Raw genomic sequence first — 57,671 nt, forward strand, 5'->3', positions numbered from 1 at the left:
GGGCCTCCGGACAGGAGCCGAGCGGGGCGATTCCGGCATTGATTCCCTGTCCTGCCCAAGGGATTCCCGCCGCCTTGTTCACCACGAGGGCGGACGATCCACCGCCGTCGAGCCCCACGGCCAGCTCGGCGCCGAGCGCCCGGTACAGATCCTGCACGTTCCCGAGGGTGAAACCGTCCGGCTCGTTCGATCCGCCTTGCAGGATGTACAACTGGTCGCGAGCAGTGTTGTAGCCGATGGCGGTTCGGGCCGCGCGTCGGATCGGGTTGTCGACGAACTGGAACTCCCCGGCCGGCCCACGCAGCTTGACGCCCGCGAACGCCGTGAACTCGCGCCCGCCGAACTCCAACTGGTCGACCCGCCGTCTGGTCTCCTCGTTGCTGAACGGGCCTTCGGCGTCGTGCAGCTCGAACGACACCGGCATCGGCAGTCCCGCGACGTTGTCGTCGACGACGAAGAACGTCGACAGCGGCGACCACACCTGCCCGGCACCGTCGCTCAGGCCCTCGGACCCGACGAAGTACCGGTCCCAGAACTTCGAGAAATCCAGGCTCCGCGTCGCCAGGTGAGTGTCGTAGTACGTCCCGAGCGGCGACGAGCACCCGCTGCGTGCCCAACTCGTGCCTTCGGACTGCGGGCGCACATCGAAGAAGTTGGTGTTGATCGCAATTGCGGGCTGCCCCATGCGGTTCCACGCATCGACGGGCGGGTACAGCTCCGACGTCTGCTGGATCCCACCGGCGACCGCGGTGGGCGTCGCCTCACATCGCAACGAGTCACCGGCCTTGCGATCCACGAGCAACTCCGACGTGAGCGGTGACCGCGAGGCCCCCGGGATCACGATCAGCCGGCTGTCGGTGCCCATGTCGTAGACGCTGCCGTCCGCACGCTGCATCGGCAGCCGGAAGTCGGGGCCGAACTGGTAGACGACGGGGCTGCCCCCGGCTGCCGCGACGGCGCCGTCGAGCCGCGCCCGGGCATCGGTGAACGGGTCGGCCGACGCGGGGGCGGTGCCCACGAATCCGGCCAGGAGAACGGCCCCTGCCGCGGCGGTCAGAAAGGTCCGGACGGTTCGCACTACGCGCCTCCCCCAGCGTGAACTCGTGACCGAGCAACGCGGATGCGCTCGACTCCCCCGACACGTCACGAACAACGGGCCCCAGTAGATCGCTCTACCGAGGCCCGTTGTCCGAGTGCATGTCATCCGTTACGTCGTCGTGACCCCCGTCCGGACAACGCGGACGGAAGGGATCGGCGCACCGGACGAAACCGGCTATCCGAGAAGTGCGTCGACGAACGCCCCCGGCTCGAACGGCGCCAGATCGTCGGCACCCTCGCCGAGGCCGACGAGCTTGACCGGAACGCCCAGCTCGTGCTGGACCTGGAACACGATGCCACCCTTCGCGGTGCCGTCCAGCTTGGTCAGCACGACGCCGGTGATGTCGACGACCTCCGCGAAGACCCGGGCCTGCATCAGGCCGTTCTGCCCGACGGTGGCGTCGAGGACCAGCAGGACGTCGTCGACGGCCGCCTTCTTCTCGACCACACGCTTGACCTTGCCGAGCTCGTCCATGAGGCCTGTCTTGGTGTGCAGGCGGCCGGCGGTGTCGATCAGGACGACGTCGACGCCGTCCTCGATGCCCTTGGCAACCGAGTCGAACGCGATCGCGGCCGGGTCGCCGCCCTCCTTGCCGCGCACCACCTCGGCGCCGACCCGCTCGGCCCACGTCTGCAGCTGATCCGCTGCCGCGGCACGGAACGTGTCGGCGGCACCGAGCAGGACACGGCGGCCGTCGGCGACCAGCACGCGGGCGAGCTTGCCGGTCGTGGTGGTCTTGCCGGTGCCGTTGACACCGACCACGAGCAGCACCGCGGGATGATCACCGTGCGGCAAGGCATGGATGGAGCGATCCATCTCGGGGCGCAGTTCCTCGACGAGCACCTCGCGCAGGAGCGCGCGGGCATCGGCCTCGCTGCGCACGCCGCGGGCCGCCATCTGCTCACGCAGACGTTCCACGACCTTGGTCGTCGTTGCGGTGCCGAGGTCCGCGATCAGCAGGGTGTCCTCGACCTCCTCCCACGAATCCTCGTCGAGGTCACCACCACCGAGCAGGCCGAGCAGGCTCTTGCCGACCGCGTTCTGCGACCGCGACAGACGACCGCGCAGGCGGTCCAGACGGCCCTCGGTGGGTTCGATCTCCTCGATCGCCGGCGCGGGGGCGGCCTCGACGACGGGCTCGGGCTCGACGACGGGCTCAGGCTCGGGGGCGGGCTCGACGACCGGCTCCGGCTCCGCGACCGGCGCGACAGCCGGCTTCTCCTCGACAATCGGCTCGGGCTCCGCGACCGGCGCGACGAACGGCTTCTCCTCGACGACCGGCTCCGCCGCGGGGGCGGGCTCGGGCTCGACGACGGGTTCCGGCTCCGCGACGGGCTCGGGGGCGGGCGGCGGCGTGGGCTCCGGGGCAGGTGCGGGTGCGGCCGGCGGGACGGGGGGCGCCGTCGGAGGAACAGGCGGTGCGGCCGGCGGCACCGGGGGTGCTGCCGGCGGCGTCTTCGGCGCCGCCGGGGGCACCTTCGGCGGCGCGGTGGCCGTCGGCCCCTGGCTGAAGTTGAATCCGCCACCGGCTTGATACCCGCCCGAACGGTCCTTCGGCTGCTCCGTCAGCTCCGGCTTTTCGGGCGCGGTCAGGCTGATGCGGCGACGTCGGGCCATGGTGAGGCCGACGACGAGCGCAACGACAAGGACGGCCAGTACGGCCGCTATTGCTATCCAGGCTCCGGTAGTCACCCCAACATCCTGTCAGGCTGCTCGCGGCTGTGACGTGTCCGGGCAAGAGAGGCGACGCGGGGCGGCGGCCGCACGTGACACCCGGGGATCCGATCCCCGGGTGTCACGTGCCGCCGCGGCGCGCCTTCTACAGCAGTCCGGCGATCTCCTCGGCGATCTGTTCGGGGGTGACGGTCGGCTCGAAGCGGCGAACGACCTCGCCGTCGCGGTCGACGAGGAACTTCGTGAAGTTCCACTTCACCTCGTCGGTGCCGATCGCCTCGGGACGGGTCTTGCTGACGTGCTCGTAGAGGAATCCGTGGTCCGGTCCGAAGTCGCCCGGGGCGGCGGCGCGCAGGTACGTGAACAGCGGGTGCGCGTCGTCGCCGTTGACCTCGAGCTTGGCGTACACCGGGAAGGTGACGTTGTAGTTGACGCTGCAGAACTGCTGGATCTCGGCGTCGTCGCCGGGTTCCTGGTCCCCGAACTGATTGCACGGGAACCCGACGACCTGGAGCCCGCGATCCTTGTTCGCCCCGTAGAGCGCCTCGAGCCCCTCGTACTGCGGGGTCAGTCCGCACTTGCTGGCCACGTTGACGATCAGCAGCAACCGGCCCTTGTAAGTGCTCAGATCCTTGGTGGTTCCGTCCGCGGTCTTCACCGGGAAATCGTGGGCGTTCATCGGTTCTCCCATTCGTCTACTCATCGAGTGTTATCGAGTGCGGACACGCGGTCGCGTGCACGTGGATGAAGGTTCCGGTGTCACCCGGCGACCAGGTCCTGACCGCGCAGCCTCTGCGAGATCACGGTGGTGATGCCGTCGCCGCGCATGCTCACGCCGTACAGCGCGTCGGCCACCTCCATCGTCGGCTTCTGGTGCGTGATGACGATCAGCTGCGACTTCTCCCGCAGCTGCTCGAACAGACCGATCAGTCGACGCAGGTTGGTGTCGTCGAGTGCGGCCTCCACCTCGTCCATGACGTAGAACGGCGACGGCCGGGCCCGGAAGATCGCGACGAGCATCGCGACCGCGGTGAGCGACTTCTCGCCACCGGACAGCAGCGACAGCCGCTTGACCTTCTTGCCGGGTGGCCGGGCCTCGACCTCGATGCCGGTGGTGAGCATGTCTGACGGGTCGGTGAGCACCAGGCGGCCCTCGCCGCCGGGGAACAGCTTCGCGAACACCTCGACGAACTCGCGCTCGACGTCGGCGTAGGCCTCGGTGAACAGCTCGAGGATGCGGGTGTCGACATCGACGACGACGCCGAGGAGATCCTTGCGCGCGTTCTTCACGTCCTCGAGCTGGGTGGACAGGAAGTTGTAGCGCTCCTCGAGCGCCGCGAACTCCTCCAGCGCCAGCGGGTTGACCTTGCCGAGCGTCGCGAGGTCCTTCTCGGCCCGCTTCGCGCGACGTTCCTGCGTCGCGCGGTCGTACGGTACCGGCGCGGGCCTGGTGACCTGCTCCCCGCGCTCGCGGGCCTGCTCGTACTCGGCGATCTCGAGCTCGGTGGGCGGCAGTGGGACGTCGGGCCCGTACTCGGCGATCAGGTCGTCGAGTGCGATGGCGTACTGCTCGAGGATCGTCTGCTCGAGCTGTTCGATCCGCAGCGCGGCCTGCGCGCGGGCCACCTCGTCGCGGTGGACCGCGTCGGTGAGCGACGCCATCTGCGCGGTGAGCTGCCGGACCTGTTCCCGGACGGCCTCGACCTGTTCGGTGTGAGCGGCGCGCAGGCGGGCGAGTTCGTCCCGATGGGCGGCGGCCGCTGCGACCACCCGTTCGAGTCGTCCCGCGATCCGTCCACCGGCGTCGGCCACGGCGGCCGCGACAGCGGCCGCGGTCTGCCGGGCCCGCAACGCCCGTTCCGCGCGGGCTCGGGCCTCACGCTCGGCCTGGGCCGCCCGGCGGAGCGAATCAGCCTTGCCGCGAACGGATTCCGCACGTTCCTCGGCGGTGCGGACCGCGAGTCGTGCCTCCACCTCGACCGCGCGCACCTCGGTCAGAGCCGCTGCGGCTGCTTCACGCTCGAGGGTGGTGGCGTCGGGACCGTCGGCATCGGCCGGATCCCCACCCGACTGCTCCTCCTCGGCCCGCCGCAACCGTCCCTCGAGTTCCGCGAGCGACGCCAGGGTCTCGTCCCGGCCGGTCTCCGCCTTCAGCCGCTGCGCGACGAGCCGCTCGGATTCGGCGTGCGCGGCCCGGACAACCTGCCCCAGCCTCCCCAACTGCTCGTAGACCGCGGACAGCGCGGCGTCGGACTCGTGCAGCGCGGCCAGGGCCTGCTCGGTGACCTCGGCCCGATCGGCCTGTTCGGCGACCGCGCCGGCGAGCGCCGCCGTCAACTCCTCGGCACGCCGCTCGGCGGCCTCGAGGCCGGCGACGGAGGTGTCGATCGCGGCCTGCACCTCGAGCGTGCTGGGCCGACGGTCCGAGCCGCCGGTGATCCAGCCGGCCCCGACGAGGTCGCCGTCGCGGGTCACCACACGCACCGACGGCATCGCCCGCACCAGTTCGGTGGCGTCGTCGAGCGAGTCGACAACCGCGACGCCCGCGAGGAGCGCCGTGATCCCGGAGCGCACCGACTCGGGGCACTCGACGACGTCCGCAACCCACTTCGCCGTCCCAGTCAGCGTGGGACGTGTTGTACTACCGCGGTTTTCGATCGTGAAAACGATTGCGGCCCGTCCGCCGTCCGCGGCCTTGAGCTCCTGCACCGCACTCGCGGCGGCAGCGGCGGACTCCGCGACGATCGCGTCGGCCGCGGGGCCCATGACGGCGGCGACGGCAGCCTCGAAACCCGCGTCGACGCGGATCAACTCGGCCACCACACCCGTCAGGCCCAGGTCAGCGTGATGCTCGAGCAGCCACGCGCCACCGTCCTGGCGTTCGAGACCCATCGACAGGGCGTCGATCCGAGCCTTCAGCGACGCCACTTCCTGACCCGCGGCACGCTCGGCCGCCTGCAGTTCGGTGACCCGGTCGGTCACGAGAGTCAGTGCCGCGACGGCACGTTCGTGGTGGCCGTCCAGACCCACCTCGCCGGCGTCGAGGTCGTCGACCGTGGCCTCGACGGCGTCGAACTCGGTCTGCGCCGCGTCCCCGCGCTGTCGGGCCTCGTCGATCGCGACGTCGAGGCGGGCGACCTCAGCGTCCACGGATTCTGCCCGGGTCCGCAATGTGTCGACCTGCCCCGACAGCCGGGCCAGTCCTTCACGTCGGTCCGCGATCGCCCGCACCGCCGCGAGGTGGGCGCGCTCGGCGTCGGCAGCGGCCTCCTCACGTTCGGCGAGTTGCTCGCGGGCCGCCTCCAGGGTGGCGCGCGCGATCTCGACCGCCGCGACGAGTTCGGCCTCCTCCTGCGCGATCCGCTCGGCGCGGGCCTCCATCTCGTCCGGATCCTGTCCGCGACCGGCGTCCGGCTCGGCGTCGAGATGACGCGCCCGCTCCTGCGCGATCCGGATCGTGGCACTCACCCGTTCGGCCAGCGCCGACAGCTGGAACCATGTCTGGCCCGCGGCCTCGGCCTGCGGTGTCAGGCGGGCGAGGGCCTGCTCGTGCCCACCGAGTTCGGCGGTGGCCGCCTCGAGCGCGGCCTGCACCGCTTCCTGCTGCTGCCGGGCGAGCTTCTCGTCGTGCGTCTGGCTGGCGAGTTCGGTGCGCCGCGTGACGAGGTCGTCGGCGGCCAGTCTCAGGCGCGCGTCGCGCAGGTCCGCCTGCACGCTCTGCGCTCGCCGGGCGACCTCGGCCTGCCGGCCGAGCGGCTTGAGCTGTCGACGCAACTCCGCGGTGAGGTCGGTGAGCCGCGCGAGGTTGGCCTGCATCGCATCGAGCTTGCGGACGGCCTTTTCCTTGCGCTTGCGGTGCTTGAGGACACCCGCGGCCTCCTCGATGAACGCCCGCCGGTCCTCCGGACGGGATTCGAGGATCGCGGACAACCGCCCCTGACCGACGATGACGTGCATCTCGCGGCCGATGCCGGAGTCACTGAGCAGTTCCTGCACGTCCATCAGCCGACACGAGTTGCCGTTGATCTCGTACTCGCCGGCGCCATCGCGGAACATGCGCCGCGTGATGGACACCTCGGAGTACTCGATCGGCAGCGCGCCGTCGGAGTTGTCGATCGTCAGCGTCACCTCGGCGCGACCCAGCGGCGCGCGGCCGGCGGTACCGGCGAAGATGACGTCCTGCATCTTGCCGCCGCGCAGCGCCTTCGCGCCCTGCTCGCCCATCACCCAGGTGAGAGCGTCGACCACGTTGGACTTGCCCGAACCATTGGGGCCGACGACGCACGTGATGCCGGGCTCGAACCGCAGAGTCGTGGCAGACGCGAAGGATTTGAAGCCCTTCAACGTCAGACTCTTCAGGTGCATGACGGTGGACTCTACCGGCGGATCAGCGCTCGACGAACCCGGAAAGGCCCCCGCGTGCCGCGCCGAAGTGCTCGACGACGAGCGTCACACTGCCCGGCGTCTGCCCCGACCGCAGCAGCGCCAGGAGCCGCTCGAGCGCATCGCGCGGCCCCTCGGCGATCACGAGCACCCGGCCGTCGACGTGATTGGTCGCATGGCCGGACAGACCCAGTTCGAGGGCGCGCGCCCGGGTCCACCACCGGAATCCGACACCCTGGACATATCCGTGGACCCAGGCGGTGAGGCGTTCGGTGTCGGGACTCATGACGGCAATTATCCGACGGGCGCCGTGAGCCTGCGGACGTGCGGGCCATCGGCTCGGCCGCGCCCCATCCCGAGAACCCCCATGCCGGCCACCGGTCCGCAGTGCCCGTCGTCTGCAATGCCGGATCAGTCCTACCGGACCCGCGGAGCGTTGCGATGCGAAGTGATCACAGTGGTCGATTCACGCCACGCTACTGATCAGCAAATATATCGTGGTCGTCATGTCGCGGCCACATGGTCAGACGTGGCCCATTCCAGTGGGGGTTGAGCATGTCGCCAAGGGGCCTGTCACGCACCGCCGTAGCGCTACTCGCTGTTGCACTGACGTGTGCTGCGGCGCCGGCCGGTTGCGTCCATGAAGATGGTGTACGAACCGGAGCCGATTGAGATGGCCGGCGTGTCGTAGCCGAACGAAAGACGGTCACCGCGTGATTCTTCGAGAGACCTACCAAGTCGACTCGAGACAGGACCACACGATGACCACTGCCCACGATATAGACCTGCGCCAGCTCGTCGAAGACCGACTCACCGGAGCAAGCCCGGACCTGCTGCGCGAGCTGCTCACAATGTTCATCCGCGCGCTGATGGGCGCCGAAGCCGACGTCCTGTGCGGCGCCGGCTACGGGCAACGCTCCGACGAACGTATCAACTCGCGCAACGGATACCGGCACCGAGACTTCGACACCCGCGTCGGGACCCTCGACGTCGCGATCCCGAAACTGCGTTCGGGAAGCTACTTCCCGGATTGGCTGCTCGAGCGCCGCAAGCGCGCGGAGCGGGCCCTGACCACGGTGGTCGCGACCTGCTATCTGCTCGGGGTGTCGACCCGCCGGATGGAGAAGCTGGTCGAGACGTTGGGCATCACCTCGCTCTCGAAGTCCCAGGTCAGCATCATGGCGAAAGAGTTGGACGAGCAGGTCGAGGCGTTCCGCAGCCGCCCCCTCGACGCCGGCCCGTACACGTTCGTCGCCGCCGACGCCCTCGTGCTCAAGGTCCGCGAGAACGGGCGGGTGGTGAACGTCCACGCCCTGGTCGCGGTCGGGGTCAACGCGGACGGCTACCGCGAAATCCTGGGCATCGATGTCACCTCCGCCGAGGACGGTGCCGGCTGGCTCACGTTCTTCCGCGGGATGGTCGCCCGCGGCCTGTCCGGGGTGAAGTTGGTGACCTCCGATGCCCACGCCGGCCTGGTCGCGGCGATCGGCGCCACCCTGCCCGGTGCTTCCTGGCAGCGTTGCCGCACCCACTACGCGACGAATTTGATGTCGGTCACCCCGAAGTCGTCGTGGCCGTGGGTGCGCACGCTGCTGCACTCGGTCTACGACCAACCCGATTCGGAATCCGTTCACGCACAATATGATCGGATCATCGAAGCCCTCACCGAGAAGCTCCCGAAGGTCGCCGACCACCTCGACGGAGCCCGGGTCGATCTACTCGCGTTCACTGCGTTCCCGAAACAGATCTGGCGACAGATCTGGTCCAACAACCCGCAAGAGCGGTTGAACAAGGAGATCCGCCGACGCACCGACGTCGTCGGGATCTTCCCCGACCGCGCCGCCCTGATCCGCCTCGTTGGCGCCGTGCTCGCCGAACAACACGACGAGTGGATCGAGGGACGCCGCTACCTCGGCCTCGACGTCCTCGCCCACGCCCGCGGAGACAAGCCCGCCGACACCACCGAACCCACCGAGGAGGTCACACCCGCCCTGACCGCATAGCCCCGCGAGGAATCACGCGGCGACCTCGTTACACCACGCCTCTGGACTTGACCCGCCGGCCGCCCTCGCAGAACCAACGGGCGACCCCTTCTACCGATATGACGGCACCGCACCATTGGCGTCCTACGAGCCTGGTGCGGTTCTCAAGACACGCAGCGTGCCGTACCACGTGGTCAACGTCCCGACACCGGTGCAGGCAGTGCAGGTGCTCTACCGATCGACCGACGCCCTCGGGCAGCCGTCCGCAAATGTGACCTCGATCCTGCGACCGGAGAATGCCCAGCCGAACAGAGTCGTTTCCTACCAGTCCTTCTACGACTCGCTGAACCCTGAGGACGGCCCGTCGAGAGCAATCGCCGGCGACATCACCATCGGTGGTGTGACCCCCAGCGGGCGCAACCCCAACATCGGCGGCACACTCCCCTCCGTCGAAACGGCCGTGTTCGGCCCACTGTTCGCGGCGGGCTACACGATCGTCGTCGCCGATACCGAGGGTCCGGATGCGCACTTCGCTGCCGGACCCGAGTACGGCATGATGACCCTCGATTCCCTACGCGCCGCCCGCAACGTTCCCGAAACCGGAATCACCGACGACGCCAAGATCGGCCTGATGGGGTATTCCGGTGGTGCGATCGCCACCAACTGGGCATCGATCCTCGCGCCCGAATATGCACCGGATATCAACGACGATCTGATCGGTGCCGCCCAGGGCGGCGTGCTCGTCAATCCGGTCAACAATCTCCGATACGCCAGCGGAAGCATCGGATGGGGCGGTGTTGTCGGAATGGGCGTGGTCGGTGTGGCCCGTTCGTACGACATCGACTTCAGCCCGTATCTCAGCGACCGGGGACGTGAGGTCATGGCTCGACTGGACGACGCGTCGATCAGCAATGTGATCGGGCAATATCCCGGCCTGACCTGGCAGGATCTCGTCAAACCGGAGTACGCGGATCCCAACTCGATTCCCGAGTACGTCGATGCCGTCAACCGGATCAACATGGGTACCGCGCCGATACCCACGATCCCGATGTTCATCGCTCAGGCAGCCAACGGAACCCTCGAGGGCACCCAACCGGGTGGCCCCGGTATCGGAGCGGGTGACGGCATCATGGTCACGGGAGATGTCCGTAGCCTCGCCATCAGATACTGCGACGCCGGACTGCCTGTTCAGTACGACCAGTACGACACCATCAGCCATTCCCCCGGCGGCGCGCTCTGGCTACCGGGCGCCCTCGTCTGGATCAACGACCGATTCGACGGTAAGCCCGCCCCGTCCAACTGCGCGAGCATCGCACCCGGGAATTCCCTTGCGCCACAAGAACACGCCAACCCCTGACCTGTCGCATCACATCCGCAGAACAGCGGGGTCGCACTCGACGTCGTCAGAGACCTCCGATACGCCGACCACCAACCCGAGCAGCCTCCGTCAGATATCGAATGCGATGACGTCCGGCCGCCGGTCGGCCACTACACGAGCATCGACTCGGAGGACGACGCGAAGGCCGGCCCAGCGAATTCGAACTTGGGACCGAACAGGTCGTTCAGCGGTCTTCGGGATGAGGGTGTTCGGTGCTCGGAATCTCGGTGACACGCCACCCTGCGAAGAATCGACGGGCGTTCACGAGATAGTTCCTCAGATGCCGGAAGAGCGCCGATACCTCCCAAAACTGCATGTTCATACCCAATGACCTCATACCGAGAGTGCAGTCATATCAGTCCGCCTCCGGTAACGCAGCCGCCTTGCAAACCGGGTAGGGACACCCCCCACTAGGTCGTGTCTGACAAAGCCTTTGTCCAGTCGATGACCGCCCGTGCTCGATACAGTGATCGAATGCTCATTTCCGCTGACGTGATCGACGTCCTGGGCCCGATGTCGGGTCTCGTTTTTGCTGGCGAGGCGGGTGGGCGTCTGACTTTCGCGCTGTGGCGAGACGGTGCAGTGCGTCTTCTCGACGACAGACTCGCCGAGAACTCGCAGCGAGAGCTCCCTCTGGAGGATGACGTCTGCGTCCTTGCGGCGTCCAGCCTCGATCTGCTCATACTCGCCTCCGCCGGCGGGCTCGTCATCGCCGTAGAGGAAGTGGTCACGGTGCCCGGAATACCCGCCGACGCGGCTGCGCTCCTGGGCGGTCTACTTGTCGTGGCTGTCCCGGACGGCGAGAGGCACCGGCTGCTCGCGCTCGATTCCGCGACCGGGGCGATCCTCGACGACCAGGCGATCGACGCCGACGATGCTCGCGCCTTCCTGTATCCGCATCCTGCCGAAGATACGGCGATTCTCGAGCTCGCCATGGGGCAGGATGGCGTTCTCGCGTTCCGCGTCGATGTCGAGGGATCACGCCTACATCTGACCGAGATCCTCGCAGGAGATGATCCCGTGATCGCGGGCTTCAGTCCGTCGGGCGCGAGGCTACTTGTCACCCCGTATCCAAGCAATCCGCAGACCGTACGGATGCTGTCGTGGCCTGATCTGAAGGAGATCTCACGGCTCGACGCGAGTGACGTCGACGCCGCGTACGGTTTCGGGCTCGCCGGGTGCTGGATCAACGACGACCGAGCCGCCGTGTACGCGACCGAGGACGCATTGATCGTCGCCGACGAGAACTTCGACTCGTCCGAACGCATCGCACTGCCGATCGACTTCGGCGACGAGGGAGAGATCGAAAGCCTCACGCATCTGGGTTCGGGGAACGTCGCCGTCGGCGCGTGGACGCCAGCCGGTCGACTCACCCTCGTCGTGCGCCTCAACGAAGGAAAGGACTGTGACTGACAACTCCTATGTACAGGCGACGACGGCGTTGAGGACGACCGCTGTGAACTGCCAACGAAGTTGGCAAATCCCGGAGCCCTGACCTGCGGTGTGACAACTAGCGTGTCAACGCCAGGGTGCGATCGTGGTCATCGAAGTTGGCAATAGTTCTGTCTGATTCCCAAGGCGGCCTTGGATCTCGTCGGATGCGGTCCACGGCCGACGGCCAGGCTGACCCGCGAGACATTGTCGTCAGCCCGCGCACTCCGTCGACGTCTCAGAGCTCGATGTCTGCCAGGTGTAGCTGTTCAACGGCCTACCCGAAATCTGACTGGTCCATGACAAGGAGACGGCACGAGCGGCTTGCACTGGCGCACCTAGTCGTCCTTCCGTCCACTCACCCGTCGATGATGGTCAGGTTGGCCATGCTGCGCAGTGATGAAACATCTGTGACGTGTGATCCGGAGAGTTCGAGCATTCCCAGATGCGGCAAGCCGGCCAGTGGCGAGACGTCCGTGATCGAGGTCCCCTCGAGGTCGAGCCAGGTCAGGCCCGTCAGGCCCGCCAGCGCAGCCACGTCGACTACCTCGGTCTCCGCGAGTTTGAGGCAGGTGAGGCCGCTCAGGCCCCCCAGGGGGTCGACGTCCCGGAGTGGCGTCCAGCGCAGATCCAGAAACTCCAGTCCGGTCAGACCGGCAAGCGGGGATACATCACTGACTTGCGTTGCGCTGAGGTAGAGGTGGGTGAGACCGTTCAGGCCCGCCAACGGGGACACCTCCCGCACAGGCGACCAGCGCAGGTCGAGCCTCTGCAACGCGGTCAGCGTCGACAGCGGGCGAAGATCGATCACTACCTCCCCGTGCAATCGCAGTTCGGTCAGGTTCGACAGTTCGGACAACGGGGCCAAGTCCGCCACGGGCAGCTGATCAAGCTCGAGAAACTCAGTCCGGGCGATGGCTTCAGCATCCAGAGGTGTCGAGATCGGACGGCCCAGCTGCGCGTTCACCGCAGCAACCACACCAGCCGCCCCACGACGCACGCTACGTCTCGGGCTCATCGTTCCGATCCTTCGCCTGTTCGGGACATGGTCCGGCGGGTCACGCCACCCTGGTTTTCGGGGCCGATGACCTCCGTGAGGAACTGCACCCGCGGGATCGGGGTTCGTGCCGCTTTGACAACTACCTGTCAAATTGCCAACTACGGTGTCAACTGTGACAACTAGCTGTCAAATTGCCAACTACGGTGTCCGTTCACAACCGCGGTGCGGTAGATGACTGCATGCTTGTCGTATCTCGTATCTCGTATCTCGTATCTCGTATCTCGTATCTCGTATCTCGTATCTCGTATCTAGTAGCGAGGCCGCGCCATCGCTTGATCTGGTTTCAGTTTCCTCGCCGAAGCCCCCCGAGGTTCGCCATCTCGGTGTTCGCCACCCACACCGCGATCACTCGACCAGTGTGGACGCGTACGTTGCTGCTGCGCCCGGCGACAAATCTCGGCACACGATAACTGTCTTGCGTCAAGAATCTGGCCGGCGATCACCACTGGGCCAAGTACGCACCCCCTGCCACAGCCTGCCTCTTCGCAGCACGCCCCGCCATGCCACCGCCGCGAGCGCGACTTCATAGCCGCCGATATCGCGATCGGCCGGGAGTCGGGGCAGACGAGCTCTCGGCCAACGACCGTATGTGATCTGCCACGAGAACCGCCACAAACCAGACCGATTTGTCGGCTTCGTCTGCTACCCATAGACCCATGAGACGCACGCTACTGGTAGGAATCGCAGCAACCGCCCTTCTCGTCGCCGGCTGCAGTTCGAACGATTCGGACACGAGTGCTTCCCCCACATCAACTGCTTCTAAGCAACCCGCCGCATCCACCTCGAGCGCAGTGGCCGAGGTTGCGTCCATGAAGATGGTGTACGAACCGGAGCCGATTGAGATGGCCGGCGTGTCGTAGCCGAACGAAAGACGGTCACCGCGTGATTCTTCGAGAGACCTACCAAGTCGACTCGAGACAGGACCACACGATGACCACTGCCCACGATATAGACCTGCGCCAGCTCGTCGAAGACCGACTCACCGGAGCAAGCCCGGACCTGCTGCGCGAGCTGCTCACAATGTTCATCCGCGCGCTGATGGGCGCCGAAGCCGACGTCCTGTGCGGCGCCGGCTACGGGCAACGCTCCGACGAACGTATCAACTCGCGCAACGGATACCGGCACCGAGACTTCGACACCCGCGTCGGGACCCTCGACGTCGCGATCCCGAAACTGCGTTCGGGAAGCTACTTCCCGGATTGGCTGCTCGAGCGCCGCAAGCGCGCGGAGCGGGCCCTGACCACGGTGGTCGCGACCTGCTATCTGCTCGGGGTGTCGACCCGCCGGATGGAGAAGCTGGTCGAGACGTTGGGCATCACCTCGCTCTCGAAGTCCCAGGTCAGCATCATGGCGAAAGAGTTGGACGAGCAGGTCGAGGCGTTCCGCAGCCGCCCCCTCGACGCCCGGCCCGTACACGTTCGTCGCCGCCGACGCCCTCGTGCTCAAGGTCCGCGAGAACGGGCGGGTGGTGAACGTCCACGCCCTGGTCGCGGTCGGGGTCAACGCGGACGGCTACCGCGAAATCCTGGGCATCGATGTCACCTCCGCCGAGGACGGTGCCGGCTGGCTCACGTTCTTCCGCGGGATGGTCGCCCGCGGCCTGTCCGGGGTGAAGTTGGTGACCTCCGATGCCCACGCCCGGCCTGGTCGCGGCGATCGGCGCCACCCCTGCCCGGTGCTTCCTGGCAGCGTTGCCGCACCCACTACGCGACGAATTTGATGTCGGTCACCCCGAAGTCGTCGTGGCCGTGGGTGCGCACGCTGCTGCACTCGGTCTACGACCAACCCGATTCGGAATCCGTTCACGCACAATATGATCGGATCATCGAAGCCCTCACCGAGAAGCTCCCGAAGGTCGCCGACCACCTCGACGGAGCCCGGGTCGATCTACTCGCGTTCACTGCGTTCCCGAAACAGATCTGGCGACAGATCTGGTCCAACAACCCGCAAGAGCGGTTGAACAAGGAGATCCGCCGACGCACCGACGTCGTCGGGATCTTCCCCCGACCGCGCCGCCCTGATCCGCCTCGTTGGCGCCGTGCTCGCCGAACAACACGACGAGTGGATCGAGGGACGCCGCTACCTCGGCCTCGACGTCCTCGCCCACGCCCGCGGAGACAAGCCCGCCGACACCACCGAACCCACCGAGGAGGTCACACCCGCCCTGACCGCATAGCCCCGCGAGGAATCACGCGGCGACCTCGTTACACCACGCCTCTGGACTTGACCGTGGCCGAGGCAACTTCCTCCGGGAAGGCCCCCTCCGGGCAGGCCCTCTACGACGAAACATGCGAGGACATTGCTGAGTCATTCGCCTCGCTTCGTGAGTTCGCAGAGAGCACGGGAGAGTCGTGGGATGCACAGAAGGCTGCCGACGACTTCATGGCGACCATGAAGGATCAGACTGGCTGGACTGTGCAGTTTGGGGCGGAGAGCGTCACGGTCACCGGAGGCGACCCGAGTCAGGGCATTCGCGTTGATGACTGGGACGACTTGAGCAAGTCCGATCAGGAACAGATCCGAAAGGCCGTCGAGGCCGCCGCAAAGGGCGAATGCTAGGACCAGCACTAACTTGCTGGTGACGACATCGGCCTGTATGGCCAATACCAGCCGCCGGAGACGTAGAACAACGAAAGACGCCCCACCCGTCGACTGAACTGACCCCCGGGAGTTGGACTGAGAAATCAGTTCAGACTCCCGGGGGTCAGTGTTTTGGATAGACGAAGTTCGCTGACGCAAGAGCAGCGCATCGCAGCAGTAGTGTTGTTCGAGAAAGGTGCGGCTTCGAGGGCCGTAGCGACGTCGTTGGAGGTGCCCCGCGATCCGATTCGTAGGTTGCACCAGCGGTGGCGGGTCCGAGGCAGAGGAGTGCTGGTGTCGAAGAGGGCAACGCCTGCTGTGTATCCGTTCGAACTGAAACTGGACCTTGTGCAGCGGTTCCTCGCGGGCGAGACACTCGCGGAGCTGGCGGAGGAAGGCGGGTTGTCTTCGCCTGTCCTGCTGCGTAGGTGGGTTCGGGAGTATCGCGCTCACGGCGAAGATGCGTTGCGGCCGAAGCCGAAGGGGCGACCAGCCAAGAGCACGGTCACGGGCGAGGAGACGGAGCTGGACCGTCTTCGCCGTGAGGTCGAGTATCTCCGGGCGGAGAACGCGTACCTGGGAAAATTGCGGGCCTTGATGGAGGAGAAACGACGGACAAGGTGAATGCCGTCGTTGCCCTCAAGGCCGTCCATTCCCTCACCACGTTGCTGAAGATCGCCGGTCTTGCGCGGTCGACGTTCTTCTACCACCAAGCCAGGCTGTCCGAGCCGGACAAGCACGCGGAGCTCAAGACCGCGATCCGGCAGATCTTCGACCGGCACGGCGGCCGCTACGGGCATCGCCGCATCCACCAGCGGCTGCGCCGCGAGGACTGGGTTCTGTCGAAGAAGACCGTCCTGAAGCTGATGAACACACTCGGGCTGCGTTGCGCGATCCGTCGCAAACGCTATGTCTCGTTCAAGGGCGAGCCCGGCAAGATCGCCCCGAACTTGTTGAGGCGCGACTTCACGACCACGGGGACGAACCAGAAGTGGGTCACCGACGTGACGGAGTTTCGTGTCGGCGAGCAGAAGGTCTACCTCTCGACGGTGATGGATCTGTTCGATCGGCAGATCATCGGTCACGCGCACGGAACTTCCCCGAATCTCGCGTTGACGAACACGTCGCTGCGCCGGGCGTTGAAGACCAGGCACCGAGGGCAGAAGCCGATTGTCCACTCCGATCAAGGATTCCAGTATCAGCATGTTTCCTGGCGGCGACTGCTGAAGGGGCGTGCGATCCAGTCGATGTCGCGCAAGGGCAACTGCCTCGACAACGCGGTCATGGAGAGCTTCTTCGGGCATTTGAAGGACGAGCTCTACTGCAACACCACGTTCCTCACTGTCGACACTCTCACCGTCGCGATCGATGACTACATCGCATGGTTCAACACCGAACGAAGCCACTCAACGCTGAAGGGCCTGAGCCCGGTTGAATACCGGGCTCAGGCCCTTGCCGCATAGCCCCGTTACGATCTCACTTGGCCAGTCCAACTTCCGGGGAGCAGTTCAGACATATGACGAGGTGGGGCGCCTTTCATTTCAGCCGGCGTCTCCCCGCCGCCGCACGAAACGGCTGTCTTGCGTCAAGAATCTGGCATGATTACAGCCGCCCGCAACTGCGTCTCCGGCCGTTCGTGTGCCGGCTCGAATCCCAACAGAATCGCGGTGTCAGCGACCAGAGTGGAAGCAAACAATGCACAACACCTCGCACGTGCTCGACGCGATTCGCTTAGCACGCGACGGATTCTGCGTGACGCGGAGCGAGTTTCCTGAGGACCTGCGCGCCGCGCTTATCGCAGACGCGGGCCGACACACTTTCACGACACCTCACGCTCACGTCGGTGGCGCCTTCGCCATGACCTCACTCGAACACCAGGACCGCGCGCCGGGCCGAGCGAGCGGATGGATCGGCGACGCTGCGAGCGCTGCAGGCCTCGGCGCCTTCGCTCCGAACGAGGCGAGCTACCAACGCTACCTACCAGGCGGCAACGGGATTCCACCCCATCGCGACCAGCGTTACTACGCGTCGTACATCGCGATCATCACCCTGCAGGGCACCGCTACGTTCGCGATCCATGCGTCCCGCAATCACAGAGATGTCGTCGAGCAGTGGACCACCCAACCCGGCGAGGTGATATTCCTGCGGGGTTGGCAACCCGGACAGCCCCACGACCCTCGGCCCTACCACCGAATCGACCCACCAGTCGACGTGCCGCGCCTGATGTTCCAACTCCGCCACAACCTCGCCGCGAGCACTCCCCCATCCCCGCTCCTCGCCGAGCTCACCGACACGGAAGTGCTGCAAGCAGCTGAACTCGCCGCTACCCGGCCCGCTCAACGAACATGACGTCCGCCGTAGAGGTCTCGACCGCGGTCAATTGCGGCTGATGTTGCCGATGATTCGGCCCACCGGTCGTGGATGCCCGGCGGTGGCCGCATTCGACGTGTGCACTTCTGCGACCAATCCGCTGGCTCCGGACGTCTGTTCGCGCACCTTCTCTACCGTTGCCGACCACGTCCGGCTACCGGTGGCCAGGTGCTGGGCTGGGTGCTAATCGAACGCCGGAACCCTGCCGGAAAGTCTGACGCAGGAGATAACCATTGACTCTCGGCACTCACCAAACCGAGGAATCCGGTCGACGACTCGGCGTCCACCCGCACTCCCGGACAACGCCGCGCCGAAGCATTCACCGACATCCTGCGCCACTACCTCAACTCCGGCGACGCCCCCGTCGAAGGCGGCGAACGGCCGCACCTGTCACTACACGTGAACGCACGCGACCTCGCCCGCACCGAGCCGAACACTGACGACCACGCCGACACAGGAAGCAGCACGCCCACCGATCACGCGGACACGTTGGGAGACAAGGACGTCGCCTGGATGCCGTGGATGGGGCCGCTCACCATCGCAACCGCCCGCCGCATCGCCTGCGACTGCGACCTCACCCCGATCGTCATGAAGGACGGGGTACCACTCGACCTCGGCCGCACCACCCGCACCGTCTCGAAGAAACAACGCCGAGCCCTCGTCGCCCGCGACAACGGCTGCGCCTTCCCCGGCTGCGGCGCACCACCCGCCCACTGCAAAGGCCACCACGTCAAACACTGGGCCGACGGCGGACCCACCGACCTCGACAACCTCGTACTCCTGTGCCACTACCACCACCGACTACTCCACCACTCGCACTGGCAAGTCGAGATCGGCCCCGACCGCCACCCGTGGTTCACACCACCGAGTTCGGTCGACCCCTACAAGAAGCCCATCCCGGCACACAACCGGGCCGGACCACGCGCAGCATAGGCGCATGTTTCCCGAGAGCCGTCCGTCAGGCGCGGAAGGTCTACTCCCGCGTGATCGACAGCGTCACCTTCGTGCCCGCCTTGAGCGTGCGGCCGACGGTGCAGACCTTGTCGACCGAACGCTCGACGAGTGCGATGAGGCGTTCCTGTGCCTCCGCGTCGAGTTCGCTGAGGTCGAGTTCGAGAACCTCGTCGAGCTGCGGGTAGACCTCGTTCTCGCGGTCCGCGGCACCGGAAACCCGGATGGTCGCGTCGTAGTCGTCACCCAGTCGGCGGGAGAGCGGGAAGTCGGAGCTCATCCCGGAACAGGCCGCGAGCGCGATCTTCAGCAGCTCACCGGGGGTGAAGACCCCGTCCACGGATTCCGATCCGATGCGCACCTCGGCCCCGCGGGAACTGCGTCCCGTGTAGAGGCGGGTACCGGTGCGCTCCACCCACAGTTCGGTGGGCGCGGGGGCAGGAGTCTGTTCAGCCATGAGTGGAGATCCTGCCATCCGCCGGGGCCTCGTCCCACACCTGGATGCCCGAGATCTCGGGCAGATCGTCACGCTGGAAGGATGGATCCTTGCCGGCCGCACGCTGACTGGTGTAGTGCTTGAAGAGCAGGAACGCGATGCCCGAGAGCGGCAGCAGCGCCGCGAGATTGACGGTCGCCATCACGCCCATGACCAGATCGGCCAGCCCCCACACGAGCGGCAGCGAACCGATGGCGCCGGCGAACACGCACACGACGACCAGTGCGCGGAAGCCGTTGAGCACGCGCCGGGACCCGGTGAGGAACTCGATGTTGGTCTCGCCGTAGTAGTAGTTGCCGATCACCGAGGTGAACGCGAGGAAGAAGATCGCGACGGTGAGGAAGTGCACGGTCCAGCCGCCGAGCTGCGCGCTGAGGGCGTTCTGGGTCAGCGACGCACCCGCCCTGGTGCCGTACTCGGGATTCGACAGCAGGATGATGAACGCCGTCGCCGTGCACACCAGCAGCGTGTCGAAGTACACGCCGAGACTCTGAACCAGTCCCTGCTTGACCGGGTGCGACACCGCCGCGGTGGCGCCCGCGTTCGGCGCCGAGCCCATGCCCGCCTCGTTCGAGAACAGGCCACGACGGATGCCGTTCATGAAGGCTGCCGCGAACCCGCCACTGACCACCTCGCTGATGCCGAACGCGTTCTCGACGATGAGCCGGATCATCCCGGGCACCTCGGTGATGTTGAGCGCGACGACGACGAGCGCGAGCACCAGGTACCCGCCCGCCACCACCGGCACCACCACCTGCGAGACCGACGAGATCCGGCGCACGCCGCCGAAGATCACCGCCGCGGTGAGCGCGGCGACGACGAGTCCGACGGCCACCGCGATGCCGCGGCCGTCCGAGTCGAGCGAGGTCGACACCGCGTCGACGATCGAGTTGGTCTGCACCGCGTTGAAGACGAAGCCGTAGGTCACGGTGATCACGACCGCGAAGATGACACCCATCCATCGGCGGCGAAGTCCGTGCAGCATGTAGTAGGCCGGTCCGCCGTGGAACCCGCCGTCCTCGTCGCGGACCTTGTAGACCTGTGCGAGCGTCGACTCGATGAATGCGCTCGCGGCGCCGATAATCGCCATCACCCACATCCAGAACACCGCGCCGGGCCCACCGACGCTGATCGCAATCGCGACGCCGGCGATGTTTCCCGTCCCCACGCGGGACGCCGCGGAGATCGAGAAGGCGCGGAACGCCGAGATTCCCTTGCGCCCGTCGGGAAGCGTCTCAGCGGGTTCCGCCACCGACCGCAACATGTCCGGCAGCAGCCGCACCTGGACGAATCGGGAGCGAACGGTGAAGTACAGCCCCAACCCGACGAGCAGCGCGATGACGACGTACCAGTACGTGTCGTTGATGTCGGTGACGACGTCCACAAGAGAGTCCACTCCTGGGACTATGAAGGACGACCGTCCCCGACGCCAGTCCGAAACCGACCGGTAGCGCTACTCCTGGAACCGGTATCCCATCCCGGTCTCGGTGAGCAGATGCCGCGGCTTGGACGGGTCCACCTCAAGTTTGCGCCGCAACTGGGCAAGGTAAACCCGCAGGTAGTGGGTCTCGGTGGCGTACGCCGGACCCCACACCTCACGGAGCAACTCCTTCTGCCCCACGAGCTTGCCCTTGTTGCGGACGAGCATCTCGAGCATCCCCCATTCGGTGGGCGTCAAGTGCACCTCGGCCCCATCTCGCGTGACTTTCTTCGCTGCCAGGTCCACCGTGAACGAGTCGGTGACGACCACCGGCTCGCTGGTCTCCGCCGCTGCCGCACCACGCCGGACCGCGGCCCGCAGACGGGCGAGGAACTCGTCCATTCCGAACGGCTTGGTGACGTAGTCGTCGGCGCCGGCGTCGAGGGCCTCCACCTTGTCCGACGAGTCGGTCCGGGCCGACAACACGATGACCGGCGCCGTACACCAGCCCCGCAGTCCGGCGAGGACCTCGATGCCGTCCATGTCGGGCAGGCCGAGATCGAGCACCACCACCTCCGGGTGCCGCTCTGCCGCCGCCCGCAGGGCAGCCGCGCCGGTCGAGGCTGTCGTGACCTCGTAGCCGCGCACACTGAGGTTGATCCGCAGTGCGCGCAGAATCTGTGGTTCGTCGTCGACCACCAGTACCCGCGTCATCGAACGCCTCCCCCTTCATCGGCCGACTCCACCGAGTCTCCCGAGTCTGCCGCCAGTTCGACCACCATGGTCAGGCCGCCGCCCGGCGTGTCCGTCACACCGACCGTGCCCCCCATCGCCTCCACGAATCCCTTGACCACCGACAAACCGAGCCCCACTCCTATCGTGTTGTCCCGATCGCCCAACCGCTGGAAGGCGTCGAACACCTGATCCTCGGTGCCGCGTGCCAGGCCGGGCCCCGTGTCGGCGACGGTGATCGTCATCCGGTCCCCCACTCGGGCCGCACCGATCCGGACGGGTTCGTCGGGTGCATAGCGCAACGCGTTGTCGACGAGGTTCGCCAGGACTCGCTCGAGCAGGCCGGCGTCGGCCATCACCACGGCGTCCCCCACCTCGACCTTCACCTGGTCCCGTACACGTCGCGCCGAGGCTGGCCCGCCGAACCCGGCGCCGACGAGGGCCCGGTGAACCACCTCTTCGAGGTACACCCGCCGCAGCGTCGGCTTCACCACGCCGGCCGCGAGCCGCGACGAGTCGAGCAGGTTGCCGACGAGCGCGGTGAGCTGATCCGTCGACTCCTCGACGGTGGCCAACAGTTCGGCGGTGTCCTCGGGCGAGAACTCGATGTCGTCGCTGCGCAGGCTCGACACCGCCGCCTTCACTGCGGCGAGCGGGGTGCGCAGGTCGTGGCTGACTGCCGACAGGAGCGAGCGGCGCAGCCGATCGGCCTCCGCGAGGGCGTTCGCCTGGCTGGCCTCCTCCGCGAGCTGCCGCTGCCGGATCAGGCCGACAGCCTGGTTGGCCACGGCACCGAGCACCTTGCGGTCCCGGGCGCCGAGTTCACCGCCCGCGAGCAGCAGGGTGTACTCGCCGTCGCCCGCCTCGCACGCCGTTCCGGCCTCGTCGACGGTGCCCGGCGCCGACGTGCCCGCCGAGCTGATGACGCCCTCACCGCGCCGGATGACGCTGACACCGGTCTGCGAATAGGTTTCCCGCACCTTCTCGAGAAGCGCCGGAAGATCCGCGCCGCGCAGCACCGACCCCGCGAACAGTGCCAGCAGCTCGGCCTCCTGCGAGGCCCGACGCGCCTCCCGGGCGCGCTTGGCGGCGGCGTCGACCAGCACCGCGACGGCGACCGCCACCACCAGGAGCACGATCGTGGTGATGAAGTTGTCGGGCTGCGCGATCGTGAAGCTGTAGAGCGGTGCGGTGAAGAAGTAGTTGAGCAACAGCCCCGAGATGAGGGCCGACAGGATCGCCGGCCCCACACCGCCGAGCAGCGCCACCGCCAGCACGACGACGAAGAACAGCGCGTTCTGCCCGCCGACACCGGCCACCCTGTCGATCACAGCCATGAGCACGGCCGCGAGCGACGGCACGACGACGGCGGCCAGCCACGACATCAGCCTCCGTTCACCGCGACCCAGGATCGAGATGCGGTGTCGGGTCGCGGCCTCGTCGTGCGTGACCATGTGGACGTCGATCTTCCCGGACTGCTGGACGATCGACGCACCGATGCCCTCGTCGAGGATGCGGGCCCACCGGGAGCGCCGGGAGGTCCCGATCACCAACTGGGTCGCGTTGACCTCGCGGGCGAACTCGAGCAGCGTCGTGGGGACGTCGTCGCCGACGACGCTGTGCAGGCTCGCTCCGATGCTCCCCGCCAGTTTGCGGACCCTGCCCATCTCGGCTGCGGCGACGCCCTCGAGGCCGTCGCCGCGCACGACGTGCACGACCATCAGCTCGGCGCTGGCCTTGTTCGCGATGCGGCTCGCCCGCCGGACCAGGGTCTCCGATTCGGGGCCGCCGGTGACCGCCACGACCACCCGCTCGCGGGCCTCCCACGTGTCGGTGATCTTGTTCTCGGCACGGTACTTCGCGAGCGCGGCATCCACCTGGTCGGCCACCCACAGCAGCGCGAGTTCACGCAGGGCCGTGAGGTTTCCGCGCCGGAAGTAGTTCCCCAGCGCCGCATCCACCTTCTCCGCGGAGTAGACGTTTCCGTGAGAGAGCCTGCGTCGCAACGCTTCCGGCGTGATGTCCACGAGCTCGACCTGGGTGGCGGCACGCACCACCTCGTCGGGGACGGTCTCCTGCTGCACCACGCCGGTGATCTGCTGGACGACGTCGTTGAGGCTCTCGAGGTGCTGGACGTTGAGTGTCGAGAGCACATCGATGCCGGCGTCGAGCAACTCGTAGACGTCCTGCCAGCGCTTCTCGTTGCGGCTGCCCGGGGTGTTGGTGTGCGCGAGCTCGTCGACCAGGACCACCGCCGGGCGCCGGGCCAGCACGGCCTCGACGTCCAGTTCCGGCATCGCGGTGCCCCGATACTCGATGTACTTGGGTTCGATGACCTCGAGACCTGAGAGCTGCTCGGCGGTACGGGCGCGGCCGTGGGTTTCCACCACGGCCGCGACCACGTCTCCGCCGCGCTCGCGGCGTCGGTGCGCCTCGCCGAGCATCGCGTAGGTCTTGCCGACACCCGGCGCCGCACCGAGGTAGATCCTCAGCTCGCCTCGGCGACGACTTCGCTGCTCACCGAGGGGCGGCGCACCGGGCTTCTCGGAACTGCTCACACCGCCATCATTCACCCGAGGACGCCGCACCGCATCCAGGCGCGGTGAGACCGAGCGCGAGGTTGAGTTCGAGCACGTTCACCCGTTCCACGCCGAGGAACCCCAGCTGGCGGCCCTCAGTGTACTGGGCGACGAGGTCACGGACGCGGTCCTCGCTCAGACCGTTGGCCGCGGCGACCCGTCGAACCTGCAGCGCCGCATACTGGGGCGAGATGTGCGGGTCGATACCGGACCCGGATCCCGTCACGGCGTCGACCGGCACGTCCTGCGGTGTCACGCCCTCGCGCTCGGCGACCGCGGCGCGCCGCTCCTCGACGAAGCGCGCGAGCACCTCGCTGCTCGGCCCCTGATTGCTCGGCAGGGCCGCGGCCGGGTCACCGGGCGCGAAGGGATCGTCGTTCGCGACCGAGCCGACGACCCGGTTGTGGAAGAACGGATCCGGCTCACCGGCCGCCACCTGCGGGTCGACCCCGATCCAGCGACTGCCCACGACGCAGCCTGACGCGTCGGACACCGGCGAGCCCTCCGACGATCCTGAACTGATTCGTCCGACGCCCCACACCGCGGCCGGATACAGCACACCGACGATCGCGGTCAACGCCAGCAGGACCAGCAGTCCCGCCCACACCTGCTTGAGAAATCCGATTGCGAATCTCATTGGTCGATCACCCGATTCCAGGAACGAGACGGACGAGAAGGTCGATCAGCCAGATGCCGACGAAGGGGGTAATGACACCGCCGAGACCGTATATCAACAGGTTTCGTCCGAGCAGCTTCGACGCCGCCGCCGGCCGGTAGCGAACTCCCCTGAGGGCCAGCGGGATCAGGCCGACGATGACGAGGGCATTGAAGATCACTGCCGACAGGATCGCGGACTGCGGGCTCGCGAGGTGCATGATGTTGAGCACCGCGAGCTGTGGGTAGATGCTGCTGAACAGCGCCGGCAGGATCGCGAAGTACTTCGCGAGGTCGTTGGCGAGGGAGAAGGTCGTCAGGGCGCCGCGGGTGATCAGCAACTGCTTGCCGATCTCGACGACCTCGATCAGCTTGGTGGGATCCGAGTCCAGATCCACCATGTTGCCGGCCTCCTTGGCCGCCGACGTCCCGGTGTTCATCGCGACACCGACGTCGGCCTGCGCCAGCGCCGGGGCGTCGTTGGTGCCGTCGCCGGTCATCGCGACCAGGCGCCCGCCCTCCTGTTCCGCGCGAATCCGTTCGAGCTTGTCCTCCGGCGTGGCCTCGGCCATGAAGTCGTCGACCCCGGCCTCCTCCGCGATCGCCCGAGCGGTGAGCGGGTTGTCACCGGTCACCATGACCGTGCGAATACCCATGGCCCGCAGTTCCGCGAACCGCTCCGCGATGCCCGGCTTGACCACATCGGTCAACGCGATCACGCCGAGAACCGTCGCGGTTCCCTGCTCGGCCACGGCGACGACGAGCGGCGTGCCGCCCCCGAGGGCCACCTTCTCCACGGAATCGGTGACAGCGGGATCGACCACGGCGCCGTAGCCGGCCACCCAGGCCAGCACCGCGTCGCCGGCGCCCTTGCGGATCTGCTGCGAACCGACCGGGGTCGCGAGATCCAGTCCGCTCATCCGGGTCTGCGCGGTGAAGGGCACGAACTCGCCCCCACGCTCGTCCTCCGACGAGTCGGCCGCGAGCCCGAACCGGTCGGCACACAGGTCGACGATGCTGCGCCCCTCGGGAGTTCCGTCGGCGAGACTCGACAGCCTTGCGGCCGAGGCCAGTTCGATGTCCGAACGGCCCGGTGCCGGGTACAGCGCCGTCGCGCGACGGTTGCCGAAGGTGATGGTGCCGGTCTTGTCCATCAGCAGCGTGTCGATGTCGCCGGCTGCCTCCACCGCCCGACCTGACATCGCCAGGACGTTGCGCTGCACGAGGCGATCCATGCCCGCGATACCGATCGCGGACAGCAGCGCACCGATCGTGGTGGGGATCAGGCACACCAGCAGGGCGATCAGCTTGATCGGATCCTGCTCCTGACCGGCGTACTGCCCCATCGGGCCGATCGCGACCACCGCGAGCAGGAAGATGATCGTGAGCGACGCGAGCAGGATGTTGAGCGCGATCTCGTTGGGCGTCTTCTTCCGGGACGCCCCCTCGACCAGTGCGATCATCCGGTCGACGAACGACTGGCCGGGCGCACACGTGATCCGTACGACGATCCGGTCCGAGAGGACCGTCGTGCCACCGGTCACCGCACACCGGTCACCTCCCGATTCCCGCACGACGGGAGCGGATTCGCCGGTGATGGCGGACTCGTCGACGGTCGCGATGCCCTCGACGACGTCCCCGTCGCCGGGGATCGACTGTCCGGCCTCGACGACGACGGTGTCGCCGATCGCGAGCTGGGTGGCGGATACCTCCTCGATCGCCCCGGACAGGGTCAGCCGTCGAGCAACCGTGTCCTGCTTCACCTTTCGTAGGCTCGCCGCCTGGGCCTTGCCGCGGCCCTCGGCCACCGACTCGGCGAGGTTGGCGAACAGCACGGTGAACCACAGCCAGGCGGTGATCAGCCACGAGAACAGCGTGGGCTGCGCGATCGCCATCACCGTGGTCACGACGGACCCGACCAGGACGACGAACATCACGGGGTTCCGTGCCTGATGGCGCGGATCGAGCTTGCGCACCGCACCCGGGAGCGACGTGATCAACTGGCGCGGGCTGAAGATTCCCGCCTTGACGGGCGAGCGTCCGTGAGCAGCGTCTTCGAGGGTCACGTCGGGTACGACGTCGATCGGTTTCACGTTCATGTCAGTCCGCAGACTCATTGCAGGGCCTCCGAGATGGGCCCGAGTGCCAGGGCCGGGAAGAAGGTGAGGGCCGCGACCAGCACGACGGTGCCGGTGAGCAGGCCCGCGAACATGGGGCCGGACGTGGGCAGGGTGCCGGCGCCGGCAGGTGTCTTGCGCTGTGCGGACAACGATCCCGCGAGCGCCAGGACGAAGAGGATCGGCAGGAAGCGGCCGAGCAGCATACACACACCGAGGGCCGACTGGAACCAGTCGCTGGTCACGGTGAGGCCACCGAAGGCACTGCCGTTGTTGTTCGACGCCGACGCGAACGCGTAGAGCACCTCGCTGAATCCGTGGATGGATCCCGGCGTGCCCGGATCGCCGCTGTTGCCGAGGTATCCGACGGTGGATCCGAGGATCACGGTGATCCCGGTGCCGATCAGCACCAGGGCGGGCATCACGAGCACGGACAACGCCGCGAGGGTGATCTCACGCTGTCTCAGCTTCTTGCCGAGGTACTCGGGCGTCCGGCCGACCAGCAGGCCACCGACGAACACCGCGATCAGTGCGAGCACGAGGATGCCGTAAAGACCCGTACCGACACCGCCGGGAGCGATCTCACCGAGCAGCATGTTGAGCAGCACGGCGCCGCCGCCGAGCGGCGACATACTGTCGTGCGCGGAGTTCACCGCGCCGGTGCTGGTTCCGGTCGTGGTGACCGCGAACAGCGCCGATCCGGGGATTCCGAACCGCACTTCCTTGCCCTCCATCATCGAACCGGCCGCGGTGGCCGCGACACCGCGCGCCCCGGACTCGGCGGCCAGGGTGACCGCGAGCAGTCCGAAGTACAGGGTCGACATGACAGCGAGCAGCGTCAGGCCCTGCCGGCGATCACCGACCATGGTGCCGAACGTGCGCGTCAGGCTCACCGGGATGAGGAGGATCGCGAGGATCTCGACGATGTTGGTGAGCGGGGTCGGGTTCTCGAACGGGTGCGCCGAGTTGGCTGCCAGGATGCCGCCGCCGTTGGTGCCGAGTTCCTTGATCGCTTCCTGTGACGCGACGGGCGCCAGCGCGTTGGTGACGCCGTTTCCGTCGAGCCCGGTCGACGCGAATCCGGTATGGAACGACTGGATCACGCCCTGGCTCAGCAGGATCAGCGCGATCACGAACGCAATGGGCAGCAGGATCCGCAGGCAGCCGCGGGTGAGGTCCACCCAGAAGTTGCCGATTTCACCGCCGCGCGAGACGCGGACGAATCCACGGATCAGGGCCGCGGCCACCGCCATACCGACCGCCGCGGAGACGAAGTTCTGCACCGCCAGGCCGGCGGACTGGGTGAGGTGGCTCATCGTCGTCTCGGGTACGTACGACTGCCAGTTGGTGTTCGCGACGAAGGATGCCGCCGTGTTGAAGGCCACGGCCGGACTCACACCTTCGAGCCCGCCGTTCAGCGGTAGTACTCCTTGCACGCGCTGCAGGAAGTAGAGGAACACGACGCTCGCGGCCGAGAACCCGAGCAGGCTTCCGGCGTAGCCGTACCAGGTCTGTTCGGCACGGGGGTTGATCCGGCAGAGCCGGTACAGCAGGGACTCGATGCGCAGATCGCCCGATCGGAGATCTGTGTCGGTGGTGTAGACCTTCGCCATGTAGTCACCGACGGGGACATACAGAATCGCAAGCACGGCCACGACCAGTGCTATCTGCAGTCCCGCTGCGAGAGCGGGATTCATGTGGGTATGACCTCTCGGAGACTAGAACCGCTCGGGGTTCAGGAGCGCGATGAGCAGGTAGATCACCAGGGCAGCGGCGATCACGACGACGGCTACGGTGACCGTCCCCGCGACGGTCACCGCATGCTCCGCGCCTGAAGACCTCGCAGCACGAGCGCGCAGACGGTGAAAACACCGATGATCAACCCGACGTAGGCCATATCAGCCATGGCGTTCCTCTTCGACTTCCTCATGGATCAGGGCGCCGCATCTCGACGCTCACTGTGGAGCGTGCACCCGTTTCTGCCATGCAGCCGTCGCTCTTACGCTCTACTGACGCCGCCATCCGAGGTCATTGACACGATCTTTACGCGCCCTCGTGCCTCGCTGTGAGCGCGCGCACCGACGCCGGGACCGGCACGTCGTCACGGACCCAGGTCGCCCGGACCGGCTCTGCCGCAATCGTTCGCATCGGAACCAGTCCCGCCCAGACGTCAGGATTCCCATCGCCCGGGCCGGGCGGGCCGGAACGGGCCTTGACCGTCCACTGCCCCGGATCGATCGGCAACGCAATCGTCAGGGTCGCCGCAAGCTCCTTGCGGGTGGATTCCCGGACCTCGCCGCTGCGCCCGGGTATGAGGGCGTCGGACAGCGCGACGAGGGCGGTCTCGGCCACGTCGTCGGGAACCCGCTCGAGGTTTCCCCGCACCACCGCCGACCTGTAGTTCGCCGAGGAGTTGAAAAGGTTGTCGGCCACCACGATCGCGTCGAGCAGCGTGATGCTCAGGGCGGCGGGTGCGCCGGCCGCGACATGCCTGAGTGCACCGGCACCGGTCGATCCGTGCAGCAGGATCCGGTCACCGACGCGCGCGTACAGCATCGGCACGGCCCACGGGAGGCCGTCGACGACCGTCGCGAGGGTGCCGACGGCCGCCGCGTCCAGCACGGCGTCCAGGTCGGCGCGGTCGGGGCGGGAGCGTTCGGGAAGTCGGCGGATTCGCCCCAGTTCGGGGGTAGTTGTAGTCACGGTTCCAGCCTGGCCCAATTCCGGTCTCGTATACAGAACCAGAATCGGCGATCATTGCAGACCAGTATTGTGACGGCATGGCCCGCACCTCGCGCGATGTACACCTGCATCTCGAACTCGCGCCGGCCGGCGAACCTCTGCGCCGGCGCGTCGCCGCCGCGATCGTGGAGGCCGTGCGCACGGGCGCCCTCGGCCCGGGAGACGTCCTCCCCGCCTCACGGTCCCTGGCCGCCGATCTCGGGATCTCACGGACGGTGGTCGTCGACGCCTACGACGAGTTGGCGGCCGCGGGCTACGTGGTCACCCGGGCCGGGTCCGATACCCGGATCGCTCCCGGCGCCGACGCCGCGGCCCGTGCCGGCGTCGGTTCGCACGTCGCGCCGACCGTCCTTCCCGACGAGAATGCGCCGAACGACCACCGGGACAACACGATCGATCTCTCCCCCGGATACCCCGACACCGGCCTCATCTCGGACCGGGACTGGCGCAGCGCGTGGCGCGGCGTGACCTCCGCACCCGTCCCCCACCGCGTTCCGGGGCCGGACGAACACCTGCTTCTGCGCGAGGCGCTCGCGGTGCACCTGCGTCGGACCCGCGGGATCGCCGTTCGTCCGGACGAACTCGTGATCGTGCCGGGAGTGCTGTCGGCACTTCGCGCCCTCGCCGCGGCCCGCGGACTGTCCGGCCGTCATCTCGCATTCGAGGAACCCGGATACTCGAGGGCGCGACACACCCTCGAATCCGCGGGCGCGCTCGTCCGCCCGGTCCCGGTCGACCACGACGGCCTGGACCCGGCGCTGATCCGGCAGACCGACGCTGCGGTGTACTGCACACCGGCACACCAGTATCCGATCGGTGCACGGATGCCGGCCGCACGCCGCGCACGACTCGTCTCCGATGCACTCACCGCGGATCGCCTCCTGATCGAGGACGACTACGACGGCGAATTCCGATACGGCGTTTCGACACTGCCGGCGCTGCGGTCGATCGACGGGGGCCACGACTGCGTGGCGTACGTCGGTACCGCATCGAAGATCCTGTCCCCCGCCCTACGGCTCGCGTGGCTCGTCCCGCCGAGACCGATGCTGACCGCGGTCCGCCAGGCGCTGCAGATCAGCGGGGAATCCGCCTCCACGATCACCTCCGCCGCTCTCGCACGGTTCATCGAATCCGGCTCGCTCAGCAGGCATCTGGCCCGTGCCGCGCGAACCTACTCGGCCCGCAGACGGTCGTTCGTCGACAGCCTGCGCAGACACCTGCCCGACGTCGAGCCGAGCGGCGTCGAGGCAGGATTGCACGTGGCGCTGCGCCTGCCCGACGGGGTCGACGATGCCGCGATCGCGGCGGAACTGGAACGACGGGGAGTGACGGTTCGGGGGCTGGGGGCGTATCGGATACGCGACGACGGCCCGCGCGGACTGTTGTGCGGCTACGCGCGGTTGCCCGAATCGCGGGCCGATGCCGCGGCGAGGGTGATCGCCGATGTCATCCGCGAATCGACCGGGGCCGCGGCCGGCACTTGGGACAGCTGCACGACGAACGGTTCGTGAACCTGCCCTGGTCGTACAGGTAGTCGCGTGCTCCCAGCGCATGCGTCCGCACTGCCCTACTCGGAGTCGAGTCCACTTGCCGGGGCCCGCACGACAATCGGCCGGGACGGTGTGCCCGCCTCCGTCATCGGCTCCCGAAGTCCGAGCCGCTCTTCCTCGGCAGCAGACTCGGTCACGGCGGATATCGCCTGTTGCAGCCGAAGGAAATCCGCCCATCCACCGTCGCACTCGATCGAGGGCAGCCCGAAGCTCTCCGCTCGTCGCGCCCAGGTCAAATGCACCTCGGTGAAGCGTTCGGGATCCTCCACGTGCTGGCAGAGAACGTCGTCGAAGGCGACGTCGTGCGCTACTACCTCAACCGCCACCCCGAACAACGGATGCTCGGCTGACACTTCTACAGCGACTTCCTCTGCGATCCCCGAGTGCGACATGTCGCATTCTTCACTGGGCCGGGCAGTGGCGCACCAGCCTTCGGGCAATGCGGAGAGCTGTGACTCGGTCAGGGGCATGCGCTTCATCCGCGAACGAGGCGGGGCCGCGGCTGGCACTTGGGACAGCTGTACGACGAGCGGTTCATGAACTTCTCGCGCCGGATGGGCGCACCGCATCGCCGGCACGGCAGATTCTCCTGCCCGTATGCGGCGAGCGAGCGGTCGAAGTAGCCGGACTGCCCGTTCACGTTGACGTACAACGCGTCGAACGACGTGCCGCCCTGTGCGAGCGCCTCGGTCATGACGGATTCGACCGCCTCGAGGAGGCTGCGCAGTCGCGGTCCACTGATCTTGTCCGTCGGGCGATTGCCGTGAATTTCGGCGCGCCACAGGGCCTCGTCGGCGTAGATGTTCCCCACTCCCGACACGACCGTCTGGTCGAGCAGGGCCCGCTTGATCTCGGTGTGCTTGCCCCGCAACACCTTCACGACCCGGTCGGGGTCGAATCGCGGATCCAGTGGGTCGCGGGCGATGTGCGCCACCGAATCCGGTAGTTCCGTGCCGTCGACCGTGACGAGATCGGCGAGCGCCCACCCACCGAATGTGCGCTGATCGACGAAGCGCAGGTCGGTTCCCGACGCGAGCCGGGCCCGGATCCGCAGGTGCTTCTCGTCGGCGGCCGAGGGTTCCTGCACGAGCATCTGGCCGCTCATCCCGAGGTGGACGACCAGCGCGACGTTGCTCGGCTCGAGGATCAGCCAGAGATACTTGCCGCGACGCTCAGCGGCGGCGATGGTCTCGCCCTCGATCCGACGGGCCATGTCGATCGAACCGGGCAGGTGCCGACGGACCGCACGGGGATGCAGCACGTCGACCCTGTCGACGGTGTGGCCGACGACGTGAGCCTCGAGGCCACGTCGGACGACCTCGACCTCGGGAAGTTCGGGCACGGTCCGTCTCGCTCGATTCGAAGGGTTACTTCTCGGCGACGGACTCGTCGGCCCCGGCAGGTCCCGAAGACTGGGCGGCCTCAGCGGACTCGGACAGCGCACTCCAGGCCGTGCTGGCGGCCTTCTGCTCCGCTTCCTTCTTGGAACGACCCACACCCACACCGAGGGCGCCACCGGCGACGACGACCGTCGCGGTGAATTCCTTGTCGTGGTCCGGACCGGTCGCGGTGATCTCGTACACCGGCACGCCGACTCCGCGTTCCGCGGTGAGTTCCTGGAGGCTGGTCTTCCAGTCCAGGCCGGCACCCAGTTTCGGAGCGCGGGCGAGCAGATCGGCGAACAGGTCGAGCACTACCCGACGGGCGGTGTCGATGCCGTGTTCCAGGTGGATCGCGCCGAGGAGCGACTCCATGCCGTCGGCGAGGATGCTGGGCTTGTCACGGCCGCCCGTCATCTCCTCGCCCTTGCCGAGGAGTAGATGCGCACCGAGCCCGCCCGGGCCGAGACCACGCGCGACCTCGGCCAAGGCATGCATGTTCACGATGCTGGCGCGAATCTTCGCGAGTTCGCCCTCGGACTTCTCCGGGTGCGCGAGATAGAGCCGCTCGGTGATCGTCAGTCCGAGGACCGAGTCGCCGAGGAACTCGAGACGCTCGTTGGTGGGCAACCCGCCGTGCTCGTACGCGTACGAGCGGTGCGTGATCGCCAACGTCAACAGCGGCTCCTGCAGAGGCACGCCAAGAGCGGCGAGGAGCGATGCGTGATCCCCCTCGCCGCCGGCGGGTGCTGTATTGCTTTTTATGCTGGTCACAGCGCCACAGAACAGACTAGACCGCGGCGGTAACCTGACGGCCCTTGTAGGTGCCGCAAGACGGGCACGCGACGTGGGGCAGGGTCTTCTCGCCACAGCCACGGTTGGGGCAGGTGATGAGGGTGGGCGCAGTGGTCTTCCACTGGCTCCGTCGCGACCTCGTGTTGGACCGCGACATTCTGCGCTTGGGAACAGCCACGTCTACTTCTCCTCGTTGATCTTGCTGGCATCAGCATGTGCATTGCTGGCTTCGGATCCTGCACCGAATTTGGCTGCGAGCCCAGCCCAGCGAGGATCCATTGTCTCATGACTGTGTCCCGATTCGGCAATCGCCAGGCGAACGCCACATTCGGGGCACAGTCCCTCACAATCGTCGCTGCACAACGGCTGGAGCGGAAGCTCCAATCCGACGGCATCGACGATCACCGGCTCGAGGTCGATCTCGTCGTCCACGATCCGGTAGACCTCATCCTCCTCGGTGGTCTCCTCGGTGGCGCTGTCCGGGTACGCGAACAGTTCCGTGAGGTGAAGATCCACCGTGTCGGTGAACGGCTCGAGGCACCGTGAGCACTCGCCCACCGTGTCCGCGTGAACGGACCCGGTGACGAGGACACCCTCGGACACCGACTCGAGCCGTAGGTCGAGCTCCACGTCCGTGCCCTTTTCGATCGCGACCAGGTCGAGACCGATCCGATTGGGAGCCGGTACCACCCGCGACACAGTGTGCATCGAACCTGGACGACGGCCCAGCGAGAGCGTGTCCAGCACGAAACCCGCGTCCCGAGTGGGGCGCGAGGAACTGCGATGATGGGAAGGCAACGAATTCTCTTTCGGGAAGCACATGGAACGGGCAACCATTCCACGGTACGCGATCAGGTGCCCAGGAAGGAAATCGGTAGGAAATCGGCCGGAAGACGGCCGGATTCGGGGTCGCCGGAACGGCCGGTACTACGGGCCTACTACCGCCGACGTTCGCCGTAGCCGGCGTCGTAGTCCGGAACCCCGGTACCGGTCCGCAACTGCTGCCGCCCCCGTCCGACCGACCGGATGGTGCCGTTCAGGAAGTCCTCGAACTCGGCGAGCTTGGTGTCGACGTACAGGTCGCACTCCGAACGCAGGCGATCCGATTCCGCGTGGGCCGCATCGATCACCCGCGCCGACTCGGCGTTGGCGGCCTGTACGACCTCGGCCTGTGAGACGAGCCGTTCCTGCTCGGCGACACCGTCGGCGACCGACCGCTCGTACGACGCCTTGCCGGACTCGATCATGCGGTCCGACTCGGCCCGCGCACGGCCTGTCACCGAGTCGTACTCGCGCTGGCCCTCGGCCACGGTGGCGTCCGCCTCGTCGCGGGCGTCGTGCACCAACTGTTCGGCGTGCGACCGCGCCTCGGCGACCATCCGGTCGGCCTGCGCCTTGGCATCGGCGAGGATGCGGTCCGCGTTCTCGCGGGCATCGGTGACCGTCTCGTGCGCCTGCGCGTTCGCGCTCGACACGGTCTGCTCCGCGTTCTGGCGTGCGTCGCCGACGAGCTTGTCCCGGTGGTCCAGGACGTCCTGCGCGTCGTCCAGCTCGCCAGGAATCGCGTCCCGCACGTCATCCAGTAGCTCGAGCACGTCGCCACGCGGAACGACGCACCCCGCGGTCATCGGAACTCCACGCGCCTCCTCGACGATCGCGACAAGCTCGTCGAGTGCCTCGAATACCCGGTACACGCACAACCCCAATCGTCAGTGCCATCGCTGGTGCTGGAATCCAGTCTGCCCCAGTTGCGGCGGCTCAGCCGCCGCGGCTGCCGGTGTGTCGGCCGTTGTGTTGCGCTCGACAGCCGGACGGCGCGGCCGAGCGGGACCGTCCGACCCTTTCAGGAGTTCTCGGCGGCCCGTTCGGCGATCCTGCTCATCAGCCGCGCATGCACCTTCTCGGGGACCATGTCCGCCACGTCGCCACCGAACGTCGCGACCTCCTTGACCAGCGAGCTGGACAGGAAACTGTAGGTGGGATTGGTCGGGATGAAGAGGGTGTCGACACCCGAGAGCTTCTGGTTCATCTGCGCCATCTGCAGCTCGTAGTCGAAGTCGTTGGCGCCGCGCAGGCCCTTGACGATCGCCGAGATCCCTTGCGACTTGGCGTAATCCACCAGCAGTCCGTGCCACGACGCGACCCGCACGTTGGACAGGTGGCTGGTGGCGTCCTCGAGCATCTCGATGCGCTCGTCGACGGTGAACAGACCACGCTTGCTCTTGTTGATCATCACGGTCACGATGACTTCGTCGAACAGCGCCGCGGCGCGTCCGATCACGTCCAGGTGACCGTTCGTCACGGGGTCGAAGGATCCAGGGCACACAGCGCCAGTCATGAATCCAGACCGTAGCAGGTGGCGACCTCGATTCTGGTCTCGCCGTAGCGCTTGGCGCGCTCGGCGCGCATGCCCTCGGGCCACGACGTCTCCGGCGAGCGCGACGACCGTTCGACGACCACGATCGATCCCTCCCCGACCCAGCCGTTGTCCAGCAGTGCGGCGAGGGCGGCAGTCACCGCGTCCTCGCTCACGGCGTACGGCGGATCGGCCAGCACGACGTCGTATTCACGTTCCGCCGTGCCGCCCACGACGGCCGCGACCGGTGCGGTCCGCACGACCGCACCGGACAGGCCGACCTCCGCCACGTTCTGCTTGATGACGGCGGCCGCCTTCGTATCCGACTCGACGAGCAACACGTGCTCGGCGCCGCGGGAGAGCGCCTCGAGCCCGAGGGCGCCGGAACCTGCGTACAGGTCGAGCACGGCGGCGCCCTCGAGGTCGATACGGCTGTCGAGCGAACTGAACAGGGCCTCGCGGACTCGTTCGGACGTCGGCCGGGTCCCGCTCGCGGGAACCTTCAAACGTCTGCCTCCGGCACGGCCGGCGACGATTCTTGTCACGCTGCAGTCCTGTTCACTCGCCTGGTCGTCAGTCGTTGCCGGCGGTCTCCCGTGTCGAGACGACCGCCAGGAGGTCGCCGCCCTCGACCTGCTGGACGCCGCCGATGGCAACGCGCGTGACGATACCGCTGCGGGGTGCTGTGATCGCCGCCTCCATCTTCATGGCCTCGATCGTCGCGACGGTGTCGCCCGCGGTGACGTGCTGCCCCTCGCCGACGACGAGGGTGACGACGCCGGCGAACGGCGCAGCGATGTGGGCGGGGTTGTTCTTGTCGGCCTTCTCCGCGGCCGGGACCTCGCTGGCGATGGAGCGGTCACGGACCGACACCGGGCGGAGTTGGCCGTTGAGGATGCACATGACGGTGCGGTAGCCGCGCTCGTCGGGTTCGGAGATGGCCTCGAGTCCGATGAGCAGTTCGACGCCCTTACCGAGCTTGACGCGGTGTTCCTCGCTGCGGCGCAGGCCGTAGAAGAACTGGTTGGCCGAGAGCTGCGAGGTGTCGCCGTACTTGTCGCGGTGCTCCTCGAACTCCTTGGTGGGGCCGGGGAACAGCAGCCGGTTGAGCGTGGCCTGGCGTTCCTTCGACGACCCCGACAGACCCTTCTCGTCCTCCGCGGTCAGCGGGGTTTCCGGCTTCGCGGCGCCGCGGCCTTCGAGGGCCTTGCTGCGGAACGGTTCGGGCCAGCCGCCGGGCGGGGTGCCGAGTTCGCCGCGCAGGAATCCGACGACGGAGTCGGGGATGTCGAACTTGGCGGGGTCGGCGGCGAATTCGTCGGCCGCGACGTCGGCGCCGACGAGGTGCAGGGCGAGGTCGCCGACGACCTTGGACGACGGGGTGACCTTGACGAGGCGGCCGAGCATGCGGTCGGCGGCGGCGTACTTGGCCTCGACCTCCTCGAACCGGTCACCGAGCCCGAGGGCGATGGCCTGCTGGCGCAGGTTCGAGAGCTGCCCGCCGGGGATCTCGTGGGTGTAGACGCGTCCGGTCGGGGCCGGCAGGCCGGACTCGAACGGCGCGTACACCTTTCGCAGGGCCTCCCAGTAGGGCTCGAGGTCGCACACGGCCTGGAGGTCGATGCCGGTGTCGTGTTCGCTGTGCGCGGCGGCCGCGACGATCGCCGAGAGCGCGGGCTGGCTGGTGGTGCCGGCGAGCGGGGCGGCGGCGCCGTCGACGGCGTCCGCACCGGCCTGCCAGGCGGCGAGGTAGGTCGCGAGCTGGCCACCGGGGGTGTCGTGGGTGTGCACGTGCACGGGCAGGTCGAAGTTGGAACGCAGCGCGGACACGAGCTTCGCCGCGGCCGGGGCGCGCAGCAGTCCGGCCATGTCCTTGATCGCCAGGATGTGCGCACCCGCCTCGACGATCTCCTCGGCCAGGCGGAGGTAGTAGTCCAGGGTGTAGAGGTTCTCGTTCGGGTTCGACAAGTCGCCGGTGTACGAGAGCGCCACCTCGGCGACGGTGGTGCCGGTCTCGCGGACGGCCTCGATCGCGGGACGCATCTGGTCGACGTTGTTGAGGGCGTCGAAGATCCGGAAGATGTCGATACCGGTGTCGGCGGCCTCCTGCACGAAGGCGCGGGTCACCTTCTCCGGGTAGGGGGTGTAGCCGACGGTGTTGCGACCGCGCAGCAGCATCTGGAGGTTGATGTTCGGCACCGCCTCCCGCAGCGCGGCGAGGCGGTACCAGGGGTCCTCGTGCAGGAACCGCAGCGCCACATCGTAGGTCGCGCCGCCCCACGCCTCGATCGAGAGCAGTTCGGGGGTCATCCGCGCGACGTGGCCGGCGACGTCGAGCAGACCGGAGGTACGAACGCGCGTCGCGAGCAGCGACTGGTGGGCATCGCGGAATGTGGTGTCGGTGACCGCGAGGGCCTTCTGCTCGCGCAGTGCCTTCGCGAACCCCTCGGGACCGAGCGCCAGCAGCCTCTGGCGGGAGCCGTCCGGGGCCGGAGCGGACAGGTCGATCGCCGGCAGTTTGTCCTGCGGGTACACGGTGGTCGGCCGGGCGCCGTGCGGCTTGTTGACCGTGACGTCCGCGAGGTAGTTGAGGATCTTGGTGCCGCGGTCGGCCGAGCTGCGCAGGGTCAGCAGCTCCGGGCGCTCCTCGATGAAAGAGGTCGTGACGCGTCCCGCGCGGAAGTCCGCGTCGTCCAGCACCGCCTGCAGGAACGGGATGTTCGTCGACACACCGCGAATACGGAACTCGGTGACGGCGCGACGGGCCCGCGCGACGGCGGCCTCGAGATCGCGGCCGCGGCAGGTGAGCTTGACGAGCATCGAGTCGAAGTAGGCGCCCACCTCGGCGCCCAGGTTCGCGCCGCCGTCGAGTCGGACGCCCGCGCCGCCCGGGGTGCGGTACGCGGTGATGCGGCCGGTGTCGGGACGGAATCCGTTGGCCGGGTCCTCGGTGGTGATGCGGCACTGCAGGGCCGCGCCGCGGATCGTGATCGCGTCCTGGGACAGGCCCAGATCTTCGAGGGTCTCGCCGGACGCGATGCGCAGCTGCGCCTGCACCAGGTCGACGTCGGTGATCTCCTCGGTGACCGTGTGCTCCACCTGGATCCGCGGATTCATCTCGATGAACACGTGATTGCCGCGGGTGTCGAGGAGGAACTCGACGGTGCCGGCGCACTGGTAGCCGATCTGCTTCGCGAACGCGACCGCGTCCGCGCAGATCCGATCCCGCAGCGCCGGATCGAGATTCGGTGCCGGCGCCAGCTCGATCACCTTCTGGTGACGGCGCTGGACCGAGCAGTCCCGCTCGAAGAGGTGGATCACCCCGCCCTGGCCGTCGGCGAGGATCTGCACCTCGATGTGGCGAGGGTCGATCACCGCCTGCTCGAGGAACACCGTCGGGTCACCGAACGCCGACTCGGCCTCACGCGAGGCGGCCTCGATCGATTCGCGCAACTGTGCGCGCTCGGCGACCCGGCGCATGCCGCGTCCGCCACCGCCGGCGACGGCCTTGACGAAGACCGGGAACTCCATGTCCTCCGCGGCCGCGAGCAACTCCTCGACATCCGCCGACGGCTCGGACGACGCCAGCACCGGCAGGCCCGCCGCCTTCGCCGCCGCGATCGCGCGCGCCTTGTTTCCGGTCAACTCGAGGATCTCCGCCGACGGGCCGACGAAGGTGATGCCCTTCGCCGCGCACGCCGCCGCGAGGTCCGGGTTCTCCGACAAGAACCCGTAGCCCGGGTAGATCGCGTCCGCGCCGGCCCGCTCGGCCGCCGACACGATCTCCTCGACCGACAGGTACGCGCGGACCGGGTGGCCGACCTCGCCGATCTGGTAGGCCTCGTCGGCCTTCAGACGGTGCACCGAGTTGCGGTCTTCGTACGGGAACACCGCGACCGTTCCGGCGCCCAGTTCGTAGGCGGCACGGAACGCGCGGATCGCGATTTCGCCGCGGTTGGCGACGAGAACTTTGGTGAACATGGGAAGAAAAGTACCGTGCCGCAGGCCACTCCGCGGAGGCACCCTCTCACGATGCGGGATGCTTCGCAAGCTTCACAAATCTCGCCCCTGACGTGCAAAATTGGCAAGTTTGCAAACAAGAGAAGAACCGTGCTGGACAGACACCCGCCAGACCGTTCGTGCGGTTCCGCGTGGCCGGATCCGGCACGGTTCTCCGGCTAGGACTTCTCCAGGAATTCGATCTTCTCGGCGTCCAGCGCGGACGTCACCATCGCCGCCAGTCCGGGATGCTCGGTGAGGTCCGGATCGGACTCGGTGACCCGGCGCGCAAATTCCTGCGCAGCGGCGATGACGTCCTCGTGCTCGAGGAGCGAGAGCAGTCGTAGTGTCGTGACACTGCCCGACTGCGCAGACCCCAGGATGTCGCCCTCGCGCCGCTGCCGCAGATCGAGCTGGGCCAGTTCGAATCCGTCGTTGGTGCCTGCGACGGCACTGAGCCGCTCGAAGGCAGGTGACCCCGGAAGCATCTCGGTGATGAGGATGCACAGCCCCTGATGGTCACCGCGGCCCACACGGCCACGCAACTGGTGCAACTGGCTCACGCCGAAGCGGTCCGCGTCGACGAGCACCATGACCGTGGCGTTGGGGACGTCGACACCGACCTCCACCACCGTGGTGCAGACCAGCACGTCGATCGCGCCTTCCGAGAAGTCGCGCATCACCGCGTCCTTCTCGTCCGACGGCAGCCGCCCGTGCAGCAGACCGACCCGCAGGTCGCGCATGGGACCGGACCTCAACTCGTCGAACAGCTCGACCGCGGACTTGGTGTCCGGCGGCTCCTTGCCCGCCTTGATCATGTCGGCTTCGCTGTCGCCGTCACCGATCCGCGAGCACACGACATACGCCTGGCGGCCGTCCGCGACCTCCTCTCGGATCCGCTCCCACGCCCGGGCCACCCACTGCGGTTTCTCCCGCGCCGCGACGACATTGCTCACGATCGGCGAGCGGCCGCGCGGCAGCTGCCGGAGCGTCGACGTCTCGAGGTCACCGAGCACCGTCATCGCGATGGTGCGCGGAATCGGCGTCGCGGTCATCACCAGCAGGTGTGGGCTCAGTCCGTCACGGGCCCGGGAGCGCAGTTCGTCACGCTGTTCGACGCCGAACCGATGCTGCTCGTCGACCACGACGAACCCGAGGTTGAAGAACTGGACATTGTCCTGGATCAGCGCGTGCGTACCGATCACGATGCCGGCGTCGCCGGTCACGATGTCGAGCAGCGCGGCGCGCTTGAAGGCTGTCGACATCGATCCCGTCAGCAGGGTGACTTTGGTGGCAAGGTCCTCGGCGCCGAGTTCACCCGCGATCCCGAGCGGTCCGAGCATCGCGCGCAGCGACCGGTCATGCTGCGCGGCGAGCACCTCGGTGGGTGCGAGCAGCGCGCACTGGTACCCGGCGTCGACGGCCTGCAGCATCGCCCGCAGCGCGACGATCGTCTTTCCCGAGCCCACCTCGCCCTGCAGCAACCGGTTCATCGGATGTGGGCAGGCCAGGTCGGCGGAAATCTCCTGCGCCACCTCCTTCTGCCCGTCGGTCAGCTCGAACGGCAACCGCCGGTCGAACTCCGCGGCCAGGCCGTCCGGCTTCGCCGGACACTGCGGCGCGACGCGGGCCGCGACGTCCCGCCGACGCCGGGCCAGGACCAGCTGCAGCGCCGCGGCTTCGTCGAACCGGAGACGCTCCTGCGCCCGCGCGATGTCGTCACGGGTGTCGGGGAGGTGGACCGTGCGCAACGCCTCGTCGAGCCCGATCAGCCCGTGCTCGTCCCGGATCGATCGCGGCAGGGGATCTTCCACCTCGTCGAGCTGATCGAGCACCTGACGGACGCACCGCAGCAGGGTCCAGCTCTCGACCTCACGAGTGGCCGGGTAGAGCGGAATCAGTTCGCGATCGAATATCGACATGTCCACCGCCGCCCCGGAATCCTGCGTGGCGCGCGCCAACCCGGCCAGCGCCCCGGCGCCCTGCACGTGTGCCATGGGCACGATCGGATCCTCGGACTCTTCCGGCTCCGGCAGGATCAGGTAGCTGGGATGGGTCAGGCTCCACTTGCCCCGGAAGTACTTGACGGTGCCCGAGAACATCGCGCGCACGCCCTTGCGGACCGCGTGCTTGACCTTGTGCGGATTGAAGAAGGTGACGTCGACGCTCTGCGACTCCGCGGCGAGTACGACCTTGAGCATCTGCCCGCGTCGGCTCTTCATGTTCACGACATCCGCGGACACGACGCGGGCGATGATCGTGACGTGGGAGCCCTCCTCGGGTTCCTTCTCCGTCAGTTCCCGACCCTGCGCCGCGTACCGGTGCGGATAGTGCCGCAGCAGGTCCTCGACCGTACGGATGTCGAACGCCTCACCGAGGGCGTCGGCGGTCTTCGCACCCAGCAGGTGGTCGAGCCGGTCGCTCAGCGTCGCCATGCCAAGTCCTCCTGACCGCGCGCATCCCGTTCCGTCGCCCATCGCAGCCCCGTTGCCCATCGCATCGACACAGTCGCCATCCACTCGCCCTCTACTCGACCCCGAACTGCAACAGGTCGCGGCTCTGCCCGCCTGTATAAACCATGACCTCGACACCGGGGTGCCGGGACGTGATGTAGCCGGCGACCCGCTCCCCCAGCTCGTCGGCGGCCTTTGCGCCCAACAGAATGGTCACCAGTTCGCCGCCGGCACCCAGGACGAGATCCACGAGACGACATCCCGCCGCCGCGACGTCCCGCTCGATCACCACCACCTCGTGACCGACCAGCCCCAGCCCGTCGCCCGGCTCGCAGGTCCCGACGTAGGTGAGCGCGCGTTCGTCGGCGATCCGCAGCGAGCCCCACCTCGTGGCCGCAGCGGCCTCCGACATCGCGAATGCGTCGTCGACCGCGATCCGATCGGCGTCGTGGACCGCGATCGCCGCCAGCGCCTGGACCGTCGACGAGCTCGGCAGGAACACGACCTCCCGGTCGTCCGCACGCGCCTGGGCGCCGACCGCGACCAGGTCCTGGGCGGCGAGTGCGCCGTTGGGCAGCACCATCACCTCACCGTGACCGGTGGCGCGGATCGCGGCGAGCAGTTGCGCCCGCGTGATCGTGCCGTCGGACCGCAGCACGTGCGCACCCTCCTGCGCGAACAGTTCCGCCGCACCCTCACCCTCGACGACCGACAGCACGGCGCGCGGAGCCGCCCCCAGCTCACGCGGTCGTTCGGTGCGGGTGGCGTCGAGCACGAAACACGTGATCCGGACACCGCGCAGGCGGCCGGCGTCCAGCCCCGCCTCGACCGCGGCACCGGCGTCGCTGCAGTGCACGTGCACTGACCAGGTGGCCGAACCGTCGCTGCCGTCACTGACGATGACCACCGAGTCGCCCAGTTCGCACAGCCGCGCGCGCAGTCGCGCGATGTGGTCCGCGTCCGTCTCCGCGACCAGGTACATCACCTCGTAGTCCTGGCCCGACACGGCATGCGCGACGTGGTCGACGACGCAGGTGTTCTCGCCGTCTCGCTCGTCCGCGCCCGGAGTCCGGAACGGGGCACGCTCCGGGGCCTGCCCGGTGACGACCTCGACCAGGGCATCGAGGATGACGACCAGCCCGCGGCCGCCCGCATCGACCACACCGGCCGCACCGAGGACGTCCAACTGCGTCGGCGTGCGCATCAACGCTTCGGCGGCCGCGTCCGCGGCCAGCGTCGCGATCTCGGACAGCCGCGCGTCCGCGTGCCCCTGCTCGGCCGCGTCGGCGGCCGCCGCCAGAACGGTCACGATCGTGCCCTCCATCGGAACACTCACGGCCTCGAGCGCGAGGGCCGCGGCATGCCGCAACGCCGAGCGCAGTGTCCGGGCATCGATCAGATCGGTGTCCGCGGCCTCGGCCACCCCGCGCAGAACCTGGGAGAGGATCGCCCCCGAGTTTCCGCGGGCACCGGTCACCGCGCCGCGCGCGAGCGCCTTCGCGACGCCGGACGCGCTCGCCGCGGCACTGCCCAGAGAAGACAGTGCGTCGACCGCCGACCGCATGGTCGCCAACAGATTGGTTCCGGTGTCGGCGTCCGGCACGGGGAAGACATTGAGGTCGTTGATCTCGTCGCAGTGCTTCTCGATACCGGCGGCACAGGCGCGGGCCCATCGGTGCAGCGCCGTGCCGTCCACCGTCTCCAGGACCTCGAGCAATCGCCTGTCCTCTCCCTGCACCGGTTCCACACGCTGACGGGACACGCTCCCTATAGAAGAGGTGGCCCCGGCAGCCAAGCCTAGCGGTGGGTCCGACATACCCGTGGTGGCCCGAGCGCGGCGACCGTGTACGTTCGTTCGCGTCCTTCGTTCTTGGGCCCGACGGTGTGTGTTTTCTCCGTGGGTCCGATGATTTGGCCAATCCGTGCAGATGCGGTTACCCTTGCAGGGTTGCCTCGCACGAGTGGTTCTACTTCGCGTGTTCGTAGGCAAGCACAAGACAATGTTTCACTATCACAAGGAGTTCGCGACTATGGCTGCCGTCTGCGACGTATGCGCCAAGGGGCCCGGCTTCGGTAAGTCGGTCTCGCACTCGCACCGGCGTACCAACCGTCGCTGGAACCCGAACATCCAGACCGTTCGCGCTCAGGTTGCCCCCGGCAACACCCAGAAGCTGAACGTCTGCACCTCCTGCCTCAAGGCAGGCAAGGTCGTCCGCGGCTGATTCGGCCACCAGGACAGTCTTCGACTGAACCCCCGACACCCTCGGTGTCGGGGGTTCAGTCGTCTTCGGGGCAGATCAGGGCAGGTCGGGTACGGATCCGTCGCGGTAGGTGGGACCGAACTTCCGATCGGTTCGGGTCCGGCGGCTACTGTGCTCACGTGACTGCAACTGACGCACCGAGCAATGTCCGCATCGAGGACGGTGTCCTGCGGGTGGCCGTGGCCACCTCCGCGAACGGAACCTCTCTCGACATCGACGGAATCACCGAAGCCACCACCGCCCTGCGCGAGGCCGGCAGCGAGATCGGCGCCGTGCTACTCGCCGGCGACGGCGCGAACTTCTGCGCGGGCGGCAACGTACGGGCATTCGCGTCGGCGGAGAAGCGTGGCGAGTTCGTCGGCGAGGTGGCGGCCGCGTTCCACGAGTTCGTCCGCGCGCTCGACGCGACGACCGTTCCGATCGTCGCGGCCGTCCACGGGTGGGCGGCCGGCGCCGGCATGAGCATCGTGTGCCTGTCCGACATCGCGATCGGTGGAACGTCGACCAAGCTGCGTCCGGCGTACCCGTCCATCGGGTTCACCCCGGACGGCGGCATGTCGTGGACGCTCCCCCGGGTCGTCGGCGCGTCCCGGGCCCGCGAGATCCTCCTCACCGACGCGGTGCTGAACGGCGAGGAAGCCGTGCGTCTCGGAATTCTCAGCCGCCTCGTCGAGGACGATCAGGTGTACGACGAGGCGCTGCGCGTGGCACGCACCCTCGCCGCCGGACCGACCGCCGCGTACTCGGGCATCAAGACACTGTTCACGAGCAGCCGCACCAACACGCTGTCCGAGCAGCTCGACGCCGAGACCGCGTCGATCTCCGCGGCCGCCGACGGCCCGACCGGACGCGAGGGCGTCGACGCGTTCGTCGAGAAGCGCCGCCCGGACTTCTCGTCCGTTCGCAACGCGTAGTTGCGATCCGCGGATCCCGGTCGCCCGTCAGGCCTCCACGGTCACGGCGACCGGGGTCCGGTCCGCACGAAGGTGCACCTTCGGCCAGTAGCCATCCATGAAGGCCTGCTCGAACAATCCCTCGTCGTCGGAGAGATCGATCCCGAAATCGCCCGAGTGGTAGACGGTGACGGCCTCCACGCCGAACCCGGCGACGAACCGCGCACGATCTTCGTCGGTGTCGCCTTCGTCACGCCCCCACTCCCACAGGTAGCCGACGGCCGCATCGTGAACCGCCGTCAGATCCGCCAGGATGTCACGCACCACCGGTAGCAACTCTTCGATCCGCGCGCGGCTCACGCCGTCGAACAGCACCCCGACGGGCCGACCGCCGAACCTGCCGGCCTCCGGGATCTCCGCCGTGTAGCCCATGACCGACGGCACTCGCACGACGATCTCACCCAACACCGGATCGCTCAGCGGCACGTCCGAACCCGACACCTCGATATCGGCGGCCGGAAGGTTCGGAGCATCGAGGAAGGCCCGCTCGTCCTGCTCCTCGTAGTGCGGATTTTCCTGGGCCGGCACGAGGTACGGGACGATGGACAACTGCCCGGGCGACGCGGCGAGGATCCGGCCGTCGTCGGAGTGCAGGTGCACTCGGTTCGCCTCGTGGGCGACCGTCGCGACCCGGAACCGGCGGGGAACCGGGCGCGACCGCCTGCCGATCTCGAGGACCTGACCGTCTTCCGTGTCCAGCACGCGGACGGATTCGACAGGTGTGGTCATGATCGACACCCTGACGACGAACCGGTCCTCACGGCAGCCGCCAATCCACCGGGTCCGCACCGAGATCCGCGAGCAGTTCGTTGGCGCGACTGAACGGGCGCGACCCGAAGAATCCGCGCCGCGCCGACAGCGGCGACGGGTGCGCCGACTCGATGGTCGGGACGTCGCCGAGCATCGGCTTCAGCGTCGACGCATCGCGCCCCCACAGGATCGCCACCATTGGCGCCTGCCGTTCCACCAGTGCCCGGATTGCCTGTTCGGTCACCGTCTCCCAGCCCTTGCGACGGTGCGAGCCGGCGTCACCGGGCGCGACGGTGAGCACCCTGTTGAGTAACAGCACGCCGTGCTCGGTCCACGGCGTGAGGTCGCCGTTGGACGGGGTCGGGTAGCCGAGGTCGTCGGTGTACTCGGCGAAGATGTTGTTCAGGCTCCGCGGCACCGGCCGGACGTCCGGTGCCACCGAGAAGCTCAGTCCCACAGCATGACCCGGAGTCGGGTACGGATCCTGACCCACGATCAGCACCCGCACGTCCTCGAACGGGTTCGTGAAAGCTCGCAGGACGTTCTCCCCGCTGGGAAGGTAGCTACGACCGTCCGCGATCTCCGCGCGCAGGAACTCCCCCATCTCGGCGATGCGACCCTCGACGGGCGCGAGGGCCTTCGCCCATCCGGGATCGACCAGATCGCCCAGCGCCTTGGCCCCCATCAGTCGAGCCTGCGCAGCGCGTCACGGTAGAATGCGGCATTGGCCTGGTACAGCTTGACGTTGAGGTCGAGGTGTCCCTCGGGAACCTCGTACCCCTCGCGGACCTTCGCCGGCACGCCCAGCGCCATGCTGCGCGGCGGCACCTCGAACTTGAACGGGACCACCGCTCCCGCACCGATGACCGAACCCGCGCCGACGACGGATCCATTGAGGACGACCGATCCGGACGCGATGAGGCAGTTGTCGCCGATCGTCGCACCCTCGATGTGCGCATTGTGTCCGACGACGCACCCGGCACCGATGATCGTGGCGTCGATCGACGTGCAGTGGACGATCGTGCCGTCCTGGATGTTGGTGCCCGCGCCGACACTGATGGTGCCGTAGTCGCCGCGCAGGACTGCCTGCGGCCAGATCGAGGCGCCCGACCCCAGCGTGACGGCGCCGATCACGACGGCGTCGGGATGGACGTATGCGTCCGGCGCGATGTCCGGCTCGCGATCACCGAGTGCGTAGATAGCCATGCCTGCAACCTATCCCGCGTCGAAGCTCTGCCAGCCGCCGGACACCGTCCACGGGTGTCCGTCGACGAGCACCGCGGGACCGTCCTCATCGCCGGCGACCTCGCCGATCACCGTCCACCCGTCGGGCGGGGCCGTCCCGGCGGGGAACGTCGCGGCGAGGGCGTGGTCCTCGCCGCCGGTCAGGACCCAGTCCCACGGATCGACCCCCACCCGCTGCGCCGCGGCGACCAGCATCCGATCGAGCTCGATCCGGTTCCGGTCGATCCGGATCCGGACTCCGGACGCCTCCGCGATGTGACTCAGATCCGCGACGAGTCCGTCGGAGATGTCGGTCATGGCCGACGCGCCACCGCGGGCGGCCTCGATGCCGGCGCGGTACGGCGGCGTCGGCACCCGGTGTGCGGCGACGAGCGCAGCAGACACCTCGTCGGTGTCCTCCCCCGGACGCGCGAGATCGGCGAGCAGCAGCGCGAGCCCCGCGGCCGACCGCCCGAGCGTGCCCGCAACCGCGACGACATCGCCCGGAACGGCTCCCGACCGGAGAACGGGCGCGCGCCCCTCGAGGTCCCCGAGCACCGTGATCGACACCACGACGTGGTCGGACTGCACCAGGTCGCCGCCCACCACTCCGGCACCCAGCGCCTCGGCCGCGAGCCCGATTCCTTCCGAGATCCCTGCAGCCACCGACACCGGGGTGTCGGAGGGGCAGCCCAGCGACACCAGAAAGGCCGTCGACCGGGCACCCATCGCGGCGATGTCCGCGCCGTTCTGCGCCACCGCTTTTCGGCCCACCTCCTCGGGAGTGGACCAATCGAGGCGAAAGTGCCGGCCCTCGACCAGCATGTCCGCCGACACCGCGACCCTGCCGTCGGCCGCGCGCACCACCGCGGCGTCGTCCCCCGGCCCGAGGAGCGTGGTCGCCGGCTGCCGGCGGCCCTCGACCGCCCGTCCGATCACCGCGAACTCGCCGATGTCGGCGACCGTGCGATCGGCGTCGTCGCGCCTGGGTCCTGCGGTGTCGATGATCGGCCTCCCAGCGTCGGTCCCGGTGGTGGATGGGTCCAGCCGTGCCGGGTCACGGGTTCGAGTCCCGCGACTGCGGTACCTTTTAATTTGCGGCCGGTATCCCGGCACGGAATGCCGGAGGCGGCGTTCCGGGGTCCCGGATCTCTCGAGACTCTACCGAGATACCGGCGCACGACGACGGGAAGGGACGGACCCGCGGTGCAGGCTTTCGTACTGATTCAGACCGAGGTCGGCAAAGCCGCTGCAGTCGCGGCCACGCTCTCGCGCATCCCGGGCGTCGACTCCGCCGAGGACGTGGTCGGACCCTACGACGTGATCGCTCGCGTGGGCGCACACGGCGAGAACGGACTGTCCGACGTCGTCGACGACATGAAGAAGGTTCAGGGCATCACCCGAATCCTGACCTGCCAGATCGCGGCACCGACCGCACCGACCGAGAACTGAGATGTCCGAACCCGAACACACCCCATCCGAGCAGACCGAACAGCACCGTGCGGAGCCGCAGGAGAAGGAGAAGCGCAGCCCCGCACTGATCGCGACAGCCATCGCGCTTCCCGTCGCCCTCGTCGTCGGCGTGATCGCCGCAGCTGCCATCGCCGGCCGCACACCGGTGACCGAGCCCGTCGGCCTCGGCCCCGTCCAGGCGCCCGCCGCGCAGTCGGCCGAGTGCAACGCATTGATGGAGAACCTGCCCGAGGACATGGGCGACTACACCCGTGCCGAGCTGCGCGATCCCGCACCCGAGGCCACCGCGGCGTGGCAGCCGTCCGAGGGCGAGCCCGTCGTGCTGCGATGCGGTCTCGAGCGCCCGCCGGAGTTCCACCAGGCGTCCGTGCTCAACGTCGTCGACGGCGTGCAGTGGTTCGAGATCTCGGGCGCCGCGCAGGGCATCGACGCGAGCACGTGGTACGCCGTGGACCGCGGCGTCTACGTCGCGCTCACGGTTCCGAACGGATCCGGCCCGACGCCGCTGCAGGACGCCTCCGCCGCGATCTCCGCGTCGATGCCGCAGAAGCCGCTCGACCCCGCCCCGGTTCCCAACCCCTAGAAGTACCCTGCCAGGGCGAGTTCGGCTCGAGCTGAGCTCGGGCCGAACTCGCGTGTCGGTCGGGCGCCGGCCTCAGCGCAGTCCCGTCCCGCGGGCGAGTGCGGTGTCGACGAGGGTGGAGACCAGCGTCGCGTACTCGACGCCCGCGGCGTCCCACATCCGCGGGAACATCGAGATCGACGTGAAGCCGGGCATCGTGTTGATCTCGTTGATGACCGGCCCGTCGGCGGTGACGAAGAAGTCGACACGCGCCAGGCCCTGGCAGTCGAGGGCGCGGAACGCGCGGACGGCGAGTTCTCGGATCTCCGCGCTCACGTCGTCGTCGAGCTTGGCCGGGACGTCGAACTCACAGATGTCGTCGAGGTACTTGGTGTCGAAGTCGTAGAACGCGGACTCGTCGCCATCCGTGTCTGGCATACGGATCTCGGCCACGACGCTCGCACGCACGTCGCCGTTCGGGAACTCGAGGACACCGCACTCGACCTCGCGGCCGACGACACCGGATTCGACGATCACCTTGGGATCGTGCGAGCGCGCGTGCTCCACGGCGGCGTCCAGCTGCGACCAGTCGGCGACACAGGTGATCCCGATCGACGAGCCGCCCCGCGCCGGCTTGACGAACACGGGCAGACCGAGCCGCTCCTTCTGTTCGTCGGTGAGCGTCGGGGTGCCCGGGCGCAGCACCACCTGGAAGCCGACCGGCAGACCCTCGGCCGCGAGCAGCTTCTTGGTGAACTCCTTGTCCATGCCCGCCGCGCTGGCCAGGACGCCGGGACCCACGTAGGGAATGCCCGCGAGCTCGAGCAGCCCCTGGATCGTGCCGTCCTCGCCGTACGCGCCGTGCAGGACGGGGAACACGACGTCGACAGAGGCGAGCGCCTGGCCGGCCTGCGTCTCGTCGAGGCTCACCAGCGCGCCCGCACGAGTGGGGTCCGCGGTCAGTGCCAGGGCGGTGCCCTCCGCGTCGACCGTCGGCATCGACCGGTCCCGGATCGCGAGGTCCGCGGGATCCGTGGAGCCCAGGACCCAGGCGCCGTCCGTGGTTATGCCGATCGGTACCACTTCGTACCGGTCCGGGTCGAGGTTCCTCAGGACGCTGCCGGCGGAGACACAGGACACCGAATGCTCGTTACTGCGGCCACCGAAGACGACGGCGACCCTGGTACGCGGATTGTTCACGCCCCAAACCGTACCGTCGAGGGCGGCATCACATCGAACCGACCGAGTATGCCGATTGCGGTCGCCCGAGAGCTATTCGGGTTTGATGCGGCGACCGAGCAGGAGACCGACCGCGTCGTGCACGGACATCCCCTCGTGGCACACCCGGTGGACGGCGTCCGTCAGCGGCATCTCGACGCCGTGCGCGGCCGCCAGCGCACGCACCGAGGTGCAGGACTTGACGCCCTCGGCGATCTGCCCGTTGGTCGCGGCCTGCGCGCTCTCGAGGGAGCCGCCGAGCCCCAGGCGCTCACCGAACGAGCGGTTGCGCGACAGCGGCGATGCACACGTCGCGACCAGGTCGCCCACCCCGGCGAGTCCGGCCAGCGTCGCCGCGTTCGCGCCGAGCGCGACACCGAGACGGATGATCTCGGCGAGCCCGCGCGTGATGAGCGTCGCGATCGTGTTCTCGCCCAATCCGATTCCCGATGCCATCCCGCACGCCAGGGCGATGACGTTCTTGCACGCGCCGCCGATCTCGCAACCGATCACATCGGTGTTCGTATAGGGCCTGAAATACCCTGTAGCACAAGCCTTCTGAACTGCGAGTGCGCGAGCCTCGTCGGAACACGCGACAACCGTGGCGGCAGGCTGACCCAACGCGATCTCCCGCGCCAGATTGGGCCCCGACAGGACAGCGACGCGGGACGGATCCACCTGGGCGACCTGCGAGATGACCTCGCTCATCCGCAGCAGCGTCACGCTCTCGATGCCCTTCGCGAGGCTGAGCAGCGTGGCGTCCGAACCGATCGCCCCGGCCCAACCCTGCAGGTTGTCCCGCAGCGACTGCGACGGCACCGCCAGCACCACGATGTCGGCGCCGTCGAGAGCCGCCTCGTGATCGGCGGTCGCGGACAACGTCGACGGAAGGACGATCCCGGGCAGATAGTCGGGATTCTCGTGCCGGGACACGATCGCGTCGGCCACCTCGGGCCGCCTCGCCCACAGGGTCACGTCCGTGCCCGCGTCCGCGAGCACCTTCGCGAACGCCGTCCCCCACGACCCCGCCCCGAGTACCGCTGCTCTGCTCACGCCGTCCCCTCCGATCTGCGCTCACCGCTCGTGCCGTTCACTGCCCACACCGTTCCGCCACCGACCCTGCCCACGCCGCACACTGCTTTGGAACACGATATCTCCCCGGCTCCCCAGCTCGCCGGTCGCGAGCCACCCTCGACACGACTGGCAAGATTGCGTCCCATGAAGGCGGAGCACCGATCGCAGCGGCCGGTGCACACCCATGTCCTGATCGCGGTCAAGGAATTACGGCTCGCGAAGTCGCGGCTCGCCGAATCCCTGTCGGCCGCCGACCGCACCGACCTCGTCGTCGCCATGCTGCACGACACGTTGGCGACCCTCGTCGGCGCGGGCGTCGGCCCCGGACCCGACAACTCGTTCTCGGGAATCACGGTCGTGACGCCCGATCCGATGGTGGCGACGATCGCGGATCAGTACGGCGTGAGCCACCTCCCCGACCCTGTCCGGGCGGTCCCCGGGGAGTCGAGTCTCAATGCCGCGCTGGCCGCGGCGGAGTCCTCCGTGCAGACCGATCCCGACCGGACGGATCTGGTGGCGCTGCAAGCGGATCTGCCCGCGCTGCGCGCCGACGAGTTACTCGAAGCGCTCGCTGCCGCCCGGAAGGTGGGGCGCGCGATCGTCGTCGACCACACCGGCACCGGCACGGCAGCCCTCTTCGCGTGCGGGCCGGGCAACGCGCTGGATCCACGTTTCGGCACCGATTCCGCGGCCCGCCACATCGCCTCCGGCGCGTACGCACTCGACGGTGACTGGCCGGGATTGCGCCAGGACGTGGACACGGTCGCGGATCTCGCGGCGGCCGCGCGACTGGGGCTCGGGCCGGCTACACGCGCAGCGCTCGAGCACATGAGGTGTACGCCCGGTGTCCGGCGGCTCTGAATACTGTGAACTGCGCGTGATCGATTGTCGCGCCTGCAATTCTCGAGGGATGATCGGAGAGTGAGCAACGGGAGAGCACTCGAACGACGCACAGACTCCGATCGGGCGACCGAGGACGGCTCCGGCGCGGACCGCGGGGTTCCGGCCGGCGGCCTGGAGAGCGGCCACCGGCCGAGCATCCCGACCGCGCCGCCGGCCGCGACGCCGGACGGCACGGAGGACGTCGGACTGCCCGTGGCTCGCTACCTCAATCGCGAGCTGAGCTGGCTCGACTTCAACTCGCGCGTGCTCGCGCTCGCCGAGGACACGTCGCTGCCGCTGCTCGAGCGCGCGAAGTTCCTCGCGATCTTCGCGTCCAATCTCGACGAGTTCTACATGGTCCGCGTCGCGGGCCTCAAGCGGCGGGACGAGACCGGCCTGTCCGTACGGTCGGCGGACGGACTCTCACCGCGCGAACAGTTGGCGCTGATCGGAACCCGGACGCAGGAGATCTCGTCCAAGCACGCGCAGGTCTTCCTCGACTCGGTGCGTCCGGCGCTCGCCGAAGAGGGAATCTCGATCATCGGCTGGCCCGAACTCGACGCCGAGGAACGCGGACGGCTCTCGGATCATTTCCACGAGCAGGTCTTCCCGGTCCTCACCCCGCTGGCCGTCGATCCCGCGCACCCGTTCCCCTACATCAGCGGCCTGAGCCTGAATCTCGCGGTGACGGTGAAGGACGCCGCCACCGGTGGCGAGCACTTCGCCCGCGTGAAGGTGCCCGACAACGTCGACCGCTTCGTACGCGTCAAGCGCACCGGCGACGCACCCGGCGCGATCGCGGCGTTCCTGCCCACCGAGGACCTCATCGCTGCGCACCTCGACGTGTTGTTCCCCGGCATGGAAGTGGTGGAGCACCACGCCTTCCGGGTCACGCGTAATGCGGATTTCGAGGTCGAGGAAGATCGCGACGAGGACCTCCTCCAGGCGCTCGAACGCGAACTCGCACGCCGCAGGTTCGGCTCCCCCGTCCGACTCGAAGTCGCCGACGACATGACCGAGCACATGCTCGAGCTGCTGTTGCGCGAGCTCGATGTCGACCCCGGTGACGTGATCCAAGTTCCTGGGCTACTTGATCTTTCGTCGCTGTGGCAGGTGTACGGCGTGGATCGCCCCAACCTCAAGGACGCCCCGTTCGTCCCGGCGACCCACCCCGCTTTCGGTGAGCGAGAGACACCGAAGAGTGTGTTCTCGACGCTGCGCGACGGCGACGTCCTGGTGCAGCACCCCTACGATTCGTTCTCGACCAGCGTCCAGCGGTTCATCGAGCAGGCCGCCGCCGACCCGCAGGTTCTCGCGATCAAACAGACGCTCTATCGCACCTCGGGTGACTCGCCGATCGTCAACGCACTCGTCGCCGCGGCGGAGGCCGGCAAGCAGGTCGTCGCTCTCGTCGAGATCAAGGCCCGCTTCGACGAGCAGGCCAACATCAAGTGGGCACGCAAGCTCGAACAGGCCGGCGTCCACGTCGTGTACGGACTGGTCGGTCTCAAGACGCACTGCAAGACCTGCCTCGTGGTCCGCCGCGAAGGTTCGACGATCCGCCGGTACTGCCACATCGGCACCGGCAACTACAACCCCAAGACCGCGCGCCTGTACGAGGACGTGGGCCTGCTGACCGCCGCACCCGAGATCGGCGCCGACCTGACGGACCTGTTCAACTCGCTCACCGGTTACTCCCGAAAGTCGCAGTACCGCAACCTCCTGGTCGCCCCGTACGGCGTCCGCTCCGGAATCATCGAGCGCATCGAAGCCGAGATCGAGCACAAGAATGCCGGACGGGAGTGTGGGGTCCGACTCAAGGCCAACGCCCTGGTCGACGAGCAGGTGATCGATGCGCTCTACCGCGCGTCCCAGGCCGGCGTTCCGGTACGCGTCGTCGTCCGCGGCATCTGCGCCCTCAAGCCGGGAGTTCCCGGGCTGAGCGAGAACATCGAGGTTCGCTCCATCCTCGGACGTTTCCTCGAGCATTCCCGGATCATGCACTTCCGGGGCGCCAACGAGTTCTGGATCGGCAGTGCCGACATGATGCACCGCAACCTCGATCGTCGCGTCGAGGTGATGGCGCAGGTCAAGGACCCTCGACTCGCCCGGCAGCTCGACGAGATCTTCGATTCCGCACTGGATCCCACCACCCGGTGCTGGGTTCTGCAGTCCGACGGCAGCTGGCTGGCGGCGCCGGCCCGCGGCGAGAAGGTCCGCGAACACCAGGAGGAGATGATGCGCCGTCGGCGGTCCTTCAGCTCCTGAGCAGGATCCACCACAGCCTCCGTGTACCGCGAGAGCCGTGGCCGAAGGAAGGAACGAAGCCCTTGAGTCGTGAGAAGCCGAGTCCCGACAAGCCGAGCCCCGACAGACCGGTCAAGGCGAATATCTTCGCGGCGGGCGCAGTTTTGTGGCGTAAGTCTCCGACGAATCCGTATGAGATCGAAATCGCTCTCATACACCGCCCCCGATATGACGATTGGTCATTTCCCAAGGGCAAGCTCGATCCCGGCGAAACGTCGATTGTCGCAGCGGTTCGTGAGATCGGCGAAGAAACTGGCATAACAGCGCAATTGGGGCGACATCTGTCACGTGTGACATATCCGATACCCGGGCATCGAAAGCTCAAACGAGTCGAGTACTGGGCAGCGGAGGCTGCATCCGGACAGTTCACGGCGAACAACGAGGTCGACGAACTGCGTTGGCTGCCACCCGATCGCGTTCCCGACCAGCTGTCCTATCCGATGGATCGAACGATCCTGCGACGATTCATGCAGCTCCCGCCCGATACCACGACCGTCCTACTGGTCCGGCACGCCAAGGCCGGCAGCAGTAACAAGTACACCGGGGACGACACCCTGCGCCCACTCGATACGAAGGGGCTGGTCCAGGCGGAAGCTCTTGTCCCTCAACTGCAAGCCTTCGGGGCCACCGAGATCTCCTCGGCCGACCGCACCCGGTGTACACAGACCATGGAGCCCCTCGCCGAAGCGCTCGGGACGCCCATCCGCATCGAGCCGTTGCTCTCCGAGGAGGGCTACGCAGCCGATCCTGCGGGCGCGCGTGCCCGGGCCCGGAAGATCGCGGCACTGGGGGGCGTCCAGGTGATCTGCAGCCAGGGCGGCGTCATCCCCGACCTCATGGAGTGGTGGGCGGAGCGGGACGGCATCCAGCTGCCGTCGGCTCGAAACCGTAAGGCGAGCACCTGGGTGTTGTCGCTGTCCGGCGGGCGTCTCGTGGCGGCCGATCACATCGACAGCCCCCTGCCGGTCATCCGTAAGGCCGACTGACGCGAACCCCGATCTGGTACAACAGAAAACACAACGCGGCGGCCACGGGAAAGATCCCGTGGCCGCCGTGTCAGTTACGGAGAATTCCGTGGGCGCCGAGGCGCCGGCGGTGTCACTTACGCGCAGTGCGCTTGGCCGGAGCCTTCTTGGCCGCAGTCTTCTTCGCGACAGTCTTCTTGGCGACGGTCTTGGCCGGAGCCTTGGCCGCAGTCTTCTTCGCCACGGTCTTCTTGGCGACGGTCTTGGCCGGAGCCTTGGCCGCAGTCTTCTTCGCCACGGTCTTCTTGGCGACGGTCTTGGCCGGAGCCTTGGCCGCAGTCTTCTTCGCCACGGTCTTCTTGGCGACGGTCTTGGCCGGAGCCTTGGCCGCAGTCTTCTTCGCCACGGTCTTGGCCGGAGCCTTGGCCGCAGTCTTCTTCGCCACGGTCTTGGCCGGAGCCTTGGCCGCAGTCTTCTTCGCCACGGTCTTCTTGGCTGCGGTCTTCTTGGCCGCGGTCTTCTTGGCCGCCTTCTTCACCGGCTCAGCAGCGCCACGCTTGACCGCCGGACCCGAAGCCGGAAGCTTCTGGCCACCGGCAATGAGCGCCTTGAACTGCGCACCCGGACGGAAAGCCGGAACCGAGGTCGGCTTGACCTTGACCGTCTCACCGGTGCGCGGGTTGCGTGCGACGCGGGCCGCACGGCGACGCTGCTCGAAAACTCCGAATCCGGTGATGGTGACGCTCTCACCGGAGTGCACGGCGCGCACGATGGTGTCGACGACATGCTCGACGGCCTCGGTGGCGGTACGCCTGTCCGAACCCAGTTTCTCGGTCAGAACATCGATGAGCTCTGCCTTGTTCATGGAAATTCCTCCGCAAACTAATGGTCCACCGTCGGACCGACTACGAACTACGGTAAACCCGAAATCGGCAAGAGTCTATGTGCCACGCCAATTCTCATCAAGCGCGGCCCCCCCATCTGTGGTAGACGAGGGGGCCGAACCAGTTATCCGATTGGGTCAATTGTCGTTCGCGACACGGGCCGGAAGCGTCTCAGGTTTCCAAGAAGGCCTTGACTTTTCGAACTCGGAAATCGCGTCTACCTGGCGCAATGTCAGCCCGATGTCGTCCAGGCCCTCCAGCAGACGCCACCGCGTGTAGTCATCAATCTCGAACGGCACCACCGTCGTTCCAGCGGTCACGGTCTTCTTCTCGAGGTCGACGACCAACTCGAGACCGGGCTGCTCGTCGAGCAGCTTCCACAGCAACTCGACGTCGCTCTGATCGACCTGCGCGGCCAACAGACCTGCCTTGCCGGCGTTGCCGCGGAAGATGTCGGCGAACCTCGACGCGATGACGACGCGGAAACCGTAGTCCGACAACGCCCACACGGCGTGCTCGCGTGACGAACCCGTGCCGAAGTCCGGTCCGGCGACCAGGACACTGCCCTTGTCGTAGGGCGCGGTGTTGAGAATGAAGTCCGGATCGGTGCGCCAGGCCGCGAAGAGCCCGTCCTCGAATCCGCTGCGGGTCACACGCTTCAGGTACACCGCGGGGATGATCTGATCGGTGTCCACGTTGGACCGGCGCAGCGGAACACCGATTCCCTTATGGGTGGTAAAGGCTTCCATCGTTTTTCTCCTAGTTCCCTTGCGCCCTATGCCAGATCTGCCGGTGCCGCCAGCGTGCCGCGCACGGCCGTGGCTGCGGCGACGGCCGGAGAGACGAGGTGCGTACGCCCGCCCTTGCCTTGGCGGCCTTCGAAATTGCGGTTGGACGTCGACGCGGAACGCTCACCGGGGGCGAGCTGATCCGGATTC

Annotated in this window: 49 protein-coding genes and 3 pseudogenes (2 of these 52 running past the window's edge); 17 read left to right on the top strand and 35 right to left on the bottom strand. The window is 67.8% G+C overall.

Annotation, left to right across the window (positions count from 1 at the left end; genetic code table 11):
* From HUN07_RS17905 to HUN07_RS17925, 5 genes are all read right to left on the bottom strand, one after another.
* Nucleotides 1–1,078: the 5' portion of a phosphodiester glycosidase family protein gene (locus HUN07_RS17905; RefSeq protein WP_174911575.1), read on the bottom strand. It extends 83 nt beyond the left edge of the window; only the first 1,078 of its 1,161 coding nucleotides appear in the window; the start codon lies at nt 1,076–1,078; its stop codon lies off the left edge, out of view.
* A gap of 195 nt (nt 1,079–1,273) precedes the next feature.
* Nucleotides 1,274–2,791, bottom strand: coding sequence for a signal recognition particle-docking protein FtsY (ftsY, locus tag HUN07_RS17910; protein ID WP_174911578.1), 1,518 nt, complete (start codon nt 2,789–2,791; stop codon nt 1,274–1,276).
* 127 nt (nt 2,792–2,918) lie between these two features.
* Nucleotides 2,919–3,452: a glutathione peroxidase gene (locus HUN07_RS17915; RefSeq protein ID WP_174911581.1), complete on the bottom strand. Its 534-nt coding sequence runs from the start codon at nt 3,450–3,452 to the stop codon at nt 2,919–2,921.
* A gap of 80 nt (nt 3,453–3,532) precedes the next feature.
* Nucleotides 3,533–7,138, bottom strand: a complete 3,606-nt coding sequence (smc, locus tag HUN07_RS17920; RefSeq protein WP_174911583.1) for a chromosome segregation protein SMC — start codon at nt 7,136–7,138, stop codon at nt 3,533–3,535.
* 22 nt (nt 7,139–7,160) lie between these two features.
* Nucleotides 7,161–7,442 (bottom strand): acylphosphatase, encoded by a 282-nt coding sequence (locus tag HUN07_RS17925; protein ID WP_114724059.1) that lies wholly within the window; start codon nt 7,440–7,442, stop codon nt 7,161–7,163.
* Nucleotides 7,443–7,917: 475 nt separating this feature from the next.
* Between HUN07_RS17925 and HUN07_RS17930 the strand changes: the two genes are divergently transcribed.
* The 3 genes and pseudogenes from HUN07_RS17930 (at nt 7,918) to HUN07_RS17940 (ending at nt 11,929) form a co-directional block, all read left to right on the top strand.
* Nucleotides 7,918–9,159 carry an IS256 family transposase gene (locus HUN07_RS17930; RefSeq protein WP_174910361.1) on the top strand — a complete coding sequence of 414 codons (1,242 nt, stop codon included), beginning with the start codon at nt 7,918–7,920 and terminating at the stop codon, nt 9,157–9,159.
* Nucleotides 9,160–9,211: 52 nt separating this feature from the next.
* Nucleotides 9,212–10,495: pseudogene (locus tag HUN07_RS17935) on the top strand (lipase family protein); the annotation flags it as partial.
* A 495-nt stretch (nt 10,496–10,990) separates the two neighbouring features.
* On the top strand, nt 10,991–11,929 hold the full coding sequence (locus HUN07_RS17940; RefSeq protein ID WP_174911593.1) for a hypothetical protein: 939 nt from the start codon (nt 10,991–10,993) through the stop codon (nt 11,927–11,929).
* 376 nt (nt 11,930–12,305) lie between these two features.
* Here HUN07_RS17940 and HUN07_RS17945 read toward each other — a convergent pair whose 3' ends face one another.
* Nucleotides 12,306–12,914, bottom strand: a complete 609-nt coding sequence (locus tag HUN07_RS17945; protein ID WP_174911596.1) for a leucine-rich repeat domain-containing protein — start codon at nt 12,912–12,914, stop codon at nt 12,306–12,308.
* A 1,023-nt stretch (nt 12,915–13,937) separates the two neighbouring features.
* Here HUN07_RS17945 and HUN07_RS17950 point away from each other — a divergent pair.
* The 6 genes and pseudogenes from HUN07_RS17950 to HUN07_RS17970 all read left to right on the top strand — a co-directional run.
* Nucleotides 13,938–15,183, top strand: a pseudogene (locus HUN07_RS17950) (IS256 family transposase).
* A 53-nt stretch (nt 15,184–15,236) separates the two neighbouring features.
* The gene (locus HUN07_RS17955; protein ID WP_114724584.1) at nt 15,237–15,566 is read left to right on the top strand and encodes a hypothetical protein; all 330 of its coding nucleotides are present in this window, start codon (nt 15,237–15,239) and stop codon (nt 15,564–15,566) included.
* Between the two features lie 315 nt (nt 15,567–15,881).
* A complete protein-coding gene (locus tag HUN07_RS27085) occupies nt 15,882–16,211 on the top strand; it encodes a helix-turn-helix domain-containing protein (protein ID WP_254622519.1) in 330 nt (109 codons plus the stop codon).
* The gene (locus HUN07_RS27090) at nt 16,208–17,050 is read left to right on the top strand and encodes an IS3 family transposase (RefSeq protein WP_254622520.1); all 843 of its coding nucleotides are present in this window, start codon (nt 16,208–16,210) and stop codon (nt 17,048–17,050) included. The genes HUN07_RS27085 and HUN07_RS27090 overlap by 4 nt, the downstream gene beginning before the upstream one ends.
* Before the next feature lie 232 nt (nt 17,051–17,282).
* Nucleotides 17,283–17,936 (top strand): hypothetical protein, encoded by a 654-nt coding sequence (locus HUN07_RS17965; protein WP_114724583.1) that lies wholly within the window; start codon nt 17,283–17,285, stop codon nt 17,934–17,936.
* Nucleotides 17,937–18,194: 258 nt separating this feature from the next.
* Nucleotides 18,195–18,890, top strand: a pseudogene (locus HUN07_RS17970) (DUF222 domain-containing protein); the annotation flags it as partial.
* Nucleotides 18,891–18,930: 40 nt separating this feature from the next.
* Here HUN07_RS17970 and HUN07_RS17975 read toward each other — a convergent pair.
* The 9 genes from HUN07_RS17975 to HUN07_RS18015 all read right to left on the bottom strand — a co-directional run bounded on the left by HUN07_RS17975 (nt 18,931) and on the right by HUN07_RS18015 (nt 29,588).
* Nucleotides 18,931–19,365: an OsmC family protein gene (locus tag HUN07_RS17975; RefSeq protein ID WP_174911599.1), complete on the bottom strand. Its 435-nt coding sequence runs from the start codon at nt 19,363–19,365 to the stop codon at nt 18,931–18,933.
* Nucleotides 19,358–20,800 carry an alanine/glycine:cation symporter family protein gene (locus HUN07_RS17980; RefSeq protein ID WP_174911602.1) on the bottom strand — a complete coding sequence of 481 codons (1,443 nt, stop codon included), beginning with the start codon at nt 20,798–20,800 and terminating at the stop codon, nt 19,358–19,360. Before HUN07_RS17980 ends, HUN07_RS17975 begins: the two co-directional genes overlap by 8 nt.
* A gap of 57 nt (nt 20,801–20,857) precedes the next feature.
* Nucleotides 20,858–21,538 (bottom strand): response regulator, encoded by a 681-nt coding sequence (locus HUN07_RS17985; RefSeq protein WP_114722475.1) that lies wholly within the window; start codon nt 21,536–21,538, stop codon nt 20,858–20,860.
* A complete protein-coding gene (locus HUN07_RS17990; protein WP_174911605.1) occupies nt 21,535–24,114 on the bottom strand; it encodes a sensor histidine kinase in 2,580 nt (859 codons plus the stop codon). The genes HUN07_RS17985 and HUN07_RS17990 overlap by 4 nt, the downstream gene beginning before the upstream one ends.
* Before the next feature lie 7 nt (nt 24,115–24,121).
* Nucleotides 24,122–24,772, bottom strand: a complete 651-nt coding sequence (locus HUN07_RS17995; protein ID WP_174911608.1) for a potassium-transporting ATPase subunit C — start codon at nt 24,770–24,772, stop codon at nt 24,122–24,124.
* 7 nt (nt 24,773–24,779) lie between these two features.
* Nucleotides 24,780–26,888, bottom strand: a complete 2,109-nt coding sequence (gene kdpB / locus HUN07_RS18000) for a potassium-transporting ATPase subunit KdpB (RefSeq protein ID WP_114722478.1) — start codon at nt 26,886–26,888, stop codon at nt 24,780–24,782.
* A 14-nt stretch (nt 26,889–26,902) separates the two neighbouring features.
* Nucleotides 26,903–28,603 (bottom strand): potassium-transporting ATPase subunit KdpA, encoded by a 1,701-nt coding sequence (gene kdpA, locus HUN07_RS18005; protein WP_174911611.1) that lies wholly within the window; start codon nt 28,601–28,603, stop codon nt 26,903–26,905.
* A 21-nt stretch (nt 28,604–28,624) separates the two neighbouring features.
* Complete coding sequence (gene kdpF, locus HUN07_RS18010; protein WP_114722480.1) at nt 28,625–28,723, bottom strand: K(+)-transporting ATPase subunit F; 99 nt, start codon at nt 28,721–28,723, stop codon at nt 28,625–28,627.
* 226 nt (nt 28,724–28,949) lie between these two features.
* Complete coding sequence (locus tag HUN07_RS18015) at nt 28,950–29,588, bottom strand: pyridoxamine 5'-phosphate oxidase family protein (RefSeq protein ID WP_174914842.1); 639 nt, start codon at nt 29,586–29,588, stop codon at nt 28,950–28,952.
* A gap of 98 nt (nt 29,589–29,686) precedes the next feature.
* Between HUN07_RS18015 and pdxR the strand changes: the two genes are divergently transcribed.
* Entirely contained in the window at nt 29,687–31,159 is a 1,473-nt protein-coding gene (pdxR, locus tag HUN07_RS18020) for a MocR-like pyridoxine biosynthesis transcription factor PdxR (protein WP_174911613.1), read from the top strand.
* Between the two features lie 56 nt (nt 31,160–31,215).
* On the opposite strand, the gene HUN07_RS18025 is transcribed toward pdxR, so the two are convergent.
* The 11 genes from HUN07_RS18025 to HUN07_RS18075 form a co-directional block, all read right to left on the bottom strand.
* Nucleotides 31,216–31,668, bottom strand: a complete 453-nt coding sequence (locus HUN07_RS18025) for a hypothetical protein (RefSeq protein ID WP_147283535.1) — start codon at nt 31,666–31,668, stop codon at nt 31,216–31,218.
* Nucleotides 31,669–31,673: 5 nt separating this feature from the next.
* The gene (gene mutM / locus HUN07_RS18030; RefSeq protein ID WP_114722483.1) at nt 31,674–32,540 is read right to left on the bottom strand and encodes a bifunctional DNA-formamidopyrimidine glycosylase/DNA-(apurinic or apyrimidinic site) lyase; all 867 of its coding nucleotides are present in this window, start codon (nt 32,538–32,540) and stop codon (nt 31,674–31,676) included.
* Between the two features lie 25 nt (nt 32,541–32,565).
* A complete protein-coding gene (gene rnc / locus HUN07_RS18035) occupies nt 32,566–33,351 on the bottom strand; it encodes a ribonuclease III (RefSeq protein ID WP_174911615.1) in 786 nt (261 codons plus the stop codon).
* Between the two features lie 16 nt (nt 33,352–33,367).
* Entirely contained in the window at nt 33,368–33,550 is a 183-nt protein-coding gene (gene rpmF, locus HUN07_RS18040; RefSeq protein ID WP_081880878.1) for a 50S ribosomal protein L32, read from the bottom strand.
* Nucleotides 33,551–33,552: 2 nt separating this feature from the next.
* A complete protein-coding gene (locus tag HUN07_RS18045; RefSeq protein ID WP_174914844.1) occupies nt 33,553–34,194 on the bottom strand; it encodes a YceD family protein in 642 nt (213 codons plus the stop codon).
* 116 nt (nt 34,195–34,310) lie between these two features.
* Entirely contained in the window at nt 34,311–35,066 is a 756-nt protein-coding gene (locus HUN07_RS18050) for a DivIVA domain-containing protein (RefSeq protein WP_114722485.1), read from the bottom strand.
* A 149-nt stretch (nt 35,067–35,215) separates the two neighbouring features.
* A complete protein-coding gene (coaD, locus tag HUN07_RS18055) occupies nt 35,216–35,710 on the bottom strand; it encodes a pantetheine-phosphate adenylyltransferase (protein WP_114722486.1) in 495 nt (164 codons plus the stop codon).
* Nucleotides 35,707–36,273: a 16S rRNA (guanine(966)-N(2))-methyltransferase RsmD gene (gene rsmD, locus HUN07_RS18060; RefSeq protein WP_174911617.1), complete on the bottom strand. Its 567-nt coding sequence runs from the start codon at nt 36,271–36,273 to the stop codon at nt 35,707–35,709. Before rsmD ends, coaD begins: the two co-directional genes overlap by 4 nt.
* A 28-nt stretch (nt 36,274–36,301) precedes the next feature.
* Nucleotides 36,302–39,709 (bottom strand): pyruvate carboxylase, encoded by a 3,408-nt coding sequence (locus tag HUN07_RS18065; RefSeq protein ID WP_114722488.1) that lies wholly within the window; start codon nt 39,707–39,709, stop codon nt 36,302–36,304.
* A 197-nt stretch (nt 39,710–39,906) separates the two neighbouring features.
* A complete protein-coding gene (recG, locus tag HUN07_RS18070) occupies nt 39,907–42,162 on the bottom strand; it encodes an ATP-dependent DNA helicase RecG (RefSeq protein ID WP_174911620.1) in 2,256 nt (751 codons plus the stop codon).
* 91 nt (nt 42,163–42,253) lie between these two features.
* Nucleotides 42,254–43,897, bottom strand: coding sequence for a DAK2 domain-containing protein (locus HUN07_RS18075; protein WP_254622586.1), 1,644 nt, complete (start codon nt 43,895–43,897; stop codon nt 42,254–42,256).
* 313 nt (nt 43,898–44,210) lie between these two features.
* Here HUN07_RS18075 and rpmB point away from each other — a divergent pair, with 313 nt between their 5' ends.
* Together rpmB and HUN07_RS18085 are read left to right on the top strand one after the other, a co-directional pair.
* The gene (gene rpmB / locus HUN07_RS18080) at nt 44,211–44,402 is read left to right on the top strand and encodes a 50S ribosomal protein L28 (RefSeq protein ID WP_031940602.1); all 192 of its coding nucleotides are present in this window, start codon (nt 44,211–44,213) and stop codon (nt 44,400–44,402) included.
* Nucleotides 44,403–44,560: 158 nt separating this feature from the next.
* Nucleotides 44,561–45,355, top strand: a complete 795-nt coding sequence (locus HUN07_RS18085; protein WP_114722491.1) for an enoyl-CoA hydratase/isomerase family protein — start codon at nt 44,561–44,563, stop codon at nt 45,353–45,355.
* Nucleotides 45,356–45,382: 27 nt separating this feature from the next.
* On the opposite strand, the gene HUN07_RS18090 is transcribed toward HUN07_RS18085, so the two are convergent.
* Genes HUN07_RS18090 through HUN07_RS18105 form a run of 4 tightly spaced genes read right to left on the bottom strand, consistent with a single transcriptional unit; the run spans nt 45,383 to nt 48,373 of the window.
* Nucleotides 45,383–46,123, bottom strand: a complete 741-nt coding sequence (locus HUN07_RS18090) for a hypothetical protein (RefSeq protein WP_147283536.1) — start codon at nt 46,121–46,123, stop codon at nt 45,383–45,385.
* 28 nt (nt 46,124–46,151) lie between these two features.
* Entirely contained in the window at nt 46,152–46,829 is a 678-nt protein-coding gene (locus tag HUN07_RS18095) for a uracil-DNA glycosylase (protein WP_174911625.1), read from the bottom strand.
* Nucleotides 46,829–47,350 (bottom strand): gamma carbonic anhydrase family protein, encoded by a 522-nt coding sequence (locus tag HUN07_RS18100; RefSeq protein ID WP_114722494.1) that lies wholly within the window; start codon nt 47,348–47,350, stop codon nt 46,829–46,831. The genes HUN07_RS18095 and HUN07_RS18100 overlap by 1 nt, the downstream gene beginning before the upstream one ends.
* A gap of 9 nt (nt 47,351–47,359) precedes the next feature.
* Nucleotides 47,360–48,373: a thiamine-phosphate kinase gene (locus tag HUN07_RS18105; protein WP_174914846.1), complete on the bottom strand. Its 1,014-nt coding sequence runs from the start codon at nt 48,371–48,373 to the stop codon at nt 47,360–47,362.
* Between the two features lie 201 nt (nt 48,374–48,574).
* Here HUN07_RS18105 and HUN07_RS18110 point away from each other — a divergent pair, with 201 nt between their 5' ends.
* Both HUN07_RS18110 and HUN07_RS18115 read left to right on the top strand, forming a co-directional pair.
* Entirely contained in the window at nt 48,575–48,820 is a 246-nt protein-coding gene (locus HUN07_RS18110; RefSeq protein WP_114722495.1) for an Lrp/AsnC ligand binding domain-containing protein, read from the top strand.
* 1 nt (nt 48,821) lies between these two features.
* Complete coding sequence (locus HUN07_RS18115; protein ID WP_114722496.1) at nt 48,822–49,424, top strand: DUF3515 domain-containing protein; 603 nt, start codon at nt 48,822–48,824, stop codon at nt 49,422–49,424.
* Nucleotides 49,425–49,496: 72 nt separating this feature from the next.
* Here the strand turns inward: HUN07_RS18115 and HUN07_RS18120 are convergent, their stop codons facing one another.
* Entirely contained in the window at nt 49,497–50,603 is a 1,107-nt protein-coding gene (locus HUN07_RS18120) for a D-alanine--D-alanine ligase family protein (RefSeq protein ID WP_174911628.1), read from the bottom strand.
* Between the two features lie 72 nt (nt 50,604–50,675).
* Nucleotides 50,676–51,674, bottom strand: coding sequence for an NAD(P)H-dependent glycerol-3-phosphate dehydrogenase (locus tag HUN07_RS18125; protein WP_114722498.1), 999 nt, complete (start codon nt 51,672–51,674; stop codon nt 50,676–50,678).
* A gap of 165 nt (nt 51,675–51,839) precedes the next feature.
* On the opposite strand from HUN07_RS18125, the gene cofC reads away from it, so the two are divergent.
* The 3 genes from cofC (at nt 51,840) to HUN07_RS18140 (ending at nt 55,870) form a co-directional block, all read left to right on the top strand.
* Entirely contained in the window at nt 51,840–52,556 is a 717-nt protein-coding gene (cofC, locus tag HUN07_RS18130) for a 2-phospho-L-lactate guanylyltransferase (protein ID WP_114722499.1), read from the top strand.
* A gap of 153 nt (nt 52,557–52,709) precedes the next feature.
* Nucleotides 52,710–54,845, top strand: a complete 2,136-nt coding sequence (locus HUN07_RS18135) for an RNA degradosome polyphosphate kinase (protein WP_254623012.1) — start codon at nt 52,710–52,712, stop codon at nt 54,843–54,845.
* A gap of 62 nt (nt 54,846–54,907) precedes the next feature.
* Nucleotides 54,908–55,870 carry a bifunctional NUDIX hydrolase/histidine phosphatase family protein gene (locus HUN07_RS18140; RefSeq protein ID WP_174911633.1) on the top strand — a complete coding sequence of 321 codons (963 nt, stop codon included), beginning with the start codon at nt 54,908–54,910 and terminating at the stop codon, nt 55,868–55,870.
* A gap of 112 nt (nt 55,871–55,982) precedes the next feature.
* Here the strand turns inward: HUN07_RS18140 and HUN07_RS18145 are convergent, their stop codons facing one another.
* From HUN07_RS18145 to leuC, 3 genes are all read right to left on the bottom strand, one after another.
* Entirely contained in the window at nt 55,983–56,714 is a 732-nt protein-coding gene (locus HUN07_RS18145; RefSeq protein ID WP_174911636.1) for an HU family DNA-binding protein, read from the bottom strand.
* 156 nt (nt 56,715–56,870) lie between these two features.
* Nucleotides 56,871–57,482 (bottom strand): 3-isopropylmalate dehydratase small subunit, encoded by a 612-nt coding sequence (leuD, locus tag HUN07_RS18150; RefSeq protein WP_114722503.1) that lies wholly within the window; start codon nt 57,480–57,482, stop codon nt 56,871–56,873.
* A 26-nt stretch (nt 57,483–57,508) separates the two neighbouring features.
* Nucleotides 57,509–57,671 carry the end of a 3-isopropylmalate dehydratase large subunit gene (gene leuC / locus HUN07_RS18155; protein ID WP_174911639.1) on the bottom strand. Its footprint extends 1,271 nt past the window's final position, so the window shows 163 of its 1,434 coding nt (coding positions 1,272–1,434); its start codon lies off the right edge, out of view; the stop codon is at nt 57,509–57,511.

Source organism: Rhodococcus sp. W8901, from assembly GCF_013348805.1.
Lineage (GTDB): Bacteria > Actinomycetota > Actinomycetes > Mycobacteriales > Mycobacteriaceae > Prescottella.

Bases quoted from the DNA above. Each gene is read 5' to 3' on its own strand.
- HUN07_RS17915 (WP_174911581.1), bottom strand. From the start codon at position 3,452: ATGAACGCCCACGATTTCCCGGTGAAGACCGCGGACGGAACCACCAAG.
- smc (WP_174911583.1), bottom strand. From the start codon at position 7,138: ATGCACCTGAAGAGTCTGACGTTGAAGGGCTTCAAATCCTTCGCGTCT.
- HUN07_RS17925 (WP_114724059.1), bottom strand. From the start codon at position 7,442: ATGAGTCCCGACACCGAACGCCTCACCGCCTGGGTCCACGGATATGTC.
- HUN07_RS17930 (WP_174910361.1), top strand. From the start codon at position 7,918: ATGACCACTGCCCACGATATAGACCTGCGCCAGCTCGTCGAAGACCGA.
- HUN07_RS17940 (WP_174911593.1), top strand. From the start codon at position 10,991: ATGCTCATTTCCGCTGACGTGATCGACGTCCTGGGCCCGATGTCGGGT.
- HUN07_RS17965 (WP_114724583.1), top strand. From the start codon at position 17,283: ATGCACAACACCTCGCACGTGCTCGACGCGATTCGCTTAGCACGCGAC.
- HUN07_RS17975 (WP_174911599.1), bottom strand. From the start codon at position 19,365: ATGGCTGAACAGACTCCTGCCCCCGCGCCCACCGAACTGTGGGTGGAG.
- HUN07_RS17985 (WP_114722475.1), bottom strand. From the start codon at position 21,538: ATGACGCGGGTACTGGTGGTCGACGACGAACCACAGATTCTGCGCGCA.
- HUN07_RS17995 (WP_174911608.1), bottom strand. From the start codon at position 24,772: ATGAGATTCGCAATCGGATTTCTCAAGCAGGTGTGGGCGGGACTGCTG.
- kdpB (WP_114722478.1), bottom strand. From the start codon at position 26,888: ATGAACGTGAAACCGATCGACGTCGTACCCGACGTGACCCTCGAAGAC.
- kdpA (WP_174911611.1), bottom strand. From the start codon at position 28,603: ATGAATCCCGCTCTCGCAGCGGGACTGCAGATAGCACTGGTCGTGGCC.
- pdxR (WP_174911613.1), top strand. From the start codon at position 29,687: ATGGCCCGCACCTCGCGCGATGTACACCTGCATCTCGAACTCGCGCCG.
- HUN07_RS18025 (WP_147283535.1), bottom strand. From the start codon at position 31,668: ATGCCCCTGACCGAGTCACAGCTCTCCGCATTGCCCGAAGGCTGGTGC.
- HUN07_RS18045 (WP_174914844.1), bottom strand. From the start codon at position 34,194: ATGTGCTTCCCGAAAGAGAATTCGTTGCCTTCCCATCATCGCAGTTCC.
- coaD (WP_114722486.1), bottom strand. From the start codon at position 35,710: ATGACTGGCGCTGTGTGCCCTGGATCCTTCGACCCCGTGACGAACGGT.
- HUN07_RS18065 (WP_114722488.1), bottom strand. From the start codon at position 39,709: ATGTTCACCAAAGTTCTCGTCGCCAACCGCGGCGAAATCGCGATCCGC.
- recG (WP_174911620.1), bottom strand. From the start codon at position 42,162: ATGGCGACGCTGAGCGACCGGCTCGACCACCTGCTGGGTGCGAAGACC.
- rpmB (WP_031940602.1), top strand. From the start codon at position 44,211: ATGGCTGCCGTCTGCGACGTATGCGCCAAGGGGCCCGGCTTCGGTAAG.
- HUN07_RS18090 (WP_147283536.1), bottom strand. From the start codon at position 46,123: ATGACCACACCTGTCGAATCCGTCCGCGTGCTGGACACGGAAGACGGT.
- HUN07_RS18095 (WP_174911625.1), bottom strand. From the start codon at position 46,829: ATGGGGGCCAAGGCGCTGGGCGATCTGGTCGATCCCGGATGGGCGAAG.
- HUN07_RS18100 (WP_114722494.1), bottom strand. From the start codon at position 47,350: ATGGCTATCTACGCACTCGGTGATCGCGAGCCGGACATCGCGCCGGAC.
- HUN07_RS18115 (WP_114722496.1), top strand. From the start codon at position 48,822: ATGTCCGAACCCGAACACACCCCATCCGAGCAGACCGAACAGCACCGT.
- cofC (WP_114722499.1), top strand. From the start codon at position 51,840: ATGAAGGCGGAGCACCGATCGCAGCGGCCGGTGCACACCCATGTCCTG.
- HUN07_RS18145 (WP_174911636.1), bottom strand. From the start codon at position 56,714: ATGAACAAGGCAGAGCTCATCGATGTTCTGACCGAGAAACTGGGTTCG.
- leuD (WP_114722503.1), bottom strand. From the start codon at position 57,482: ATGGAAGCCTTTACCACCCATAAGGGAATCGGTGTTCCGCTGCGCCGG.